Raw genomic sequence first — 56873 nt, 5'->3', positions numbered from 1 at the left:
CTATGTGGTGCAGAACGGCGAGATCGTCATCGTTGACGAGTTCACGGGCCGCCTGATGGCAGGCCGGCGCTGGAGCGACGGCCTGCACCAGGCGGTCGAGGCCAAGGAAGGCGTGACCATCCAGGCCGAGAACCAGACCATGGCCTCGATCACCTTCCAGAACTACTTCCGTCTCTACGGCAAGCTGGCTGGCATGACGGGCACGGCCGATACTGAGGCCTACGAATTCCAGGAAATCTATGGTCTCGAGACCATGGTGATTCCGCCCAACCGTCCCAGCAAGCGCGACGACCAGCTCGACCGTGTCTACAAGACCACGCGCGAGAAGTACGAGGCGGCGATCCGCGATATCCGTGAATGCTATGAGCGCGGCCAGCCCGTGCTGGTGGGCACGACTTCGATTGAGAACTCCGAAATCATCGACGAGCTGCTCAACAAGGAAAACCTGCCCCACCAGGTGCTCAACGCCAAGCAGCACGAGCGCGAGGCCGACATCGTGGCCCAGGCCGGTCGTCCCGGCATGATCACCATCGCCACCAACATGGCCGGCCGCGGCACCGACATCGTGCTGGGCGGCAACATCGAAAAGCAGGTGGCTGCTGTCGAGGCCGATGAATCCCTGTCCGAAGCCGAACGTCAGCAGCGCATCGAACAAATGCGCGCCGACTGGAAGATCGAGCACGACAAGGTCTCGGCCCTGGGTGGCCTGCGCATCATCGCCACGGAGCGCCATGAATCGCGCCGTATCGACAACCAGCTGCGTGGCCGTTCGGGCCGCCAGGGCGATCCCGGCTCCTCGCGCTTTTACCTGAGCCTGGACGATGCGCTGATGCGCATCTTCGCTGGCGACCGTGTGCGCGCCATCATGGACCGCCTGAAGATGCCCGATGGCGAAGCCATCGAAGCCGGCATCGTGACCCGCTCCATCGAAGGCGCTCAGCGCAAGGTCGAGGCCCGCAACTTCGACATCCGCAAGCAGCTGCTCGAATACGACGACGTGTCCAACGACCAGCGCAAGGTGATCTACCAGCAGCGCAACGAGATCCTCGACGCCTCGGACCTGTACGAGATGATCACGGTGATGCGCGACGACGTGGTGTCCGATCTGGTGCGCCAGTACGTTCCTGCCGAGTCCATGGAAGAGCAGTGGGACCTGGCCGGTCTGGAAAAGGCGCTGGAAAGCGAATGGCGCATCCAGCTGCCGCTGCAGTCGCAGGTGCAGTCCGCGCATGCCATCACCGACGAGGAAATCCTCGAAAAGGTACTGCAGGCCGCCCGCGAAGTGTTCGATGCCAAGGTCGAGCTGATCGGCCGCGAGAACTTCACGCAATTCCAGCGCGCCGTTCTGCTGCAAAGCTTCGACACCAACTGGCGTGACCACCTGTCTGCACTCGACTATCTGCGCCAGGGCATCCACCTGCGCGGCTATGCGCAAAAGCAGCCCAAGCAGGAATACAAGCGCGAGGCCTTCGAGCTGTTCCGCCAGCTCATCGACCAGGTCAAGACCGAAGTCACGCGCGTGCTGATGACCGTGCAGGTGCAGTCGCGCGAACAGGTGGAGCAGGCCACCGAGGCCCTGGAGCAGCGCAGCGCCCACAGCCTGGAGCACATGACCTATGGCGCTCCGTCGGATGGCGACATCGGTGGCTCCGTCGAAGACGAGCCGCTGGAGCTGCCCGAAGGCGCTCGCGTGGGCCGCAATGATCCCTGCCCCTGCGGCAGCGGCAAGAAGTACAAGCAGTGCCACGGCAAGCTGTCGTGATGCGGCGGGCGTCGTAAGACACCGCAAGACACGGAAAACGGCACGGATGCACTCCGTGCCGTTTTCTTTTTTAAAGTCGATGAAATACGTGCCGCTCCGGTTTGTTCCGATAATGGAGCGCGTTTTTCTTTCACTGTAGGAAGCCCCTCAATGCCTGTGAATCTCTCCGCTCCCGTGCACGCCGACCTGTTGGCGATCAACGGCGTTCGCATCGGCGTCACCGAAGCCGGTGTGCGCAAGGCCAACCGCAAGGACCTGTCCGTGTTCCTGCTCGACGAGGGCGCTTCGGTGGCTGGCGTATTCACGCAGAACCGTTTCTGCGCAGCGCCTGTGCAGGTCAGCCGCGAGCATCTGGTTCAGACAGCGGGCGCCATCCGTGCCATGGTCATCAACACAGGCAATGCCAATGCGGGCACTGGCGCCGACGGCCTGGCACGTGCGCGCCGTACCTGCGCAGATCTGGCAGCGCTGCTGCAGCTCAAGCCCGAGCAGATCCTGCCGTTCTCCACTGGCGTGATCATGGAAGAGCTGCCTGTGGACCGCATTGCAGCCGGCCTGCCGGCCGCCATTGCCGCAGCCAAGGCCGACAACTGGGGCACGGCTGCCGAGGGCATCATGACCACCGACACCCTGCCCAAGGCCTTCAGCCGGGCCGTGGACATTGGCGGCAAGCGCGTGAGCATCACCGGCATCAGCAAGGGCGCGGGCATGATCCGCCCCAACATGGCGACCATGCTGGGCTTTCTGGCCACCGATGCGGCCATCGCTCCCGAGCTGCTGCAGCCCCTGGTCAAGGAACTGGCCGACGGCTCGTTCAACCGCGTGACCATCGACGGCGACACATCGACCAACGATTCCTTTGTGCTGGTGGCCACGCACAAGGCCGGCAATGCGCAGATCACTTCGCTGACCAGCGCCGAAGGCCAGGCCCTGAAGGCTGCATTGCTGGACGTGTCGCGTCTGCTGGCCCAGGCCATCGTGCGCGATGGCGAAGGCGCCACCAAGTTCATCACCATCAAGGTGGAAGGTGGCAAGACCGAGGTCGAGTGCCGCCTGGTGGCCTATTCCATCGCGCATTCGCCCCTGGTCAAGACGGCGTTCTTTGCCAGCGACCCGAATCTGGGCCGCATCCTCGCGGCGGTGGGCTATGCTAGCATCGACGATCTGGACCAGACCAAGATCGACCTGTACCTGAACGATGTGCATGTCGCAGTCAATGGCGGCCGCAACCCTGCCTATCAGGAGGAAGACGGCCAGCGCGTGATGAAGCAGCAGGAGATCATCGTGCGCGTGCTACTGGGCCGAGGGGAGGCCGAGCAGACCGTGTGGACCTGCGATCTGAGCCACGACTACGTGAGCATCAACGCCGACTACCGCTCCTGACTCTCCACCCACCGTGCCGCCGGCAGCCGCAGGCCCTGTGCCTGGCTGCTGCCAGCTTTCAATGGCGGCCGGCGCGCAAAAGCTCTGGCGTTGGCATGAGATCCATCTCGATTCCCGGGCATATCCAGCGTCGGTGGCCGTGAGATCCGTATTCGAGAGACATCCATGACATTGCCCACAGAAGCCGTCGCCGCCCCCTTGCTGCAATTGGTGCAGCGCGCCGAGCAGCTGATGCAGCGCATCGAGGCCATCCTGCCCCAGCCGCTGCAATCCCCCGCAGACTGGAATACCGCGATCGCCTGGCGCTATCGCAAGCGCGCCAACGGCTGCGGCCTGCTGGAGCCCGTGCGCCACGTCGGCGCCATGCAACTGTCCGACCTGCAGAACATCGACGTGCAAAAGGACAAGATCGCGCGCAATACCGAGCAGTTCGTGACCGGCCGCACGGCCAACAACGTGCTGCTCACCGGCGCGCGCGGCACGGGCAAATCCTCGCTGATTCGTGCCTGCCTGCATGCCTTTGCGTCGCAGGGCCTGCGCCTGATCGAGGTGGACAAGGCCGATCTGACGGACCTGCCCGACATCGTCGATGTGGTGGCCGGCCGGCCCGAGAAGTTCATTATCTATTGCGACGATCTGAGCTTTGAGGAAGGCGAGCCTGGCTACAAGGCCCTGAAGTCCATTCTGGATGGATCGGTCAGCGCCGCCAGCCCGAACGTGCTGGTCTATGCGACCAGCAATCGCCGCCATCTGCTGCCGGAGTACCAGTCCGAGAATCTGACCTACCAGCGCGGCGAGGATGGCGAGCTGCATCCCGGCGAGGTGATTGAGGAAAAGATCTCGCTGTCCGAGCGCTTCGGCCTGTGGGTGAGCTTCTATCCCTTCAGCCAGGACGAGTACCTGCGCGTGGTGGCTCAATGGCTGGAGGCCCTGGGACTGGACCAGGCCACGATCGAGGCCGCGCGTCCTGAGGCTCTGGTCTGGGCGCTGGAGCGTGGCTCGCGCAGCGGCCGTGTGGCCCATCAGTTCGCCCGTGACTATGCGGGCCGCGCCGAGCGCCCGAACCAGCGCCAGACCGGCATCGCCGATGTCCAAGGGCTGGCCGAAGAGGCCGAGCTCTGACAAGCCTGCTGCCCGGCCTTGGGGCCGGGCGGTTTTTTGCGAAAGATCAAGTGACTGAAAAAGAAATCTCTCTGAACGCCGGCGCCGATGCTGCCCAGTCTCAACCGCCGTCTCAAGCGCCGGCCCAGCGCAAGCACACCGAAGTCGCCGTTGGCGTGCTCCTGCGCGAGTCCGATGGCGCGCTGCTGATCACCAGCCGGCCGCCTGGCAAGCCCTATGCCGGCTATTGGGAGTTCCCTGGCGGGAAGATCGAATCCGGCGAAACCGTGGAGCAGGCATTGCGTCGCGAGCTTCAGGAAGAGCTGGGCGTCGAGATCGCTGCAGCCCCCGTCTGGAAGGTGACCGAGCATGACTATCCGCATGCCCTGGTGCGCCTGCACTGGTGCAAGATCACGCGTTGGAGCGGGGAGTTCGAGATGCGAGAAGGCCAGCAGATGGCCTGGCAGCAACTTCCGCTACAGGTGCAGCCGGTGTTGCCTGGCGCCTATCCGGTGCTGCAATGGCTCAGCGAGGAACGTGGGCTGCCTTTTGATGCCGGCTTCTACGAGGCAGGCCAGCCGAAAGTCTGATCAGGCCTGATCAGGGTTCAGTGCGAGGGTCGCCGAATGGCGAATCCTCGGGAGGCATGGGCGCAGGCACGCGGAATTCCTCGTTGGCCCAGGCGCCCAGGTCGATCTGGTAGCAGCGCTCGCTGCAAAAGGGCCGAAAGCGGTTGGCCGGCGCGAACAGGCTGGGGCCGCTGCAGGTCGGGCAGCGCACCGTGGGCCCAGCGGATGCGGATGATGCATCGACAGAGTGCGTGGCTTTCGTGGACATGCCGGCAGTCTTTTCCATCAGCTGCAAAGCGTGACCTCGAACGAGGCATCTTCGCTGCAAGGCTGGGGTTTGGCGCCGCTCTCGGGGCGAAGCAGGCGCACAGAAACCAGCAGGCGGTTGCCGCTGATTTCCGGAACAAGATTCAACGCAGGGTCTATGCGAAGGCGCAGCAGCTGAAAGCTGCGACCGGGCGGCATGGCCTGCTGGAACACGCCTTTTTCTGCGGCCACCCATTGCGGCACGCCGGTTTCGCGCAGCATCTTGAGCAGCAGCTGCAGCGACTGACCCAGCGGGGTCAGTGTGCTGGCCCAGTCCTCCAGATCACGCAGGCGCACCTGGGGGTCATGGAACTGCCAGGCGTGATAGGCCGGCAAATCGAAACCGCAGGTGCCGCCAGGGATGCCGATGCGGCTGCGCACGGCCATCAGCCATTCGTTGTCGGTCAGGGACTGGCCGGCCTTTCCGTTCTGGGCGTTGAGCTGGGCAAAGCACTGCTCCACATGGCGGGACACCTGGTCGAGCATGTGCTCGGCGATATCGGGGTTGCCGCGCAGGCTGTCGAGCAGGCTCTTGTGGCGTTCGAGGTCTTTGAGCACGTCCGTCTTCAGGTCGGTGCGTGCTGCCACGTCCATGATCTCGAAGATGGTGACCAGCGCGAAATGGTGATCGATGGAATGAGCGCGCGACAGCAGCTCGCCCAGGCGGCGATACAGCTGCTCCAGCCTGAGGTAGGTCCTCAGGCGCTCATTGAAAGGATATTCGTACAGGATCACGCTTGCTGGGCTCCTCGGGGTGCTCAGGAATCAGCTGTCTACGTCGTGCACATGCTGAATTACACGCACAGGCCAAGCCATGGCGTGCATCATAGCCCGAACCATGCCGAGATTCGATCGGTGCATGCGTGCAAAGCCTCTATCGTCATGGCTTCGTCGTTGTAGAGCACCCAGTCGGCTGCCGCCAGCCGTGCCGCGCGGGTGGCCTGGGCGGCGATGATGGCTTGCACGGCATCGCGGGGCAATCCGTTGCGGGCCATGACGCGTGCGATCTGTGTTTCCGTCCGGCAGTCCACGACCAGCACGGCATCGAGCAGGGCAGGCCAGCGGCCGGACTCCACAAGCAGCGGGATGTCATGCACGATGAGCGCGCATCCGGCATCGGTGGCCTGCTGGACTTCAAGGGCCGTTTGCCGAGCCACCAGGGGGTGGATGATGGCTTCCAGCTGCTGGCGTGCGGCAGGCTGCTGGAAGACCAGTTCGCGCATGCGCGCACGGTCCAGAGCACCGTTCGCATCGATCAGTTCAGGCCCGAAGCTGCGCGCAATCTCGGGCAATGCGGCGCCTGCCGGGGCGGTGAGGCTGCGCGAGATCTGGTCGGCATCGATGATGCTTGCTCCGCGCAAGGCAAGCTGTGCGGCCACGGTGCTCTTGCCGCTGCCGATGCCGCCGGTCAGGCCCAGCCGGAAAGGGCGCGGGTGCGGACGTGGGGGCGGGGCGTTGCTGGATTCCATGCCGCAGTGTCGGATCAAAGACCGATGGCTGCCAACAGGGATTGCAGCATCTGCTGGGGTCCGAACACCATGGCGGCAAAGCCGGCGCCCGCAAGAAAGGGGCCAAAGGGAACATAGCCACCTTCGCGCAGGCGGCTGTTGATCTTCAGCGCAATGCCCACGACGGCGCCAATCACGGACGAGATCAGGATGATGGGCACGAGTGCCTGCCAGCCGAACCAGGCGCCCAGCGCGGCAAACAGCTTGAAGTCGCCGTAGCCCATGCCTTCCTTGCCGGTGGCCAGCTTGAAGGCCCAGTAAACCAGCCACAGCGAAAGATAGCCCACTGCGGCACCCCAGACCGCGTCGGCCAGAGTCACGGCGGTCCAGTGCAGCGCCGACGACAGCAGTCCGGCCCACAGCAAGGGCAGGGTGATGTCGTCTGGGAGCAGTGTGGTATCCCAGTCGATCAATGCCAGGCTCAGCAAGGCGGCGCTGAAAAGGCACCAGGCAGCGCCTGTGGGCGTGATGCCCCATTGCATCGTGCAGTAGGCGAATAGCGCAGCGCAGGCCAGTTCCACCAGCGGGTAGCGGATGCTGATCGATGCCTTGCATTCCGAGCACCGGCCCCGCAGCGCCAGATAGCTGAGCACGGGAATGTTCTCGTACCAGTGGATGGCATGGCCGCAATGCGGGCAGCGCGAGCGGGGGCGGCTCAGGCTCAGGGGAGGCTCGGCAGGGTCAGGCGCAGCAGAGGGGGGCGTGGCACCGGATTGCTCCTGCGCCCATTGGGCGCATTCCGCATTCCATTGCTGTTCCATCATGCGGGGCAGCCTATGCACCACCACGTTGAGAAAGCTGCCAACCAACAGGCCCAGCAGGCCGCCCAATGTAGCCTGCATCCAGAGTTCCAAAACCATCAGACCACCTGACCCAGCTTGAAGATGGGCAGGTACATCGAAACCACGATGCCGCCGATGAGGGTGCCCAGGAAAACAATGATGATAGGCTCCATCAGGCTGGACAGGCCTGCCACCATGTCATCGACCTCTTCCTCGTAGAAATCGGCTGCTTTGCCAAGCATGTGGTCGATGGAGCCGGATTCCTCGCCGATGGCGCACATCTGCAGCACCATGGAGGGAAAGACGTTGGCATTGGTCATGGCCACCGTGAGGCTGGTGCCGGTGGAGACTTCCTGCTGGATCTTCTCGGTGGCATTGGCGTAGATGGCATTCCCGGAGGCGCCGCCGACGGAATCCAGTGCTTCGACCAGCGGAACGCCTGCAGCAAACATGGTCGACAGCGTGCGCGTCCAGCGTGCAACGCAGGACTTTTCGATCAATGCGCCAAAGACCGGCATCTTCAACATTGCACGATCCATGAACTGCTGCATGCGCTCATTGCGCTTCCAGGCCTGCATGAAGAAGTAGAAGCCGCCTCCGATCACGCCGAAGATTACCCACCACCATTGGACAAAGATGTCGCTGACACCCATCACGAACAGAGTCGGGGCCGGCAGATCCGCACCGAACGAGCTGAACACGTCCTTGAAGGCCGGGATCACGAAAAGCATGATGATGGTCACGACGATGAAGGCCACAACGACCACCGAAATCGGATACATCAACGCCGACTTGATCTTGGACTTGATGGCTTCGGTCTTCTCCATGTAGGTGGCCAGGCGGTCCAGCAGGGCTTCCAGGATACCGGCAGCTTCGCCTGCCTCCACCAGATTGCAGTAGAGGCTGTCGAAGTAAAGGGGGTGCTTGCGATAGGCCGCATTCAGTGAGGTGCCGGTCTCCACGTCGGAGCGGATATCGGCCAGCAGGCGCGTCACACTGGGGTTGGTGTTGCCGCGCCCGACGATGTCGAAGGCCTGCAGCAGAGGGACGCCGGCCTTCATCATCGTGGCCATCTGGCGCGTGAACAGCGCGATGTCCTTGGGCTTGATCTTCTTGCCGCCGCGCGTACGGCGCTTCTTGATCTTGCTGGGAAGCACGCCCTGACGGCGCAGCATGGCCTGGACCTGATTGATGCCCCCGGCCCGGGTTTCGCCGCGGACGATCTTGCCGTTGCGATCCTTGCCCTCCCATTCAAAGACAAATTCCTTGATTCCTTTGGACGCGGCTGTGGCCATCGTGCTCCCTCTTTTGTTGTCTGCGCTGTCCGCGCTATTTACTCATTGGTGACTGCCAGCACTTCTTCGAGCGAGGTCAGTCCTAGTCTGGCCTTGTGCAGTCCGGATCCGCGCAGAGACCGTACGCCTTCACGCTTGGCCTGTGCCGCGATCTCCAGTGCGCTGCCGTCCTGCAGGATGATGCGCTGGATTTCCTCGCTGATCGGCATCACCTGGTAGATGCCGACGCGTCCCTTGTAGCCGTTGTTGCATGCTTGGCAGCCCACGGGCTTGTAGGTGACCCAGCTGCCATCGATGTCCGCCTCGTCATAGCCCGCCTCCAGCAGCGCCTCCCGCGGGATATCCGCAGGCTCCTTGCACTGGGGGCACAGGCGCCTGGCCAGCCGCTGGGCGGTGATCAAGATCACGCTCGATGCGATGTTGAAGGGGGCAATGCCCATGTTGCGCATGCGCGTCAACGTGGTCGGTGCGTCGTTGGTGTGCAGCGTGGACAGCACCAAGTGGCCGGTCTGTGCGGCCTTGATCGAGATGTCGGCGGTTTCTAGGTCACGGATTTCTCCGACCATGATGATGTCGGGATCCTGGCGCAGAAAGGCCTTGAGCGCCGTCGCAAAGGTAAGGCCCGCCTTTTCGTTCACATTGACCTGATTGACGCCGGGCAGGTTGATTTCCGAAGGGTCTTCTGCCGTTGCGATGTTCACCCCGGCCTTGTTCAGCATGTTCAGGCAGGTGTACAGCGACACCGTCTTGCCCGAGCCCGTGGGGCCTGTCACCAGAATCATTCCGTAGGGGCGCCCGATGGCTTCGATCAGACGTGCCTTTTCCTCGGGTTCGTAGCCCAGGGCATCAATGCCCATCTTGGCCGAGCTTGGGTCAAGGATACGGATCACGATCTTCTCGCCAAAGAGCGTGGGCAGGGTGCTCACGCGAAAATCGATGACGCGGTCCGGGCCGACCTTGAGCTTCATGCGGCCATCTTGAGGAACACGTTTTTCCGAGATGTCCAGGCGCGAGATCACCTTGATGCGCGAGGCCAACTTCTCCTTTATGGCAATGGGCGGTGATGCGATTTCGCGCAACTCGCCGTCAATGCGGAAGCGTACGCGATATTGATGTTCGTAGGGCTCGAAATGCAGGTCCGACGCGCGCATGTTGAAGGCGTCGAGCAGCATTTTGTGCAGGAACTTGACGATGGGCGCGTCCTCGACGTCCGCTGCCGCCGTGTTGTCTTTCTCCTCGGCAACCTCGTCGGGCTTGAGGTCGCCGAACTCGAAATCGCCGCCCCCGCTGTAGCTCTCCATGGCTTCGCTGGCGCTTTTGCTCTGCTGAGCTATCAGGCGCTCCAGCTTGTCGGCTTCGACGATGATCCAATCCACGCCTAGCTGGGTGGTGAACTTGATCTGCTCCGCAGCTTCCTGTTGTGTCGGGTCGGCTGTGGCCACCGTGATGCGGTTGCCGCGCTTGCTCAACGGGAGGACGCGATAGGAGCTGATGATCTTGGCGTCCAGCAACTCATGCGGCAGGCGCGCGGCGTTGATGGCATCAAGATCGAGCAGCGGCGCGCTGAACATGGTCGAGACCGTCTCGGCCACTTCCAGGGCTGAGAGGATGCCCGCGTTGCTCAACTCGGCAATGAACGAGGTGCGGTTGGCGCCGGCCTTGCTGGCGGCGGCTTCCGCTGCCTGCTGCGATACCTTGCCTGCTGATATCAGGGCTCGCCCGATGCCGGGAAGCGATGCAACAGCGGAAGCATTCTTGAGCGAGGAGTCAGCAACAGCCATGTAGCAAGACGTTTAAGAGGAAAGGACATTTATCCTATCATCCCTGAAGGCTTGAAAGGCCAGACGCACTGCTGCGCACCCAGGTCTTGAACCTGGCTCAATGGTGGCGTGGTGATGAAGTGACCAGAAATGGTCGGGGTGAGAGGATTCGAACCTCCGGCCTCTACGTCCCGAACGTAGCGCTCTACCAGGCTAAGCTACACCCCGTTGCTTTTTTAGACAAAGCAATGCAGCCTGAAATCAGGTGCGTCGCTCCAAAAGCTGAGAGGCTAATTGTAGCAAACTTGCCGTATGCAAATTGCTCGGGAGCACATTTATTGCGTCAATGGCGCGGCGTGCCTCGGCATGGGCGGCTTCGCGTGCCACATCCAGCGCGCCTGTGCTGCGCACGATATCCACAACGGCAGACAACTGCTCGGTTGAGCCCTGCTCGATGGCGTTGCGCACGATGGCAGCCTGCTCCGGAGTGCCGCGCTGCATGGCGGCAATCAGCGGCAGGGTGCACTTGCCTTCGCGCAGGTCGTCGCCCAGGTTCTTGCCCATTTCCTGGGTGTCGCCCGTGTAGTCGAGCACGTCGTCAATGATCTGGAAGGCGGTGCCCAGGGCCTGGCCATAGATGGCGCAGGCCTGTTCGATCTCGCGGGGGGCGTCGGCCAGCACGGCGCCCAACTGGGCGCTGGCCTCGAACAACTGGGCGGTCTTGGAGCGGATGACGTGCAGGTAGCCGGCTTCGTCCAGCGAGGCATCGTGCGTGTTGATGAGCTGCTGCACCTCGCCCTCGGCGATCACGTTGGTGGCGTCCGAGAGAATCTTGAGCACACGCATGCTGCCCACCTCCACCATCATCTGGAAGGAGCGCGAGTGCAGGAAGTCGCCGACCAGCACGCTGGCCGGATTGCCGAAGGTCTCGTTGGCCGTCGGGCGGCCACGGCGCAGGGTGGACTCGTCCACCACGTCGTCGTGCAGCAAGGTGGCGGTATGAATCAGCTCGACCACGGCCGCCAGGACATGCCTGTCCCTGCCTTCGTAGCCCAGCGCATTGCAGACCATGAGCAGCAGGGCCGGGCGAAGGCGTTTGCCGCCGGCAGCGATGATGTACTGGGAGATCTGGGCAATCAGCGGGACGGTGGTCGTCAGGCGCTGGGCGATCACATGATCCACCTCGCGCATGTCGTCAGTGATCAGGGCAAGCGGATTGGGGGTGGAGAGAGCTGTGGTCAAGGTACTGTGGCCGCCAAGTGGATCGGCAATTATAGGAAGAGCGATCCCGCCTGCGGCCGGCCCTGGCGGTAGATTGGGCGCGGGGTGGGAGCGCTTCATGCAAAGAATGTGGGTGCGTGCTAGAATCCTCGGCTTCCGTGGAAATTCGTTCGCGGAACTCTCAAATTCAAGAGGTTTAAATGTACGCAGTCATAAAAACCGGCGGCAAGCAGTATCGCGTTGCAGCCGGCGAAAAGATCAAGGTAGAACAGATTGCTGCGGACGTAGGCCAAGAAGTTGTGATCGATCAGGTTCTGGCAGTCGGCAACGGCGCTGAAATCAAGGTCGGCACACCTCTGGTGTCCGGTGCGTCTGTCAAGGCAACCGTGGTTGCTCACGGCAAGCACGACAAAGTGCACATCTTCAAGATGCGCCGTCGTAAGCATTATCAGAAGCGCCAAGGCCATCGCCAGCAGTTCACAGAGCTGCAGATCGTGGCGATCGCTGCTTAATACAGGAGCTGAGTCATGGCACAGAAAAAAGGCGGCGGCTCTACGCGAAACGGGCGCGATTCCAAGCCCAAAATGCTCGGCGTGAAGGCTTTCGGTGGTGAACTGATCACGGCCGGCTCGATCATCGTGCGCCAACGTGGCACCAAGTTCCATCCCGGCGACAACGTCGGCGTGGGTAAGGACCACACCCTGTACGCTCTGGTGGACGGCCACGTGTCGTTTGCTGTCAAGGGTGCACTGTCCAAGCACACGGTCAATGTGACGGCTGCTTAAGCTCTGTCACTTCGACGCTCGAAGCCCCGACCTGTCGGGGCTTTGTCGTTTCAGGAGGGTTGTGCATCGTGCCTTCGCCCTCTTTTCCGTCTCTGAGGTGTGGCCTGGGGCTGTCTGGTGCACACTGCTTTTTGTAAACTGGATGCCTCATGAAGTTCGTCGACGAAGCTTATATCGACATTTCCGCCGGTGACGGCGGCAATGGCTGCGTGTCATTCCGGCACGAAAAATACAAGGAATTTGGCGGTCCCGATGGTGGAGACGGTGGCCGTGGCGGCCATGTCTACGCGGTGGCCGATGTCAACCTCAACACTCTGGTGGACTACCGCTTCTCGCGCCGGCACGATGCCACGCGCGGTGAGCACGGCAAGGGCTCGGACATGTTTGGTGCGGCGGGCAACGACATCACGCTGCGCATGCCGGTTGGCACCATCATCAGTGATGCCGAAACCGGCGAGGTGCTCTACGAGCTGCTGACGGCCGGTGAGGTGGTCACCATTGCCAAGGGTGGCGACGGCGGCTACGGCAACCTGCGCTTCAAGAGCGCCATCAACCGCGCGCCTCGGCAAAAGACACCGGGCTGGCCTGGCGAGCGCAAGAATCTCAAGCTGGAGCTCAAGGTACTGGCCGACGTGGGTCTGCTGGGCATGCCCAATGCGGGCAAGTCCACCTTCATTGCCGCGGTCTCCAATGCGCGTCCCAAGATTGCCGACTACCCATTCACCACGCTGCATCCCAATTTGGGCGTGGTGCGCGTCGCTGCCGAGCAGAGCTTTGTGGTGGCCGACATCCCAGGCCTGATCGAAGGCGCCTCGGAAGGTGCGGGCCTGGGTCACCAGTTCCTGCGCCATCTGCAGCGCACCCGATTGCTGCTGCATGTTGTGGACCTGGCGCCGTTCGATGACAGCGTGGATCCTGTGGCCCAGGCCAAGGCCATCGTGGGCGAGCTGCAGAAGTACGATGCCGAGCTGTACAACAAGCCCCGCTGGCTGGTGCTCAACAAGCTGGACATGGTGCCGGCCGAGGAGCGCGCCGCACGCGTCAAGGACTTCGTCAAGCGCTTCAAGTGGAAGGGTCCGGTCTTCGAGATTTCCGCCCTGACGCGCGAAGGCTGTGAAGTGCTGATCCGCACCATTTACAAACATGTGCATGAGCAGCAGCAGATCGAGGCCGGTCCCAAGGAAATCGATCCGCGCTTCGTCGAAGTCGAGGGTGATGGCGTGGATCTCACCGATCCGCGTTTTGCCCCCCGCGATTCCGAGTAAGAGCCGCCTGCCGCTCCCATTGCCTTGAACACAACAGCGGCGCGGCCTGCCTGGGCCTGCGCTGCAAGAATCACTATCCATCCATGTCTTCCAACTTGTTGCGTGATGCCCATCGCATCGTGGTCAAGGTCGGCTCCAGCCTGGTGACCAATGAAGGTCGCGGTCTTGATGAAGCCGCCATCCAGGAGTGGAGCCGCCAGTTGGCGGCTCTGGTGCGCGGGGATGAGAGCCATGGCGGTCAGCGGCGCGAGGTGATCATGGTCTCCAGCGGCGCGGTGGCTGAAGGTATGAAGCGCCTTGGCTGGGCCGCGCGGCCCAAGGAGATCCATGAGCTGCAGGCCGCTGCAGCCGTGGGCCAGATGGGGCTGATACAGATGTACGAGTCCAAGCTGCGCGAGCAGGGCATGGGCAGTGCCCAGGTGCTGCTCACGCATGCCGACCTGGCGGACCGCGAGCGCTATCTGAATGCGCGCAACACCTTGCTGACGCTGCTGGAGCTGGGCATCGTGCCGGTGATCAACGAGAACGACACCGTGGTCAACGATGAGATCAAGTTCGGCGACAACGACACCCTGGGTGCTTTGGTGGCCAACCTGATCGAAGCCGATGCCCTGGTCATCCTGACCGATCAGCGAGGCCTTTACAGCGCCGATCCGCGCAGCAATCCCGATGCGCGTTTCATCGACGTGGCAAATGCCGGCGATCCTGCACTGGAGGAGATGGCGGGCGGCGCGGGCTCGTCCATCGGCAAGGGTGGGATGATCACCAAGATTCTCGCGGCCAAGCGTGCGGCGGGGTCGGGTGCTTCAACCGTCATCGCCTGGGGCCGTGAACAGGACGTGCTGGTGCGTCTGGCTGCTGGCGAGTCCATTGGCACGTTGCTCGTGGCGCAGACCCACAAGAACCAGGCACGCAAGCAGTGGATTGCCGACCATCTGCAACTGCGCGGTTCCGTGTCCGTGGATGCCGGTGCCGTGGCCAAGCTGCGCGACGAAGGCAAGAGCCTGCTGCCTATCGGCATGGTGAATGTGGATGGCGAATTCGCCCGCGGCGATGTGATTGCCGTGCGCGATGCGCTGGGCATTGAGGTGGCGCGTGGTCTGGCCAACTATGCAAGTGCTGAGGCGCGTCTGCTTTGTCGTAAGAGCTCGGTGGAGATCGAGCGCCTGCTGGGCTATTCCGCAGGCCCGGAGATGGTGCACCGCGACAACATGGTGATTGCCGGGCACTGATGCCTGCGCAATCGGGGCAAAGAAAAAGCGCACCCTCGGGTGCGCTTTTGCATGGAGCCTTTGGCTTCAGGCCTTGCCTGGATCGGGGTGTAAGACCTGCTGCTGCCCTGACTGTGGATCAGGATCGAAGCATGCTCCAGGCGGCAACTCCATACCGGGATTGACACGAAAGCTGCCTGAGCGCGCCGGATGCAAGCCTGGAGCGCCATAGGTCTCGGGGCCTGTTTCATGGGCTTCCCTGGGGCGCATGCCGCTGCGAAGATAGCGGTTGCGCTGTTGCTCGCCCCGTGGCAGAAAGCGTGCCAGCTCGGTCAGGGCCATCTCGTAGACGCCGCGTTTGAACTCCACCACCACATCCAGTGGTACCCAGTAGTCGTTCCAGCGCCAGGCGTCGAATTCGGGATGGTCGGTGGCACGCAGGTTCAAATCCCAGTCGTGACCCATGAGTTGCAGCAAATACCAGATCTGCTTCTGGCCTTTGTAGTGTCCGCGCGCATCGCGGCGGATGTACCGGTCTGGCACCTCGTAGCGCAACCAGTCCCGGGTGCGGGCGACCACGCGAACGTGGTTGGGCATCAACCCCACTTCCTCATGCAGTTCCCGGAACATGGCCTGTTCGGGTGTCTCCCCCCGGTCAATGCCGCCCTGTGGAAACTGCCAGCTGTGGGTGCGGATGCGCTTGCCCCAGAACACCTGGTTCTTTTGGTTGAGCAGGATGATGCCGACGTTCGGGCGAAATCCGTCCCGGTCAAGCATAATCGAACCCCAATTTTCTGAATTGTGTCCATTATGCACGGTGCCTTGCCAGCGGCAAGCACGCTGCCCCGATTCCCGCGAAGCCCCTGATCCATGAAAGCCTCCCAATTTTTCATCTCCACCCTCAAGGAAGCTCCGGCCGATGCCGAAGTGGTCAGCCACAAGCTCATGACGCGGGCCGGCCTGATCAAGAAGCTGGGCGCAGGCATCTATAACTACATGCCCATGGGGCTGCGCGTGATCCGCAAGGTCGAGGCCATCGTGCGCGAGGAAATGAACCGTGCCGGTGCCGTGGAAGTGACCATGCCCGTGGTCCAGCCTGCCGAGATGTGGGAGGAGACCGGCCGCTTCGAGAAGATGGGCCCCGAGCTGCTGCGCATCAAGGACCGCCATGGCCGTGACTTCGTGATCCAGCCCACCAGCGAAGAGGTGGTGACGGACATTGCGCGCCAGGAGCTCAAGAGCTACAAGCAGCTGCCCAAGAATTTCTACCAGATCCAGACCAAGTTCCGCGACGAGCGCCGCCCGCGCTTTGGCCTGATGCGCGGCCGCGAGTTCATCATGAAGGACGCCTATTCCTTCGACAAGGACCGCGATACCGCCCAGATCAGCTACCAGACCATGCGCGCGGCCTACAAGCGCATCTTCGACCGCTTCGGCCTGCAATACCGTGCCGTGCGCGCCGACAGCGGCGCCATCGGCGGTGATCTGAGCGAGGAATTCCAGGTGATCGCCTCCACGGGCGAAGACGCCATCGTCTACTGCCCCAGCAGCGACTACGCCGCCAATATCGAGAAGGCCGAGGCCCTGGCGCCTGCAGGCCCCCGTCCCGCTGCAGCCCAGGCCATGGCCCGTGTGGCAACGCCGGGCAACAGCACCTGCGAATCCGTGGCTGGCCAGCTGGGCCTGCCGCTGTCGCAGACGGTGAAGTCCCTGGTGCTGGCCACCGACAAGCTCGACGACAAGGGCGATGTGGCGGGAAGCCAGGTCTGGTTGCTGCTGCTGCGTGGCGACCATGAGATGAACGAGATCAAGGTGGCCAAGGTGCCTGGCCTGGACGTGGGCTTCCGCTTTGCCACTGTGGCCGAGATCGAGGAGCACTTCGGTTGCCAGCCCGGCTACCTGGGCCCCATCGGCCTGAAGAAGCCCGTGAAGCTGGTCGTGGACCGCGAGGTCGCCGTGATGGCCGACTGGGTCTGCGGCGCGAACGAGGCCGACTTCCACATCACCGGCGTGAACTTTGGCCGTGACCTGCCCGAGCCTGATGTCGTGGCCGACCTGCGCAATGTGGTGGCCGGCGACAAGTCCCCCGATGGCGCAGGCGAGCTGGCCATCGAGCGCGGCATCGAAGTGGGCCATGTGTTCTACCTGGGTACCAAGTACTCCCAGGCCATGAACGCCACCTTCCTGGCCGAGAACGGCAAGCCCTCGCTGTTTGAAATGGGTTGCTACGGCATTGGCGTGACACGCCTGCCCGCTGCCGCCATCGAGCAGAACCATGACGAGCGCGGCATCATCTGGCCCGACGCGATTGCACCCTTCACCGTGGTGGTCTGCCCCATCGGCATGGACCGCAGCGAGCCCGTGAAGGAAGCCGCCGAGAAGCTGCATGCCGAGTTGCTGGCACTGGGCGTGGACGTGATCCTGGATGACCGCGGCGAACGCCCGGGCGCCATGTTTGCCGACTGGGAACTGATTGGCGTGCCGCACCGCGTGGTGCTGTCCGACCGCGGCCTGAAGGAAGGCCAGGTCGAGTACCAGCATCGCCGCGACACGGAAGCGACCAAGATGGCCGCTGCCGATGTGCTGGGCCATCTCAAGCAGAGGCTGGGTCTGTGAGCCAGGCCCCCGTGATAGCGCGCCGCGATTGCCTGCGCCTGGCGGCTTCGCTGGGTGCTGCGCCGTTGCTGGGCGCGGTGGCCGCGCCAGCCTGGGCTGGCGGGCAGCTGGAAGAGCCGCTGGCCGATTCGGTGCGCACCGCGCTGAGTTCGGCCGTCACGGGATCGGCGCCGCCCGAGCTGCGCTTTGCCTCTACCGAGGCCCGCATGGACTATCTGCGCTGGCTCACTGCCAGCAGCGAGCGCCTGCGTTCGCGCAAGCCCGAACTGGCGACTCGGCTGGAGTTCCTGCAAACCGTCTGGTACGAGTCCAAGCGCGCCGGCCTGGAAGTCTCGCTGGTGATGGGGCTGGTGCAGGTGGAGAGCGCGTTCCGCAAGTTCGCCATCTCCAGCGTGGGCGCGCGCGGCTATATGCAGATCATGCCGTTCTGGATGCGGCTGATCGGCGATGGCGACATCGGCAAGCTGTTTCACATGCAGACCAATCTGCGCTTTGGCTGCGTGATCCTGCGCCACTATCTGGACCGCGAAAACGGCGATGCCTACATGGCGCTGGGCCGCTACAACGGCAGCCGCGGCCAGCCCCAGTATCCGAATGCGGTGTTTGCTGCGCAGCGCCGCTGGGAGATCGAGCCCTCGCGCTCGGCCTGAGGGGCCGCAGGCTGGCGCCTGGCGGCAGTCCTGCAGGCCTGCCTTGCTGCGTTTTCAGGACGACGTGTCCGGCGACATGCTGGACACCTTGGCCACGGCTGCAGCCGTGTCGCCTGCGTTGGGCGGAGCGGCCGGGCTGCTGCCCGACATGCGCGTGACCAGCACCTGGTCGATGCGGTAGCTGTCCACGTCCATGACCTCGAAGCGGTAGCCGCCCCATTGCACGGTGTCCGTGCGCCTGGGAATGCGGCGCAGCATGACCATGAGAAAGCCGCCCAGGGTTTCGTAGTCCTCGGAATGCGGCAACTCGTCGAGCTCCAGGGCCTGCATCACATCCTCGACCGGCGTGACGCCATCGATCAGCCAGGAGTTCTCGTCGCGCCGCAGGATCTGTTCCTCGTCGCCCGGGCTGACCAGGCCGCCCATCACCGTGCTCATCACGTCATTGAGCGTGACCACGCCGACCACCAGGCTGTATTCGTTGACGATGACGGCAAAGTCCTCATGCACCTGGCGGAACTGCTCCAGCACCTCGGCCAGCGTCAGGCGGTCCGGCACGACCAGCACCTTGTGGACCAGCGAATCGTCCATGAGCGACAGGGGCTGGTTGTTCAGCGCGCGCTGGAACAGGTCCTTGGCATCGACATAGCCGACGATGTGGTCGATGTCGCCGTCGCAGACGGGGTAGGTGGAAAAAGGCTCCTCGGCAATGCGGACCCGGATCAGTTCATCGGGGTCGTCGCGGTGGAAGTAGGCGATGCGGTCGCGCTGCGTCATGGCCGAGCCGATGGTGCGCGAGTCCAGCTCGAACAGGTTGGCGATCACCTGCTGCTCCTTCGCGGCCAGCACGCCGGCGCGTGCGCCGGCTTCGGTCATGGCCAGGATGTCTTCGTGGGTGATGCGGTCATCGCGCACCGTGGGCAGGCCGAACAGCTTGGCAACGGCGTCGGCCAGGTGGTTGAAGCACCAGACCAGGGGCTTGAGCACCGCCATGCACCAGAGCATGGGGCGCAGCACGCGGATGGCAAGGGCCTCGGGCTCGGCCATGCTCAGGCGCTTGGGCAGCAGGTCGGCGAACAGGATGAACAGGGAGGTGACGCTGGCGAACGAGAGCAGGAAGCCCACGGTCTGCGCACGGCTTTCAGGCAGCCAGAGCATCAGCAGCTCGGCCAGATAGGGGGTCAATGCCCCTTCGCCCACCACGCCGCCCAGGATGGCGACGGCATTGAGCCCAATCTGCGTGACCGTGAAATATTCGCCCGGCTGGGCCTGCATCTTCATGACCAGTTCGGCGCGGGGTTCGCCGTCCTCCATCATCTGCCGCAGTCGCAGGCGCCGCGAGGCGGCCAGCGAGATCTCGGCCACGGAGAAGAAGGCACTGGTCAATATCAGCGCGACGATCAACAGCAGACTTTGGGACAGACTCATAGGCAGGGCGGAGAAGCGGGCGCAGGCGCGCTTTTCCGGATGTGAAAGATGTGACCATTCGACCACACATCGCATACCCCTGGCCCTGAGGCATGCCCGGGGAGTCCGCCGGCAGCGCGGCGCAGGCGAAAAAAAGCCACCCGAAGGTGGCCCGATGCTGCGCCGAAGGCGCGCGGTGCGAGAAGGCTCAGGCCTTGGGTGCCAGCAGCTGCTGCAGCTCGCCCGACTCGTACATCTCCATCATGATGTCCGAGCCGCCGATGAACTCGCCCTGCACGTAGAGCTGGGGGATCGTGGGCCAGTTGCTGTAGTCCTTGATGCCCTGGCGGATTTCCTGGTCTTCCAGCACGTTGACGGTGGAGATGTCCTTGGTTTCCACGCCGCAGGCCTTGAGGATCTGGATGGCGCGGCCAGAGAAACCGCACATGGGAAAGCTGGCGCTGCCCTTCATGAACAGCAGGATGTTGTTGCTCTTGACCAGTTGGTCGATGCGTTGCTGGGTGTCGCTCATCTGTGTGGTGCTCCGGGGTCGTGGTGGGCGCCGCAGGCGCGGCGGCATGGATGGGATTATTTCACTCTCGGCGCGGACTTTGAAAGCATGCGGGATTGCTGCGCCCAGGCCAGAGCTCAGGTCAGAGCGCTGGCCTGCCCTTGCCATTGCCCGCCCGTGCAGCGGGCAATGCCGCCCAGGTCGTGGCGATGCTGCACGTCGCCAAAGCCGGCATGGCGCAGCAGGGCGGCCACGGCATCGGCCTGGTCCCAGCCATGCTCCATCAGCAGCCAGCCGCCGCGGACCAGCAGCGCGGGCGCCTGGGTGATGATGGCGCGGATATCAACCAGGCCATCGGCACCGCTGGCCAGCGCCGACAGCGGCTCATGCGCCAAGGCCTGCAGGTGCGGATCGTCGTCGCGGATATAGGGCGGGTTGCTGACGATGAGGTCGAACGGTGCCTGCCCTGCCAGCGGCTGGAGCCAGCTGCCATGCGCGAACTGCACGCCCAGTTGCAGGCGCGTGGCATTGGCGCTGGCCACGGCCAGTGCGTCGGCGCTGGCATCCACGGCCCAGACGGTGGCGCCGGGGCGCTGGCTTTGCAGGGCCAGGGCTATGGCGCCGCTGCCGGTGCCCAGGTCCACCACGCGGCAAGCGCGGGCTGCCTGGGACTGGGCAGGCATGAGCTCCAGCGCCCAGTCCACCAGGGTCTCGGTGTCGGGGCGTGGGTCGAGCACACGCGCGTCCACGGCCAGATCGAGCCCGTAGAACTCCTTGTGGCCGAGCAGGTAGGCAACGGGTTCCGTGCCAAGGCGGCGTGCGCACAGCGTGGCATAGGCCTCGGCCTGGGGGGCGGTCAGCATGTCCTCGTCATGGGTCAGCAGCCAGGCGCGGCCGCCAGACTGGCGCCCGAGCACGTGCAGCAGCAGCATTTGCGCGTCGATGCGCGCAAGCCCCAGGGCCTGGGCCTGCTGCAGCGCTTCTTTGACGATGGTGGGATTGGGCATGGCCCGGGCCTCAGTTGTTGACCTGCAGCTCGGCCAGCAGTTCGGCCTCGCGTGCGGCCTGCAGCGCGTCGAGCACGTCGCCCAGGTCGCCTTCCATCACGGCCAGCAGCTTGTAGATGGTGAGGTTGATGCGGTGGTCGGTGAGCCGGCCCTGCGGGAAGTTGTAGGTGCGGATGCGGTCGCTGCGGTCGCCGCTGCCGATCAGGCCCTTGCGCAGTGCGGCCTCCTTGGCTTCGCGCTCGCTGCGTTCCTTCTCCTGCAGGCGCGCCTGCAGCACCTGCAGGGCCTTGGCCTTGTTGCTGTGCTGGCTGCGGCCGTCCTGGCACTCGGCGACGATGCCCGTGGGCAGGTGGACCACACGCACGGCCGAGTCGGTCTTGTTGATGTGCTGGCCGCCGGCGCCGCTGGCGCGGAAGGTGTCGATGCGCAGGTCGGCCGGGTTGAGCGTGATGGCCTGGGTTTCGTCCGGCTCGGGCATGACGGCCACGGTGCAGGCGCTGGTGTGGATGCGGCCCTGGGTCTCGGTGGCCGGCACGCGCTGCACGCGGTGTCCGCCGGATTCGAAGCGCAGGCGACCGTACACATCCGTGCCTTCCACGCGCAACACCACTTCCTTGTAGCCGCCCAGCTCGCTCTCATTGGCGCTCATGATCTCGACCTTCCAGCCCACGGCGTCGCAGTGGCGCGTGTACATGCGGGCCAGGTCGCCTGCGAACAGGGCCGATTCGTCGCCGCCCGTGCCTGCGCGGATTTCGAGGTAGGCGTTGCGCGCGTCATCGGGGTCCTTGGGCAGCAGCAGGCGCTGCAGTTCGTCCTCCAGCTGGACCAGCTCGGCCTCGGCGCTGGCGATTTCCTCCTGCGCCATGTCGGCCATGTCGGGGTCGGAGAGCATGTCCTGCGCAGCCGCCAGATCGGCCTCGCGCTGGCGGTGGCGCGCATAGCGGCCTGCAATGGCGGTGACGTCCGCGTGCTCGCGCGAGATGGCGCGGTACTGCTTCATGTCGCCCATGATGTCTTCGCGCGAAAGCAGGAAGTTGAGTTCTTCAAGGCGCTGGGCGTAGCGCTCCAGTTGTTGGCGCAGAAAGTCTTGCATGGTGTGAGGCGGTGATGCGAAGGGCTGCTCGGGCAGCACTGCGGCGGGAAACGTGGGGGCCTGGAAGGGCGGATGGGCCTTAAAAACCGGGAGGGGCGGGGAGGGGCCGCAAGTGCGGCCGGGGCGCCACAGGCCCGCTGGCGCGCGGCCCTGCGCAGGGGCGGCGAGCGCCGCTAGAGCGCCTTGTCGGGGGCCGTGCCGCGCGGGCCGCTTTGGGCCGAGCGCAGGAACAGGCGCGAGACCGTGTCCATGGTCTGGCTGCGCTGGTCGGCATCGCCCTTGTGAAGCTCGGCCAGGGTGCCGTGCAGCATTTTCTGCGTGAGGCCGCGCGACAGGGCCTCCAGCACGGTGTCTATGTCTTCGCCCTTGGCCAGCAGCTTCTTGGCGCGCGCAATCTCCAGCGCACGCCATTCATCGGTCTGGGTGTTGAGCTGGCGGATCAGCGGCACGACGCCGGCCTGCGGGCGGCGCTGGTCCAGCCAGTGCATGAAGCTTTGCACGCCGTGGTCGATGATGACTTCGGCCTGCTCGACCGCTGCCTGGCGCTGGGCCTGGCCCGTGCGCACCACGGTGGCCAGGTCGTCCACGGTGTAGAGGTAGACGTCGCGCAAGTCCTTGACCTCGGATTCGATATCGCGCGGCACGGCCAGATCGACCATGAACATGGGGCGGTGCTTGCGCTTCTTGAGCGCGCTTTCCACGGCGCCCAGGCCGATGATGGGCAGGCTGGACGCCGTGCAGCTGATCACGGCATCGTATTCATGCAGATGGTCGGGCAGGTCGGCCAGCCGCATGGTGCCGGCGCCGAACTGGGCAGCCAGCTTCTCGCCGCGCTCCAGCGTGCGGTTGGCGATCATGATCTGCTTGGGGTGGCGGGCCGCGAAGTGGGTGGAGACCAGCTCGATCATCTCGCCCGCGCCCACGAACAGCACGCGGATCTGGGACAGGTCTTCGAACAGCTGGCCGGCCAGCCGCACGGCGGCAGCGGCCATGCTGATGCTGTGGGCGCCGATCTCGGTGGAGCTGCGCACTTCCTTGGCCACCGCGAAGCTGCGCTGGAACAGCTGGTTCAGCGTACTGCCCAGGGCGCCTGCGTTCTCTGCGGCGCGCACGGCGTTCTTCATCTGGCCCAGGATCTGGGCCTCGCCCAGCACCATGGAATCGAGCCCGCTGGCCACGCGGAAGGCATGGCGCGCCACATGGCCGTCTTCCAGCAGATAGGAGTGCGAGCGCAGCAGTTCGGACGAGATGCCGCCGCTGTTGGCCAGCCAGTGCAGGGTGTGGTCCATGGCCGGCATCTCGGCCGCGCAGTAGATCTCGGTACGGTTGCAGGTGGAGAGAATGGCGGTCTCGACGGCGCTGTGCTGGCGGCCGGGGCCGGTCAGCGATTCGCGCAGGCCCTGCAGCGTGGGCACGATCTGGTCAAGCGCGAACGCGAAACGTCCCCGCATATCAAGCGGAGCCGTGTGGTGGTTGATGCCGAGTGCCCAGACTGCCATAACCCGGGATTATAAAATTTCGCGCAGTTTCAGGCATCCCTGATCACAACACCCTGGAATCGGAGCCCGCACATGGGATGGATTGCGAGTACGAATCATTGGCTGAACTTCCTGGCGCCTGCACTTTTCCTGTCGCCGGCCCTGACGTTGTGCGCGCTTTTGATCTATGGAAAATCGCAGCAATCCCTTGCCTGGTGGTTGCAGGTTGCTATCAATTTAGTTGTTGGTGCGTTGGTGCTGCTGGCCGGTTTGTGGTGGTTCGGGCGCGATGCAAAGATGGCCACCTACATCGCGCTGGTCGTGGTGATGGCGCTTTGCCAGTGGGTGCTTTCGCGCGGCTGGCGCTGATAGCTGACAGCAAAGATTGATGCAGATCAACGGAAGAGGGCGTTTCTCCCGGCGATCAGGGGCCTGAGGCTGCGGCTGGAGGCACGGCACCCGGCGCGGCCTGCTCAAGCAGCCATGCGCGGAACTGCACAAAGGCTTCGGAAGGCGCCCGCGCGGCCGGCCGGCACAGAAAGTAGCCGCGTTCGATGTGGACGGGTGCAGGCAAGGCAAGGGCCACGCGGCCGGCGGCCAGGTCTTCCTCCACCAGGCAGCGCTGCACCAGGGCCACGCCCATGCCGGCGGCCACGGCCTGGACCAGCAGGGCCACCAGTTCGAAGTCCGCCGCAGGCGCGGGGCAGGGCCCGGGCAGGCCGAGGTGGCTCATCCAGCGCGCCCAGTTGCCCGGATAGTTGGTGTGAAACAGCAAGGGGCGCGCAAGCACATCCGCTGCGCTGCGAATGGCTTGCGGGCCCTGCAATTCGCGCGGATGGCAGATGGGCACCAGATCGCGGCCCACCACATAGTCGGCCACCACATGGGCGGGCCAGGGCTCGCTGCCCACGCGCAGCCAGCCGTCTATCTCGGCGGCGGACAGCGGGTCATCGCGCCGATAGGGGGCAAACGAAAGGACGATGCCCGGATGCAGGGCATTGAATCGCGGCAGGCGTGGAATCAGCCAGTGGCTGAACAGCGTGGGCACCACCGACAACCGCAGTTGCGGGCCGAAGTGGCGCCTGCGTGCGGCGGCCGAGGCCGATTCGATGGACTGGACGGCAGGCTCGACGGCCTGCAGATATTCACGGCCAGCCTCGGTCAGCACGCTGCGCCGGCCCTGGCGCTCGAAAAGGGCAAAGCCCAGGTGCTCTTCCAGCCGGGCGATGGCGCGGCTGATGCCGCCCTGGGTGACATACAGCTCCTGGGCTGCCAGCGAGTAGCTGCCCAGGCGCGCCGCCGCCGCAAAGGCGTGCAGCTCGGAAAGCGAGGGAGAGTGCATGCGCATGACGGGCGCAATTATGACGGTTTGTCATAGTTGCTTGCCGTCTTGTCTCTTTTCGCGCGTGCGGCGGCTGTCCAGAATCGGCGCCTGTTCCGCGAAGCCCTGCCCTGCAGCAGGCCGCTCTTTCATCCATCACGAGAGGAAACACACCATGGCAATGCGCCGCACCCTGTTGTCCAGCCTGGCCGCCTGCGCCGCCACTGCTCTTTTGGCTCCCGTCGCCTGGGCCCAGGGCCCGGCTGCCGACTATCCCAGCCGGCCGATCCGCCTGGTCGTGCCGTTTGGTGCGGGCGGCTCCACCGACATGGTGGCGCGTCTGCTGGCCGAGAAGATGAGCGTGATCCTGGGCAAGTCCGTGGTGGTGGACAACCGGGGCGGGGCGGGCGGCTCCATTGGCGCCTCCGAAATTGCGCGTGCTGCGGCCGATGGCTACACCATCGGCATGGCCACGGTGAGCACGCATGGCTCCAACCCGGCCATCTTCCGCAAGCTGCCCTACGACCCGATCAAGGACTTCGCGCCCATCACCAATGTGATGTCCGTGCCCAGCGTGTTCGTGATCAACGCCAGCGTGCCCGCCAAGACCATGAAGGAGTTCATCGCCCTGGCCAAGGCCAACCCGGGCAAGTACAGCTTTGCCTCGCCGGGCACAGGTTCCCTGGGCCACGCCAACATCGAGAATTTCATGAACCTGGCCGGTATCGACCTGCTGCACATCCCCTACAAGGGCGCGGGCCAGGCCATCACCGACGCGCTGGGCGGCCAGGTCAATGCCATGACGGACAACCTGCCCTCCACGCTGCCCCACATCAAGGACGGCAAGCTGCGCCCGCTGGCCGTGCTGGCCTTCAAGCGCGCCGACGTGCTGCCCGACGTGCCCACCTACACCGAGCTGGGCTTCCCGCAGATGGGCGACGGCGGCTGGTTCGGCCTGGTCGCACCTGCCGGCACGCCGCGCCCCATCATCGACAAGCTCAATGCGGCTGCGCACAAGGCCATGGCCATGCCTGACTACCTGGAAAAGCAAAAATCCATCTCGGGCGAGTCCATGGGCAACACGCCCGAGGAATTTGCCAAGCAGATCAAGGCTGCCATCGAGCGCTACACGGCCGTGGCCAAGCGCGCCAACATCAAGCTCGACTGATGGACCGCATGGCACAGACCGATTTTCTGCGCCCCCGGCCGGACACCCCGGTCGTGGTGCATCCCGCCACCGGCGAGGTGCTGCCCATCGTCTGCGACTCGCCGCACAGCGGCACGTCCTATCCCGCGGATTTCGGCCATGCCGTGCCCATGTCCCTGCTGCGCCGTGGCGAGGACACGCATGTGGCCGCGCTCTGGGATCAGTGGCCCGCGCACGGCGCAACGCTGATCGAGGCCACCTTTCCACGCACCTACATCGACCCCAACCGCAGCGAGGCCGACCTGGACCCCGCCCAGATCGACGGCCAGTGGCCCGTGCCCCTGGCGCCCAGCGTCAAGACCCGCCAGGGCCTGGGCCTGATCTGGCAGCGCATCAGCCGGGACGGCGTGGCCACGCCGCTGTATGAACGCCCGCGCACGGTGGCCGAGGTGGAGCACCGCATCGCGCGCTACTGGCGTCCCTACCATGCGGCGCTGGCGCAGGCCATCGATGACAGCGTGCAGCGCTTTGGCGGCGTCTGGCACCTGAACCTGCACTCCATGCCCAACGATGTCTACAAGCGCCTGGGCCGTACCGACGCGCCGCCGCTGGCCGACTTCGTGCTGGGCGACCGCGACGGCACGACCTGCGCGCCCGAGTTCATCCAGCTGGTGGGCGAGACGCTGGCGGGCTTCGGCTACAGCGTGGCCTATAACGAGCCCTACAAGGGCGTGGAGCTGATCGGCCGCATAGGCCAGCCGCACCTGGGCAGGCACAGCCTGCAGATCGAGATCCGCCGCCCGGTCTACATGGACGAGGACACGCGCGAGCCCAACGCGGGCTTCGAGCCGCTGCGCGGCCATCTGCGTGAGCTGATGGCCGTGGTCGCGGCGCATGTGCGATCTGAAATGGCAAGGCGCGGCTAGGCCGGGCTGGCGGGGTCGCCGGGCATGGGCGGCGTGCCTGGCAAGCCCGGCATGCCTGTCAACACCGGCGCCGCCACCGAGGTGGTGGCCGGTGGCGACAGGTACAGGCCCGCGCCCTTGAGCGATGCCAGGATGCTGAACAGCACATCGCTGCGCACCCCGCCCGCATTGCGCGGGTTGCCCACGTAGCCGATTGCCAGAAAGGTCAGCGTGCCGTTGGCAATGCCTTCGAGCTGCACCACAGGCTCGGGCGTGTCCAGGATGCCTTCATGCGTGCGGAAGGCTTCCAATATCAGGGTGCGCATGCGTTCGGCATCGGTGTCCAGCGGTGCGGGCAGGCGCAGCAGCACGCGCCCGGGCGCGCCGGCCAGCGTCATGTTGCGCACGGTCTTGGTGATGAATTCCGAGTTGGGCACGATGACGGTGGAGCGGTCGCCCAGCTGGATCTCGGTGGCGCGCACGTTGACGCGGCGCACGTCGCCCTCGGTATCGCCCAGCACCACCCAGTCGCCCACTTTCACGGGCCGCTCGGCCAGCAGGATCAGGCCCGAGATGAAGTTCTGCACGATGGCCTGCAGGCCAAAGCCAATGCCCACCGACAGCGCGCTGGCCACCCAGGCAATGCGCTCCACGCTGATGCCCAGCCCCGCCAGCGCCACGGCCACCACGAAGATGCCGCCCACATAGCCCAGCAGCGTGGTGATGGAGCTGCGCATGCCCGGCTCCAGCGAGGTGTTGGGGAAGTAGCGGTCCGTCAGCCAGCGCTTGATCACGCGGATCACGATCAGGCCCGTGACGATCACGGCGAATGCGGTGAACAGGGCCTGCGGCGCCATGGTGAAGTCGCCCACCTTGAGGCTGTGGTTCACCGTGCTGCCGCGGCGAAACACCTCGTCCGGCCCCGTGCCCAGCGGGGCCAGCAGGGCGATCACCATGTAGAACAACAGGGCCACGCGCAGCAGGCCGGAGACCAGGACCGAGGCCTGGTCCAGCAGCCGGCCCTCGATGCCCAGGCTCTGGTTCAGCCGGGTGCCGAAGCTGCCCTTGGACGACAGCAGGGCCTCGCACAGATCGTCGCCCAGCTGGAACAGCAGATAGGTGGTGGCAAAGACCACGCCGGTCCACACCATCTGGCGCGCCAGCGTTCCGGCCAGCGCCACGTAGCCGGTCACGGCCAGCGCAATGGTGGCAATGCTGGCCACCGCCGCGCAGGCCACGAGCAGGCCCACCCACAAGGGCCGGGGCGGTGCGGGCTCGGCCTGGGCGCCGTCTTCCTGCGCGACCGGCGCCGGCGCGCGCAGATGCCGCAGGGCCAGCATGACCACGGCCGAAATCAGCAGGGCCGACAGGGCGTGCACCGTGACCTCGGCGGCCAGGCTGGCGCCGATGATGGCGTTGACTTCGGTCACCAGGCCGTTGAGCGCGGCTCCGGCGGCAATCCACCAGGGATAGGGGCTGAGCCGCTCGGCCAGCTCGTCCGACACGCCGGGCAGGCGCCAGGAACTGCGCCTGCGCGACAGCAGGGTCTGGCCCAGCGACACCACAAAGGCGCCGAACAGCGTGACCTGCACACTGGCCTTGGCCAGCGCGTCCAGCGATTCGCTGAAGCCATCGCCGGCCTTGAGCACGCTCCAGGCCAGTTGCGCTGCCAGGCCGATCAGCAGCGTGTTGATCAGCACGGTGGCCGCCGCGCGCAACGAGCGGCGCAGGCGGCCGCTGGGCAGGCGCGCGGGCGCGGCGCGCACCAGCAAACGCTCGGCCAGCCAGGGGCCGAGCAGGGCGATCAGCAAGGCGGCGGCCAGGCTGGCGATGAAGCCGCCCCGGCGATCGGACGCCATGGTGGAGGCGACGGCCTGGCGCAGCTCGCGCCCCAGGCCCTGCAGGCGCGCCGCGTCCAAAGGCGCGGCAGCGCGCAGGTTGCGCCAGAAAGGTCGGCCCAGCGGCGAGTCGGTGCGGGCCGTCAGTGCGGCCTGGAATTGTTCGCGGCGCTGGCGTATCAGCTCGTTGCCGCGCTGGTCGGCATCGACCGACACCAGCCGCGCGAGCTTGAGTTCGGAATCCACGGCACTGCGCTGCCTGGCCAGGCTGGCGCGCTGCTCGGCCACATCGGGCGCATCGGCAGGGGCGCCTTTTTCGGGCGCGGGGCCCAGGCCGGCCAGGCGTGAATCGATGTCGGCCAGTTCCTCGGTGCGGCGGGCCGCCACCTGGTCGGCCGCCGCGCCAATGGCCGCAGCCTCGTCCAGCAGCTTGCGGCCGTCATCGTCCTCGGCCAGCTTGCGGGGAATGGCGTCCAGCTGCTTGCGCAGATCGTCCACGCTGGGCAGGGCGGGCCGGCCGTCGGGTGCCGCCGTGGCCGCCGCTGCCGCGCGGTCCTGCGCATGGGCCGGAGCGGGCGCAGTGAGGACCAGCATGGCCAGGACCATCAGACCGGTGGCCAGGCATTGGCGCAAGGCCTGCGCCCACGTAGGGCGCAGCGGGAGAGGGTACGGGCGGGGCGGTGTCATGGACGCACATTGTGCGGCGGGCCGCCGCGACGGTTGTTTCCAAAGGTCCGGCCCCGCCAGCCGGCAGCCGTCTCAGCGCGATGCGGGACTGAACATATCGACACGGTCGGTGATGACGCCGTCCGTGCCCAGGTCGATCAGGCGCTGCGCGGCCCATTCGTCGTTGACCGTATAGCTGCTGCAGCGCAGGCCCGCGCCATGCACCTTGGCGACCAGTGCGGCATCCCACAGCGCATGGTTGAGCACCATGGCCGCGCAGCCCAGGTCCAGCGCGGTGCGCAGGTCGGCGTCGCCCGTGGCATCGGCCAGCTTGTCCACCAGCAGGCCCCGCGGAATGTGCGGTGCCGTGTCGCGTGCGCCCTTGAGCGCATCGGTCTTGAACGAGGTGAACAGCGGCTGGATGCGGTCCCTGGGCCAGATGCGGTTCATCAGCTCGCCCGTGGCGCGGCCCGTGGCCTCTTCCTGGCCCGGCGTGGGCTTGATCTCCACGTTCAGGAAGAAGTGGTTGGCCAGGCACCAGCGCGCCAGGGCTTCCAGCGTGGGCAGGGCCTCTCCCGCAAAGGCGCGCGAGTGCCAGCTGCCGGCGTCCAGCTGGGCGATCTCGCCCATGGACAGGTCGCCACCCGTGCCGTGGCCGTTGGTGGTGCGCTCCAGCGTGGCGTCGTGCATCAGGAACAGCACGCCGTCGGCAGACAGCTTGGCATCGCACTCGAACATGCGATAGCCGTGCGCGGCGCCCAGGCGGAAGGCGGCCATGGTGTTCTCGGGCGCCAGCTTGCCGGCGCCGCGGTGGGCCACCCACAGGGGGTAGGGCCAGGATTTCAGGTTCTCGGTCATGGCGAGTCCGTCAAAGGAAGGGAGCTTGGATGGAAAAAGAGAGCCTCTGGGGCTCTCTTGGAAAAGGTCGGAGATCCGGCCTTCAGGGGATCAGATCCGCTTTCCGGATTCTGCGTCGAACCAGTGCAGGCGACGCTCTTCGGAAGGACGCACGCGCATGGTCTCGCCGGGCTTGGGGAAGGGCGCGCCTTCGTCGATGCGTACCGTCATCGTCTCGCCATTGAGCGAACCATAGACCAGGCGCTCGGCACCCAGCATTTCCACGGTGTCCACCTTGATTTCCCAGCCGCCTTCGCTGACGACGACCAGGTGCTCGGGGCGGATGCCCAGGATACGGCCGGCCGTGCCGCCGGGCGCGTTCTTGAGCAGGTTCATCGGGGGCGAGCCGATGAAGCTGGCCACGAAGGTGGAGGCGGGCGTGTGGTAGACCTCTTCGGGCGTGCCGAACTGCTCCATCACGCCGCCGTTCATGACGATCATGCGCTGGGCCAGGGTCATGGCCTCGACCTGGTCGTGGGTCACGAACAGGCTGGTGATGCCCAGCTCGGCGTGCAGCTTCTGGATCTCGATGCGGGTCTGGCCGCGCAGCTTGGCGTCCAGGTTGGACAGCGGCTCGTCGAACAGGAAGACCTTGGGCTGGCGCACGATGGCGCGGCCCATGGCCACGCGCTGGCGCTGGCCACCCGACAGCTGGCGCGGCTTGCGGTCCAGCAGGTGCGACAGCTCCAGGATCTTGGCGGCCTTGTCCACGCGGCGCTTGATCTCCTCGGGCGGCACCTTGGCGATCTTCAGGCCGTAGGCCATGTTCTCGTAGTTCGACATATGCGGGTACAGCGCATAGTTCTGGAACACCATGGCGATGTCGCGCTTGGCCGGTTCCACGTCGTTGACCACCTTGTCGCCGATCAGCAGCTGGCCGTCGGAGATCTCCTCCAGGCCCGCCACCATGCGCAGCAGGGTGGACTTGCCGCAGCCCGAAGGGCCGACGATGACGACGAACTCGCCGTCCTTGATTTCGGCGTTGACGCCGTGCAGTACCTGGTTGGCCGACGGGCCCTGGCCGTAGCGCTTGATCAGGTTGCGAAAGGAAATGGATGCCATACGAAGATTCTGGTTGAGTCGCAGAGCGAAGGGCGCTGGCGCTTGCTCTGCGGGGTTCTATACGGTGGGTTGGGGCGGCGGCGGGCGGTTTACTTTTCGGTGTCCACCAGGCCCTTGACGAACCAGCGCTGCATCAGGATCACCACGGCAGCGGGCGGTAGCATGGCCAGCAGGGCCGTCGCCATCACCACGTTCCAGTCATTGCCGGTATCGCCGCTGGCCACCATGCGCTTGATGCCGATGACCACGGGGTACATGTCTTCCGAGGTGGTCACGAGCAGCGGCCACAGGTACTGGTTCCAGCCGTAGATGAACTGGATCACGAACAGCGCCGCGATCGAGGTCTTGGACAGCGGCACCAGCACATCCTTGAAGAAGCGCATGGGGCCTGCGCCGTCGATGCGGGCGGCTTCCACCAGCTCGTCCGGCACCGTCAGGAAGAACTGGCGGAACAGGAAGGTGGCCGTGGCCGAGGCGATCAGCGGAATCGTCAGGCCGGCGTAGCTGTTGAGCATGCCCAGCGTGGAGACGACTTCGTAGGTGGGGCCGATGCGCACTTCCACGGGCAGCATCAGGGTCACGAAGATCAGCCAGAAGCAGATCTTCTTGAACGGGAAGCGGAAGTACACCAGCGCGAAGGCCGACAGCAGCGAGATCGCGATCTTGCCCACGGTGATCACCATGGCCGAGACGAAGCTGATCCACATCATGCGTGCCACGGGCGCGCTGGAGCCGGGGCCCGAGCCGCCGAACAGCGCGGCCTTGTAGGTTTCCCAGAAGTTGCTGCCGGGCACCAGGGGCATGGGCACCTGGATGATGTCCTGCGGCGTGTGCGTGGAGGCCACGAAGGCCAGGTACAGCGGAAAGCCGACGATGATCACGCCCAGCACCATGATCAGGTGCGAGAAAAAGGAGAGAAGGGGACTGCGTTCAACCATGATCAGTACTGCACTTTCTTCTCAACATAGCGGAACTGGATCACGGTCAGTGCAACCACGATCACCATCAGAACGACCGACTGCGCGGCCGAGCCGCTCATGTCCATGGCCTTGAAGCCGTCGTGATAGACCTTGTAGACCAGGATGGAGGTGTCCTGTCCCGGACCGCCCTGGGTCGTGGCGTCCACGATGCCGAAGGTGTCGAAGAAGGCATAGACCACGTTCATCACCAGCAGGAAGAACGTCGTGGGCGACAGCAGCGGGAACTGGATGTCCCAGAAGCGGCGCATGGGGCCCGCGCCGTCGATGGCGGCGGCCTCGATCAGCGACTTGGGGATGGACTGCAGGCCCGCAAGGAAGAACAGGAAGTTGTAGGAAATCTGCTTCCAGATCGCAGCGATGACGATCAGCGTCATGGCGTTGCCGGAGTTCAGCAGGTGGTTCCAGTCATAGCCGATCATGCGCAGCGCATAGGCCACGACGCCGATGGACGGCGAGAACATGAACACCCACAGCACACCCGCCACTGCGGGCGCAACGGCATAGGGCAGCAGCAAGGCGGTCTTGTAGGCAAGCGCGCCCTTGATCACGCGGTCCGCAAAGATGGCCAGCATCAGCGACAGCGCAATGCCGAACACCGCCACCAGCACGGAAAAGATGGCCGTGGTCTTGAACGAGGCCAGGTAGGCAGGGTCATCCAGCAGGTGCTGGAAGTTGGCAAACCCCACCCATTCGGTGGAGAAGCCAAACGTATCCTGCGCCTGGAACGACTGCACGATGGCCTGGCCTGCGGGCCAGAAAAAGAAGACCAGCACGATGACCATCTGTGGTGCTATCAGCAACCACGGCAGCCAGGCGGATCGAAAAAGAACGCGTTTTTCCATGACGGAACTCGGTAGAACAAAACAGCCCGCACACCGGATGGCCGTGGGGCCGCCGGTTGCGGGCCTGTGACGCACGGTGCGGGCTGCCTGCGCAGCTGCCACACCGCAGATCACATGGGAGGATTACTTGTTGGCCCGGGCGAAGCGGCCCAGTTGCTCGTTGCCACGGGTGACAGCGGTGTCCAGGGCTTGCTGGGGAGTCTTCTTGCCAGTCCAGATCTGTTCGGTTTCCTCATCGATGATGGTGCGGATCTGAACGAAGTTGCCCAGGCGGATGCCGCGCGACTTGTCGGTGGTCTTGCGGATCATCTGCGTCACGGCGGTGTCGGTGCCGGGATGCTTTTCGTAGAAGCCCGAAGCCTCGGTCAGCTTGTACGCAGCGGTGGTCACGGGCAGGTAGCCGGTGCGCTGGTGGCTGGCGGCCTGGATCTTGGTGTTGTTCAGGAAGTTGAAGAAGTCAGCCACGCCCTTGTAGCGTTCGGCGCTCTTGCCGGCCATCACCCACAGGGAGGCACCGCCGATGGCCGTGTTCTGGGGAGCGCCCTTCACGTCGGCGTAGTAGGGCAGTTGGGACTGGCCGAAGGCGAACTTGCCTTCCTTGACCACGCGGGCATACAGGCCGGAGGAGCCGGTGATCATCGCGCACTCGCCGGAAGCGAAGGCGGCGTCAGGCACGTTGCCGCGGCCCTTGTAGACGAAGCTGCCATCCTTGGCGGCCTTGGCCAGGTTCTCGAAATGCTTGACGTGCAGCGGCGAGTTGAACACCAGCTTGGCATCGGTGCCGTCAAAGCCGTTGTTCTTGGTCGCGTACAGGGTGTTGTGCCACAGCGAGAAGCTCTCCAGCTGGGTCCAGCTCATCCAGCTCGTGGTCAGTGCGCAGCGGTGGCCCGAGGCCTTGAGCTTTTCGGCGGCGGCGAACACTTCGGGCCAGGTCTTGGGCGGCTTGTTCTCGTCCAGGCCTGCCTTCTTGAAGGCGTCCTTGTTGTAGTAGAAGATGGTGGTCGAGCTGTTGAGCGGGTAGCTCATCATCTGGCCGTTGGGAGCGGTGTAGTAGCCGGCCACGGCGGAGATGTACTCGCCCTGGTCGAACTTGAAGCCGCCGTCGTTCATGACCTTGGTGACGGGCACCACGGCGCCCTTGGAGGCCATCATGGTGGCCGTGCCCACTTCGAAGACCTGCAGGATGTCAGGCGCGTTGCCGGCGCGGAACGCGGCGATGGCGGCCGTCATCGACTCGTCATACTGGCCCTTGTACGTCGGCACGATCTTGTACTGGGTCTGGCTGGCGTTGTACTCCTTGGCCAGGTCGTTCACCCAGTCGCCCAGGGCTGCGCTCATCGAGTGCCACCACTGGATTTCGGTTTGGGCTTGTGCCGAGATGGTGGTGGCCGCGATCGCGGCTGCCATGGCCAGTTGCTTCAGTTGCATGAGGACTCCTCTAGTTCGGTGACGGTTTCAGACCGCTGCCACGGTAAGGCAGGGGCATGACATGTCTGTGTCATTGTTTTCGGATGCTTCGTACCGCACTACAGGCCAAACCCGGTGAGCCGCTGGTCCCGTATGTCAGTCGTGTGACAAAAAATGACACGCGAAGCGGCGCCATTTTAGGTCAATACCATTTCGTTTCAAAAGCCCGGGTTGTTCGTATTGGCTCGTTTGTGCTCTTTCTGTATAAGGCACCTTCACCGGTCCCAGTGAGCTCCCGCCGCGTTGGCGAGGGCTGGCTTCGCGGGCCGAGACGGCGTGCCGTCCAGAGCCCCGTGGGAAGCGCATCCTCGGGGCGCTCGCTTAAAATTGCGCTCCCACTTGGCTTAGCGGCGCCCCGAGAGCGCCAGACACGGTCTACCCCATGAATGTACCGATTGCGTTGGCAGCCCTGCAGGCACAGGCTGCCGAACCTGCACGTCTGCGAGAGATTCCCTACAACTACACCTCGTTTTCCGATCGCGAGATCGTGATCCGCCTGCTGGGCACGTCCATGTGGGATGTGCTCAACCAGCTGCGCCAGGAGCGGCGCACGGGCCGCTCCGCCCGCATGCTCTACGAGGTGCTGGGGGACATCTGGGTCGTTCAGCGCAATCCCTACCTGCAGGACGACCTGCTGCACAGTCCCGACCGCCGCAAGTCGCTGGTGGAGGCCCTGGAGCACCGCCTGGGCGAGATCGACAAGCGCCGTGCTCCGCAGCAGGACCCCGTGCGCGATGCGCTGGTGGGTCAACTGGTGGATGCAGCGCGCCGCGCCGTGCATGAGTTCAACGCCACCTTCGTCGAGGCCGAGCAACTGCGCCGCCGGGTGCAAAAGAGCCTGGGCCGCCACACGGCCAAGGACAACATCAAGTTCGACGGCCTGTCGCGCGTGGCCCATGTGACGGATGCCACCGACTGGCGCGTCGAATACCCCTTCGTCGTGCTCACCCCCGATACCGAAGCCGAGATGGCCGCCCTGGTGCGTGCCTGTATCGAGCTGCGCCTGACCATCATTCCGCGCGGCGGCGGCACGGGCTACACGGGCGGCGCGATCCCGCTGACCTGGCGCAGCGTGGTGATCAACACCGAAAAGCTCGAAGCCATGACCGAGGTGGAGATGCGCCGCATTCCCGGCGTGGACCACGAGGTGCCCACCATCTTCACCGAAGCCGGCGTGGTCACGCAGCGCGTGGCCGATGCGGCCGAGCGCGCGGGCTTCGTCTTCGCCGTGGACCCCACATCGGCCGAGGCCTCGTGCATCGGCGGCAACGTCGCCATGAATGCGGGCGGCAAGAAGGCCGTGCTCTGGGGCACGGCGCTGGACAACCTGGTGTCCTGGCGCATGGTGACGCCCGATGCGCAGTGGCTGGAAGTCACGCGCGTGGGCCACAACCTCGGCAAGATCCATGACGCCGAGATGGCCAGCTTCGAGCTGCAGTACTTCGAGGCAGACGGCAAGACCCCCATCCGCAGCGAGCGGCTGGACATTCCCGGCCAGAAATTCCGCAAGGAAGGCCTGGGCAAGGACGTGACCGACAAGTTCCTGTCAGGCCTGCCCGGCATCCAGAAGGAAGGCTGCGACGGCCTGATCACCAGCGCGCGCTGGGTGGTGCACCGCATGCCCGAGCACACGCGCACGGTCTGCATGGAGTTCTTCGGCAACGCCAAGGACGCCGTGCCCAGCATTGTCGAGATCAAGGACTTCATGTTCGCCGAGCAAAAGCGCTCGGGCGTGCTGCTGGCCGGCCTGGAACACCTGGACGACCGCTACCTAAAGGCCGTGGGCTACGCCACCAAGAGCAAGAAGGGCAACGGCCATCTGCCCAAGATGGTGCTGCTGGGCGACATTGCCGGCGACAACGCCGACGATGTGGCCCGCGTGGCCGCCGAGGTGGTGCGCATTGCCAACTCGCGCAACGGCGAAGGCTTCACGGCCGTCAGCGCCGAGGCGCGCAAGAAATTCTGGCTTGACCGCAAGCGCACGGCCGCCATCTCGCGCCACACCAACGCCTTCAAGATCAATGAAGACGTGGTGATCCCGCTGCCCCGCATGTGGGAGTACACGGATGGCATCGAGCGCATCAACATCGAGCTGTCGCTGCGCAACAAGCTCAAGCTGTGCGATGCGCTGACGGACTTCTTCCAGCACGGCGACCTGCCGCTGGGCAAGCAGGACGATGCGGGCGACATCCCCTCGGCCGAGCTGCTGGAGGACCGCGTGCAGCAGGCCCTGGCCCTGGTTGTCGACGTGCGCACGCTGTGGCAGGGCTGGCTGGACGATGTCGAGAACCTCTTCCCGCAGCTGCAGGACCATACGCTGCGCGCCAGCTGGAAGACCCAGCTGAAGGCGCCCATGGCCCAGATCTTCGCGGGCGCGGCCTTCCAGCCTCTGCTGGCCGAAGTCAACGCCATCCACCAGCGCGTGCTCAAGGGCCGTGTCTGGGTGGCGCTGCACATGCACGCCGGCGACGGCAACGTGCACACCAACATTCCGGTCAACAGCGACGACTACGAGATGCTGCAGACCGCCCATGAGGCCGTGGCACGCATCATGGTGCTTGCGCGCCATCTGGACGGCGTGATCTCGGGCGAGCACGGCATCGGCATCACCAAGCTGGAATTCCTCAGCGACGACGAGCTGGCCCCCTTTGCCGCCTACAAGCAGCGCGTGGACCCCGAAGGCCGCTTCAACAAGGGCAAGCTGATCCGCAACGAGAAGCTGCAGGCCGTGGTGGGCCAGAGCCATGACGGCCGCTCGCCGCGCGAATCGCTGATGTTCGCCGACCTGACCAACGCCTACACGCCCAGCTTCGGCCTGATGGGGCACGAGTCGCTGATCATGCAGCAGAGCGATATCGGCGCCATCGCCGACTCGGTCAAGGACTGCCTGCGCTGCGGCAAGTGCAAGCCCGTGTGCGCCACCCACGTGCCGCGCGCCAACCTGCTGTACAGCCCGCGCAACAAGATCCTGGCGACCTCGCTGCTGGTCGAAGCCTTCCTCTACGAGGAGCAGACGCGCCGCGGCGTGTCGCTGCGCCACTGGCAGGAGTTCGAGGACGTGTCGGACCACTGCACGGTCTGCCACAAGTGCTTCAACCCCTGCCCGGTGAAGATCGACTTCGGCGACGTGACCATGAACATGCGCAACCTGCTGCGCAAGATGGACAAGAAGAGCTTCCGGCCCGGCAACAAGCTGGCGATGGCCATGCTCAACGCCACCAATCCGGACACCATCAAGTTCATGCGCTCGGCCATGGTCGGCGTGGGCTTCAAGGCCCAGCGCCTGGCCTCCGACGTGCTGCACAGCCTGGCCAGGAAGCAGACCCAGCGCCCGCCCGCCTCGGTGGGGCGCGCTCCCCTCAAGGAGCAGGTGATCCACTTCGTCAACAAGAAGCTGCCCGGCGGCCTGCCCAACAAGACGGCGCGAGCCCTGCTGGACATCGAGGACAAGGACTACGTGCCCATCATCCGCAGCCCGCAGACCACGAGCGCGGACACCGAGGCGGTGTTCTACTTCCCCGGTTGCGGCTCCGAGCGCCTGTTCAGCCAGGTGGGCCTGGCCACCCAAGCCATGCTCTGGCATGCCGGCGTGCAGACCGTGCTGCCACCCGGCTACCTGTGCTGCGGCTATCCCCAGCGCGGCAGCGGCCAGTTCGACAAGGCCGAGAAGATGATCACGGACAACCGTGTGCTCTTCCACCGCGTCGCCACCACGCTCAACTACCTGGACATCAAGACCGTGGTGGTCAGCTGCGGCACCTGCTACGACCAGTTGCAGGGCTACGAGTTCGGCAAGATCTTCCCGGGCAGCCGCATCATCGACATCCACGAGTACCTGCTGGAAAAGGGCGTGACGCTGCAGGGCAAGGAGGGCTACCTCTACCACGACCCCTGCCACTCGCCCATGAAGCTGCAGGACCCGATGAAGACCGTCAAGGCGCTGGTCGGTGACGGCGTGGTCAAGAGCGAGCGCTGCTGCGGCGAATCGGGCACGCTGGGCGTCACGCGCCCCGACATCTCCACGCAGATCCGCTTCCGCAAGGAAGAGGAACTCAAGAAGGGCGAGGCCGCGCTGCGCGCCAGCGGCGCCCTGGCCGAGAAGGACAACGTGAAGATCCTCACCAGCTGCCCCAGCTGCCTGCAGGGCCTGTCGCGCTACGGTGGCGATATGAACAACGGCCTGCTGGAAGCCGACTACATCGTGGTCGAGATGGCGCGCCAGATCCTGGGCGAGAACTGGATGGCCGAATATGTTCAGCGCGCCAACGCCGGCGGCATCGAACGGGTTCTGGTCTGATGGCTGCTCCCGCTTCCTGCCCCCTGTGCGCCACAGAAGGCGGCGTGCCCATCTGGCGCGGCCCGCGCCTGCGAGTGATCCGCGCGCAGGAGGAGGGCTTTCCGGCCTTCTATCGCGTGGTCTGGAATGCGCATGCAGCCGAGTTCTCCGACCTGGACGCCGCCGACCGCCAGCACTGCATGGATGCCGTGGTCGTTGTCGAGCGCGTCTTGCGTGAGCGCCTTGCTCCGGCCAAGATCAACCTGGCGGCGCTGGGCAACATGGTGCCGCACCTGCACTGGCATGTGATTGCGCGCTTTGACTGGGACAGCCATTTCCCGGGCGCGGTCTGGGCCCCGGCCCAGCGCCCGCGCAATGGCGAGCGCGAGGCCGAGGTGGCAGCGCGCTTGCCAGCCATAGACACGGCGCTGGTCCAGGCACTCGATGCCTGGCAGCAGCACCCCGCCACTGAATGAGGAGCACCGCATGGCCGGCCTGACCCCTGACACCCCAACCCCAGAAGCCCTGACCGTGCACGGCGCATCGCGCGTGCTGGAAGTGGCCTACTCCGACGGCGCAAGCTTTCGCATCCCCTTCGAGCTGCTGCGCGTGTACTCGCCCTCGGCCGAAGTCCAGGGCCATGGCCCGGGCCAGGAAGTGCTGCAGACGGGCAAGCGCGAGGTGTCCATCACGGCCATCGAGCCCGTGGGCAACTACGCCATCAAGCCCTTCTTCAGCGACGGGCATGAAAGCGGCCTGTACACCTGGGAATACCTCTACGAACTGGGCCGCCGCCAGGACGAGTTCTGGGCGCAGTACCTGGACCGGCTGCAGGAGTCCGGCATGGACCGCGACACGCCCATGCCCGGCAAGGCCACCGGCGGCGGACACGGCTGCGGCAGCCACTGACGCCGCGCACGGGTGCGCGCTGTATGGCGCCGTTCCCCTCGCACCACATTCCGGACCTCTGTATGGCACAGGGTTATTGGGGGTGGTGCTATATTTAAAATAGCTTGAAAGTCTTTGTTTGAAGGCGTTTCAAGCTGTTTGTTCTTGATAACCCTTGCCCGGCAAAGCCCGTGGCCACACGGGGTTGTCGCTGTACGCATTACTACTGCTTGCTTAGCATCGTTGTTATGAGCACCACACATTTCGGATTCCAGTCGGTGGACGAGCGCGAGAAGGCCAGCCGCGTGCGCGGCGTGTTCGACTCGGTCGCTTCGCGCTACGACGTCATGAACGACCTGATGTCGGGTGGTCTGCACCGTGCCTGGAAGGCCTATACGGTGATGGTGGCCAACCTCAAGGAAGGCGACAAGGCGCTGGACATCGCGGGTGGCACGGGCGATCTGGCCCTGGCCTTCGCCAAGAAGGTCGGCTCCACCGGCCAAGTGGTGCACACCGACATCAACGAAGCCATGCTGCGCGTGGGCCGCGACCGCCTGATCAACAAGGGCGTGATCCTGCCCACCATGGTCTGCGATGCCGAGGCCCTGCCGTTTCCCGACAACCATTTCGATCTGGTCAGCGTGGCCTTCGGCCTGCGCAACATGACCCACAAGGATGCGGCGCTCAAGGAAATGAACCGTGTCCTGCGCCCCGGCGGCAAGCTGCTGGTGCTGGAGTTCTCCAAGGTGGCCAAGCCCCTGGAGAAGGCCTACGACTGGTATTCCTTCAAGATTCTTCCGGCCATGGGCAAGCTCGTGGCGGGCGATGACGCCAGCTACCGCTATCTGGCCGAGTCCATCCGCATGCACCCCGGCCAGGAGGATCTCAAGCGCCTGATGCAGGAATGCGGCTTCGGCCATGTGGACTATCACAACATGACGGGCGGCATTGCGGCCCTGCATGTGGGAATCAAGTGCTGAGCGCGCGAGGCGCTCGGTGAGGTGACGGCAACACGATTATTCGAGGAGATGACATGAAAAAGCTATGGTCTATGGTCTTGGTCGCGATGCTGGTGGTGGTCCACGGCACGGCCGACGCCAAGCGCATGGGCGGTGGCGGATCGGTGGGCAAGCAGTCGAGCAATGTGACGCAGCGTGAAGCTACGCGCGCGCCGGCGCAGAACACGCCGCCGCAGAACGCCGCCACACAGAACGCTGCGGGCAAGCCCGCCACGCCGCCTGCGGCCGCTCCGGCCAAGAAGCCCTGGGGCGCCATGCTCGGCGGCCTGGCCGCCGGCCTGGGCCTGGCCTGGCTGGCCCACTCGCTGGGCCTGGGCGCCGCCTTCGGCCAGTTCCTGCTGATCGCCCTGCTGGCCCTGGTCATCATGGTCGTGGTGGGCATGGTCATGCGCTCGCGCCGTGCAGCGGCCGGTGCGCAGCAGGCATCGTCCAGCCCCTTCGCCTTCCAGAACGCGGCCCCTGCGGGCGCGGGCAACATGGGTGGCAACGTGGACAGCGCACCGCTGGCACGCCAGTACAACCCCGAGAAGGTCGGCAACGACGCCTCGGCCCGTCCCTGGGAGCAGAACCACCAGCCGGCCGCCCTGGCCTCGGGTTCCGGCGTGCAGATCGGCTCTGCCCTGGCAGGCTCGCAGAACTGGGGTGTGCCTGAAGGCTTCGACACCGAAGGCTTCCTGACGGCTGCCAAGCGCAACTTCGTCACCCTGCAATCGGCATGGGACCGCTCGGACATCGCTTCGCTGCGCGCCATGATGACCGACGAGATGCTGACCGAGATCCGTGGCCAGCTCAGCGAGCGCGAGGTGCAGCGCCCTGGCCAGCCCAACCAGACCGACGTGGTCATGATCGATGCCCAGTTGCTGGGCATCGAGGATCTGGGCAATGACTACATGGCCAGCGTGGAATTCTCGGGAATGATCCGCGAGGACGCCTCGGCAGGCCCCACGCCCTTCCGCGAGGTCTGGAACATGACCAAGCCCAAGAGCGGCAGCAGCGGCTGGCTGGTCGCCGGCGTCCAGGCACTGCAGTAAGTAATTTGCAGAGGACTGGCGCAAGCCAGGGATGCGACAGGGGGCACGCCATGGGCTGGCCACTTGTCTCGACCGGATTTGCGTCGGCCGCATCCTCTCACTTCGGGAATAATCGGGGACTATGGCAACACAGTCCCCTTTTTCTTTTCTGAACGGTCTCATGGAACGCGTGATGGCCGGTCCGCAACCGCCGCAATGGCTGGTCAGCGAGGTGCATCAGCGCCTCGTGCTGTTCCTCAACCATGTGCTGATGCAGGAGAAAGAGGCGATGGAGCGCCTCGTGCGGCAAAAGGGCCGCGTGGCGCGCGTGCAGTGGCGCGGCTACTCCATGGCCCTGCAGATCACGCCCGCCGGCCTGTTCAACGTGGCGCCCGAAGGCGCGCAGCCCGACCTGCTGCTTGAAGTCACCGAGACCTCCCCGCTGGCCCTGGCCCAGGTGGCCCTGCGCGGCGACAAGCCCTCCATCCGCATCGAGGGCGACGTGCAACTGGCCGCCGACATCAACTGGCTGGTGGACCACGTCGAATGGGACGTGGAGGAAGACCTGGCCCGCATCATCGGCGATGCGCCCGCGCACACCGTGGCCAAGGTCGCGCGCAGCGCCGCCCAGGCGCTGCGCCAGTTTGTGGGCGCCCGCATGGCCGGCAAGCCCGATGCCGATGCCCCCGCCCCCGAGGCCGCACGTGCGGCAGCGCCCGCCAGCGCGCCCATTGGTTCCCCCGTGGTATCCCTGCCCGGTTTCGAGAACGACAAGCCATGAGCCGGTTTCTTCGCGGGCTGACCATCCTCTGGGTGGTGTTCCGCTACGGACTCGACGAGCTGGTGCTGTCGAGCTTCGAGCATCCCTGGATGCGCCGCGCACGCGCGGTGCTCACGCTGGGCCGGCGGCTGGACAAGCCGCGCGGCCAGCGCCTGCGCGAGGCCCTGGAGGAGCTGGGGCCCATCTTCGTGAAGTTCGGCCAGGTGCTGTCCACGCGCAGCGACCTGATGCCGCCCGACGTGGCCGAGGAGCTGGCCCGGTTGCAGGACCGCGTGCCGCCCTTCGATTCGCAGATTGCGGTGGACACCATCGAGCGCGCCTTCCGCAAGAAGCTGGACCAGATCTTCGTGAGCTTCGAGCGCGAGCCGGTGGCCAGCGCCTCCATCGCCCAGGTGCACTTTGCCGTGATCAGCGACCGCAACGGCGTGCAGCGCGACGTGGCCGTCAAGGTGCTGCGTCCGGGCATGAAGACCGTGATCGACAAGGACCTGGCGCTGATGCACATGATGGCGCGCTGGGTCGAGCGCCTGTCGGCCGACGGCAAGCGCCTCAAGCCCCGCCAGGTCGTGGCCGAGTTCGACAACTACCTGCACGATGAGCTGGACCTGATCCGCGAAGCCTCCAACGCCGCGCAGCTGCGCCGCAACATGGAAGGGCTGGACCTGGTGCTGATCCCCGAGGTGTACTGGGATTTCTGCCGCAGCGACGTGATGGTCATGCAGCGCATGACCGGCGTGCCCATCAGCCAGGTCGAGCGCCTGCGCGAAGCCGGCGTGGACATCCCCAAGCTGGCACGCGACGGCGTGACCATCTTCTTCACCCAGGTCTTTCGCGATGGCTTCTTTCACGCCGACATGCACCCGGGCAACATCATGGTCAGCCTGGAGCCCGAGACCTTCGGGCGCTACATCTCGCTGGACTTCGGCATCGTCGGCACGCTGACCGAGTACGACAAGGAATACCTGGCGCAGAACTTCACGGCGTTCTTCCGCCGTGACTACAAGCGCGTGGCCGAGCTGCACATCGAAAGCGGCTGGGTGCCGCCGAGCACGCGCGTGGACGAGCTGGAGGCCGCCATCCGCGCCGTCTGCGAGCCGTACTTCGACCGTCCGCTGGCCGAGATTTCGCTGGGCATGGTGCTGATGCGCCTGTTCCAGACCTCGCGCCGCTTTCAAGTCGAGATCCAGCCGCAGCTGGTGCTGCTGCAAAAGACGCTGCTCAACATCGAAGGCCTGGGGCGCCAGCTGGACCCCAACCTGGACCTGTGGAGCACGGCCAAGCCCTTCCTCGAAAAATGGATGCTGGACCAGATGGGCCCGCAACGGCTGTGGCGCGAGCTGCTGGCCGAGGCGCCGCGCTATGCCAAGCTCATTCCCGAGCTGCCGCGCCTGATCCATCGCCGGCTCACGCGCAACTCCGGCGAGCACGACGAACTGCTCAAGGAGCTGCTGCAGCAGCAAAAGCTCACCAACCGCCTGTTGCAGGCCATCGTCAGCGCCGGCATCGGCTTTGTCATCGCGCTGATCCTGCTGCAACTGGTGGTGCGGCTGCGCTGGTACTGAGAACACTGACGGGTTTCCGGACCTCTCCCTTTTCCCACTTTGAAACAGGAGTGCCAGCGTGCTGCTCTCTATGGTGATCGCCTACCTGTTCGTGACCATCGCCATCGGCCTGTGGGCGGCCAGGCGGGTCAAGAACACGGCCGACTTCGCAATTGCCGGGCGCCATCTGCCCATGTACATGATCATCACCACCACGTTTGCCACGTGGTTCGGCTCGGAGATCGTGCTCGGCGTGCCCGCCAAGTTCATCGAGGGCGGCCTGCGCGGCGTGGTCGAAGACCCGTTCGGCGCGGGCATGTGCCTGATCCTGGTGGGCCTGTTCTTCGCGGGCAAGCTCTACCGCATGACGCTGCTGACCATCAGCGACTACTACCGCCACCGCTATGGCCGGTCCATCGAGATCGTCTGCTCGCTGATCATCATGCTCAGCTACCTGGGCTGGGTCTCGGCCCAGGTCACGGCCCTGGGGCTGGTGTTCAACCTGCTGTCGGGCGGCACGGTCAGCATTTCCATGGGCATGGCCATCGGCGTGGTGTCCATCCTGGCCTACACGCTGTTCGGCGGCATGTGGTCGGTGGCGGTGACGGACTTCCTGCAGATGATCATCCTGGTCGTCGGCCTGGTGGTGCTGGCCTGGTTTGCCAGCGACATGGCTGGCGGTGCCGGCAAGGTCATCGACCTGGCCGTGAGCCGTGATCTGTTCCAGTTCTGGCCCGAGCCCAGCTGGCATGAAATCCTCTTCTTCTTTGGCGCGGCCATCACCATGATGCTGGGCTCCATTCCCCAGCAGGACGTGTTCCAGCGCGTGATGTCGGCCCACAGCGAGAAGGCCGCCACGCGCGGCACCGTCATCGGTGGCTCGGCCTATATCTGCTTCGCCTTCGTACCCATGTTCCTCGTGGCCAGCGCGCTGATCATCATGCCCGGCGAGACGGCTGAGCTGCTCAAGCAGGACCCGCAGAAGGTGCTGCCCACCCTGGTCATGGACAAGATGCCCTTTGTCATGCAGGTGCTGTTCTTCGGCGCGCTGCTGTCGGCCATCAAGTCCTGTGCCTCGGCCACGTTGCTGGCGCCCAGCGTGACCTTCACCGAGAACATCTGGCGCCAGTTCCGCACCCAGGCCAGCGACCGGGAAATGCTGCTGGCCATGCGCATCAGCGTGCTCGTCTTCAGCATCTGCGTGCTGGCCTACTCGATCAAGATGGAAGGAACGCCCATCTATGAGCTGGTCTCCAGCGCCTACCAGGTGCCGCTGGTCGGCGCCTTCGTGCCGCTGGTCTTCGGGCTGTACTGGAAGCGCGCCACCACGCAGGGCGCCATTTGCGCCGTGGCACTGGGCATTGGCGTGTGGGTGGCCTTCATGGCCACTCCTGCTTTGCACGAGGCATTTCCGCAGCAATTGGCGGGACTGCTGGCTGCAGTGACGGGGATGGTGGCCGGATCACTGGCGCCGCAGTGGCTGGCCAATCGCAGCGCAGACATTCTTGAATTCAGGCCCGAAAGGTAAGCGCCGCTTCCTCATCATTTGCAAAAACAATTGATGACAATCATCAATAGTTATTAACTATATAGTCAGCAGCTGGGATTGTGGAGGTCCCGGAATGCTGACTTGGGTGATGTGAAGCACAGGGCCTGACAGTACGGCGGACCTCCGAATAGCAAACGCTTGGGAGGAAGCACCGTCATGAAAACACTCAAACTGATTGCGAGGGCTCGCCGGCTGAAGCTGCGGCCTGTCGCTGGCGTCCGGTTCCGATGGAGTTGGCTTGGAGGCGCCTTGCTTGTGCCAGCCCTGTGCGGCCAGGTGGCAATGGCTGCGCCGAGGATCCCGGTCGCGCCGGTCATTGTCTGGAGCGAGGACTTCGAAAACCCGCAGACACCCCCCATCACCACGGAGGGGCGGGATCTGCTGGCCTACCAGGGCGCGGACCCTGCGGGGCAGACGTACACCGCCGACCCCCTGTACCGGATGAGCGCCAACCAGTGCAATGGCATAGTGACGTCCTTCAGCCAGGCTCCAGGTTCGACGGTGATGATTGCGGCCTGCTCGGACCATGGCAATTGGAACAACCTGCAGCAGATGGCCGAGGTCGCCGGGCGCTATCAGGGCCAGAGTGCGGCGGCTGCACGCAACAATCACGTCATGGCAATGCTTACAGCGAATGGGACCTTTCCTGCTGGCGCAATTGCCTTTCGCACCGCCACCAATATTGCACAAAGTGCCAGCAGCAGATTCCTCACGGCCCGTACCGATGTGGTGGCGACCTTCTGCTCGTCGGGATTTGTCGCCCCGCTGCTGCGTTTTTCCCTGATCAATGACGCTGGTACGGAGCTGCCCATCTCCACGAACGCGATCAATCCATGCGTGGGTGGACAGTCATTCAATACAACACCTATCGGTATTGCCGGCACCCAGACCGCTGTGGCCCAGACGGTGACTTCTCCGGGAGCACTGCTCTTCAGCGGGACCTCTGTCGGGTTTGTTCTGCACAACGACCAGACCAGCTCCATGGGCAACGATTCTTCGATCGACAACGCGCAGATCATCGATGTCACGCCGCAGCTGGACAAGGCCTTCTCGCCTGCCAGCATTCAACTCGGCCAGGTCTCCCGGCTGACCATGACCATCACCAATACGACCGATCTGCTGCGCAAGCGAGGCTGGTCGTTTACCGACAACCTGCCTGCAGGACTGGTTGTCGAGGGCAATGCCAGCACCACCTGCCCCGGCGCGACCGTGCAGGCCGCAGCAGGCGGCAGCACCGTGACCGTGTCCAACGGAGACCTGGCCCAGGGTGCCGCCTTCTGCGAGGTGAGCCTCGACGTGCGCCCGACCGCGACAGGCAGCTTCACCAATGGCGCTTCCAACCTCAGCCTGATCGGCCTGAACCAGCCAGCCAGCCCGGCCGTGCTGGCGGTTGCGCCAGCGGCCGACATGCAGGCCACCTCCATCACGCTTCCCACGACCATGACGGTGGGCGCGCCGGTCTCCGGCAGTTTCAGCTGCACCAATGCCGGCCCCAGTGCGGCCACGGCGGCCTCGTGCGTGATCTCCGGCCTGCCCGCCGGGGCGACCACGTCCTGCACACCCAGCGTGCCCACGGCCTCGCCATTGGCATCGGGCGGCAGCATCGCCTGCACAGTGCAGTTCACGCCCACCACAACGGGCACCATCGCGGCCTTGGTGACGGCGAGCAGCAGCACGGTGGATCCGGTGGCGGCCAACAACACCAAGGCCCACCCCTTCAACCCGGTGGAGCGGGCCGACATGCAGGCCACCAGCGTCACGCTGCCGGCCACCGCCAACGTGGGTGTTCCCGTGAAGGGATCTTTCGTCTGCACGAATGCCGGCCCCAATGCGGCGGCCTTTGCCAATTGCTCCATCGCAGGGCTGCCGGCAGGTGCCAGCACCTCATGCACGCCTGCGGTACCGACTGGCACACCGCTGGCCTCGGGTGCCAGCATTTCCTGCACGGTGAGCTTCACGCCCACCACGCAGGGCAGCCTGACAGCCACCGTGACGGCGGTCAGTGGAACCACGGACCCGGAGCCGGCCAACAATTCGCGGGATCAGGAATTGGTGGTTACTGCCGCATTGACGCCGGAGCCGGTCCCCGCCACCGGGGTGCCCGCCCTGGTGCTGATGGGCCTTGCCATCATGCTGGCCGGTATGGGGATGCAGCGGCGCCGGGCACGGCGCTGAACATGGACGCGGCAGGCGCCCCGGCAGCGGGGCTTGCCGGCACCGCCCTGATGGAATGCCAGTCCCCGCGACTGGCATTTTGCATTTCGGGGCCATCAGGTACCGACTGATGCATGCGCCTTGCGGCTTTCCGGCCTGGGCCTTTGGGGGCAAGGCAGCCGCAGTATCGGGCGGATGCCTATAATCGAAAGTTTTGCATCTTCTCTCGTATAAGCATTAGCGCCATGCCTATTTATGCATACAAGTGTGGCTCCTGCGGTCATGCCAAGGACGTGCTGCGGAAAATCTCGGATGCTCCGCTGACGACCTGCCCGGCCTGTGGTGCCGAGGCCTTTTCCAAGCAGCTGACGGCTGCCGGCTTCCAGCTCAAGGGCTCGGGCTGGTACGCGACCGACTTCAAGAACAGCGGCAGCAAGAGCGCCGCCACGCCGGCTCCAGCGGCCGACACCCAGGCCTCGGATACATCTGCCGCACCTGCGACAACTGCGCCTGCGCCTGCTGCGGCCCCCGCATCTGCTCCCGCACCCTCCACGGGCCATTAATCAAGGCTTGCATTTCTCATGTCCGCTCTGCGCAAATGGCTGTTCGCCGGCCTGCTGGTGATTGTTCCTCTGGTGATCACGCTGGGCGTGCTCAACTGGATCATCGGCACGCTGGACCAGACGCTGGCCATCCTGCCCGAGGCCTGGCATCCGGACCGGCTGCTGGGTTTCCACATTCCCGGCTTCGGCGTGGTGCTCACGCTGCTGATCCTGCTGGTGGTTGGCGCTGCGGCCAGCAACTTCATCGGCCGCAAGCTTGTCTCCTGGGGCGATGCGGTGGTCAGCCGCATTCCCGTGGTGCGCTCCATCTATTCCAGCGTCAAGCAGGTGTCCGATACCGTCTTCTCGGACAGTGGCAATGCGTTTCGCACCGCCGTGCTGGTGCAGTGGCCGCGCGAAGGCGTCTGGACCGTGGCCTTCGTCACCGGCTCGCCCAGCGGAGAGGTCGCCGCCTATCTGCGTGACGAATACCTGAGCGTCTTCGTGCCGACAACGCCGAACCCGACGGGCGGCTATTTCGTCATCGTTCGCAAGAGCGATTGCATCGAGCTGGAAATGAGCGTGGATGCCGCGCTCAAGTACATTGTTTCGATGGGCGTGGTGACTCCTCCGGATCTCACACTGCCCGCGGAATCCAAATAACAAACTGTCGCGCCCATCCCGGGCGCAGGAAGCTTTTCATCATGGCCATGCGCTCCCATTACTGCGGTCTAGTGACCGAAGCCCTGATGGGCGAAACCGTTACCCTGTGCGGCTGGGTGAACCGTCGCCGCGACCATGGCGGCGTGATCTTCATCGACCTGCGCGACCGCGAAGGCTATGTGCAGGTGGTCTGCGACCCCGACCGTGCCGAGATGTTCAAGACTGCCGAAGGCCTGCGCAACGAGTTCTGCGTGCAGGTCAAGGGCCTGGTGCGCGCACGTCCCGAAGGCACGACCAACGACAAGCTCAAGAGCGGCCAGATCGAAGTGCTGTGCCACGAGCTGAACGTGCTCAACGCCTCGGTCACGCCCCCGTTCCAGCTGGACGACGAGAACCTGTCCGAGACCGTGCGCCTGACCAACCGCGTGCTGGACCTGCGCCGCCCCTACATGCAGCGCAACATGATGCTGCGCTACCGCACGGCCATCCAGGTGCGCAACTTCCTGGACAAGGAAGGCTTCATCGACATCGAAACGCCCATGCTGGGCAAGAGCACGCCCGAAGGCGCGCGCGACTACCTGGTGCCCAGCCGCGTGCACGACGGCGAGTTCTTCGCCCTGCCGCAGTCGCCCCAGCTGTACAAGCAGATGCTGATGGTGGCCGGCTACGACCGCTACTACCAGATCACCAAGTGCTTCCGCGACGAAGACCTGCGCGCCGACCGCCAGCCCGAGTTCACGCAGATCGACTGCGAGACCTCGTTCCTGGACGAAGAGGAAATCCGCGCCATCTTCCAGCGCATGATCACCGAGGTCTTCAAGACCCAGCTGGACGTGGATCTGGGCGAGTTCCCGATGATGACGTACCAGGATGCGGCCTTCCGCTTCGGCTCGGACAAGCCTGACCTGCGCGTCAAGCTCGAGTTCACCGAACTGACCGAAATCATGAAGGACGTGGACTTCAAGGTGTTCTCTACCCCCGCCACGACCAAGGGCGGCCGCGTGGTCGCGCTGCGCGTGCCCGGCGGCTCGCAGATCTCGCGCGGCGAGATCGACCAGTACACCGAATTCGTCAAGATCTACGGCGCCAAGGGCCTGGCCTGGATCAAGGTCAACGAAGTGGCCAAGGGCCGCGATGGCCTGCAGTCTCCCATCGTCAAGAACCTGCATGACGCGGCCATTGCCGAGATCCTCAAGCGCACGGGCGCACAGGACGGCGACCTCATCTTCTTCGGCGCCGACAAGGAAAAGATCGTCAACGACTCCATCGGCGCGCTGCGCCTGAAGGTGGGTCACAGCGAATTCGGCAAGGCCAACGGCCTGTTCGAGAACCGCTGGGCGCCGCTGTGGGTGGTGGACTTCCCCATGTTCGAGCACGACGAGGAAAACGACCGCTGGGCGGCCGTGCACCATCCCTTCACCTCGCCCAAGGACGGCCACGAGGAACTCATGGTCACCGACCCGGCCAACTGCCTGGCCAAGGCCTACGACATGGTCCTGAACGGCTGGGAGCTGGGTGGCGGCTCGGTGCGTATCCACCGCGCCGACGTGCAGAGCAAGGTGTTTGACGCGCTCAAGATCTCGCCCGAAGACGCTCGCGCCAAGTTCGGCTACCTGCTGGACGCGCTGCAGTACGGCGCGCCCCCGCACGGTGGCCTGGCCTTCGGCCTGGACCGCCTGATCACGCTGATGACGGGTGCCGACTCCATCCGTGACGTGATCGCCTTCCCCAAGACCCAGCGCGCCCAGGACCTGCTGACGCAGGCACCTTCGCCCGTGGACGAAAAGCAGCTGCGCGAGCTGCACATCCGCCTGCGCAACCCGCTGGCGGCCACCCAGGGCTGAGGACCGGGCCTGGCGGCTTGATACGGACGGCAGAAGCTGGCACAGCTTCTGCCGTTTTTCTTTTTGCGGAGAGCTTTCATGCGTTTTCAAGGCATTGCATCGGTGGCGCTGGCTGCGCTGGCAGGGCTGGGCCTGTCCGGCTGCGGGGAAAAGAAGACCGAGCTGGGGCAGGGCGGCTCGGAGATCACCGGCTCCGCCGGGCCCCTGGGCGCGAACAATGGCTCGCGCGAACTCGTGCGCTGCGACGCGCCCGTAGCCACGCTGGCCCTGGCCGAGAATCCCAACGGCTACGTCATGGGGTCGGGCTACCAGTTGCCCGCCTCGCCCGTGCCGCTGATCAAGCTGCTGGCCCAGCAAAGCGGGTGCTTTCGTGTGGTGGACCGGGGCGCGGGCCTGCGCGGCACGGTGCAGGAGCAGGACCTGAAGAACGCCGGCGTGCTGCGCGAGAACTCCACGGTGCGCAAGGGCCGTGGCTATGAGGCGCAATACACGCTGACGCCCAGCCTGACCTTCAGCGAGCAGGACGCGGGTCGGGGCCTGGCCGGCGTGGTTGCCATGATTCCGGTGCTGCGGGACATCGCGGGGCTGGTCGGCATGGTCGAGCAGGTCAAGTTCAAGGAGGCGCAGACCGCGCTGCTGCTGTCGGACAACGAAACCACCGAGCAGGTGGCCGCTGCCACGGGCGCCGCCCGCACCACCGATCTGGGCGTGGGCGGCATGGTGCTGGGCCGCCTGGGCGCGGCGGGCGCGGGCTGGAGCAATACCAACGAGGGCAAGGTCATCGCCGCCGCCTTTCTGGATGCGCACAACCAGCTCGTGCATCAGGTGCGCGCGCTGCAGGCCAAGGAGCTGCCACCGCCCGTGGCGACCAAAGCGGTCCAGGGCAAGGGCTGATGCCTGCCATGCCAGGCTACAAGATCCCTGAATCGGTGCTGGTCGTCATCTACCGCGATGACGGGCAGGTGCTGCTGATGCGCCGCACGGCACCGGCGCCTGAGGGCGGGGAGTTCTGGCAGTCGGTGACGGGCAGCAAGGACCATGAAGGCGAGTCCTGGCGCGAGACCGCAGTGCGCGAGGTGCGGGAAGAAACCGGCATCGATCCCGAGGCGCCCGGCTGCCTGCTGCAGGACTGGGCGCTGGAGAACATCTACACCATCTACCCGGCCTGGCAGCACCGCTATGCGCCCGGTGTATGGCACAACCGCGAGAGGGTTTTCGGCCTGCGGATTCCGTCCTACACCCCTGTGTTCTTGAATCCGAGGGAACATACCGCATCTGCTTGGCATCATTGGCATGACGCTGCCGAGCGCTGCTACTCCCCGTCCAATGCGGAAGCCATCCTGATGCTGCCGCGATTCGCTTCACTGGAGCTGGACTGATCCCGATCTCTGTGTTCCTGACCGCCTATGACTGACAACGTGAAATCCTCCCACGAGGTGGACCCCGGCCCGTCCATACTGCGCGTCGCGACCTACAACATCCACAAGGGCGTGCAAGGCATGGGTCCCGTGCGCCGCCTGGAAATCCACAACCTGGGACACGCTGTGGAGCAGCTCGATGCCGACATCGTCTGCCTGCAGGAAGTGCGCAAGATGAACCACAAGGAGGCCGCCTACTTCGAGCGCTGGCCCCAGGTCTCGCAGGCGGAGTACCTGGCTCCCCTGGGCTACGAGGCCGTCTACCGCACCAATGCCTACACGCGCCATGGCGAGCACGGCAACGCGCTGCTCACTCGCTGGCCCGTGGTGGGCCACCAGCACGAAGACATCTCCGACCACCGCTTCGAGCAGCGGGGCCTGCTGCATGTGGAGGTGGAAGTGCAGAACCGGCGCGTGCACACCATCGTGGTGCACCTGGGCCTGATCCCCGGCAGCCGCGTGCGCCAGGTCTCACAGCTCAAGCGCTTCATCGAGCGAGAGGTGCCGCCCGGCGCGCCCGTGGTGGTGGCTGGCGACTTCAACGACTGGGGTGGCCAGATCAAGCGCATGCTTGGCGGTTTCGGCCTGTACGAATACGACGAATTGCCCAGCGTGCCCACCTATCCCTCGCGCCTGCCGCTGGCCCAACTGGACCATGTCTACGTGCGCGGCCTCACCCCGCTGGGCCTGCATGTGCCCAAGGGCCGCATCTGGTGGCGCATGTCCGACCATCTGCCGCTGATTGCCGAATTCCGCCTCTAGCCCCGGGTTCTGTCACACAAGCCATTCTTTTGCTATTGAAATAATAGCTTTCAGCGCGGGCAGAACCTGCGTTTGGGTGGAAAATCCCTTGCGTGCCATGCCGCGGGTTTCGCTGTTACCATGCCAGCCATGTTCAGAGAACTCGTCGACATGAAACAAGACAGCCAGGCCGAGGGCACCCCCGTCTCGGTCAAGATCCGCGAACGGTTGAAGCAGGCGCAAAAGCGCTTTCATGCGAACGACAACATCTCCGAATTCATCGAGCCCGGTGAACTCGAGCTGCTGCTCGACGAAGTCCAGGACAAGATGCAGGGCGTGCTCGACAGCATGGTCATCGACACCACGCACGACCACAACACGCGCGCCACGGCGCGCCGCGTGGCCAAGATGTATGTCAACGAAGTGTTCCGCGGCCGCTATGTGGCGCAGCCCGCCATCACCGAGTTCCCCAACGCCGAGCACCTCAACGAGCTGATGATCGTCGGCCCGATCACGGTGCGCAGCGCCTGCAGCCACCATCTGTGCCCGGTGATCGGCAAGATCTGGATCGGCGTGCTGCCCAACAAGAACACCAATGTCATCGGCCTGTCCAAGTACGCGCGGCTGGTGGACTGGATCATGGGCCGCCCCCAGATCCAGGAAGAGGCCATCATCCAGCTGGCCGACCTGATCCTCGACAAGACCCGCCCCGACGGCCTGGCCGTGGTCATGGAGGCTTCGCACTTTTGCATGTCCTGGCGCGGTGTGCGCGAGATGGACAGCAAGATGCTGAACTCCGTCATGCGCGGCGCCTTCCTCACCAACCCGGAACTGCGCCGCGAGTTCCTCTCGCTGGTGTCCAGCCGCAGGTAACTCCCCGGGGTGGCGTCCCCGGACGCCTCAGACAAGACCCCAGGCTGCGCAGTGCGCGGCCTTTTTTCTTTCCCGCGCCAAGCCCGAGCCCCGCTTTCCCCGGACCTGCCCATGTCGCTGCAAGCCTTTGCCCTGATCATCATTGCCGGCCTCATCCATGCCGGCTGGAACATCGTGGCCAAGAAGGCGGGCGGCGACTCGCGCTTCGCCTTCTTCACCTCGGTCATCATGATGGTGATCTGGGCACCGCTGGGCTGGTGGGTGGGGCGCGATGTGGTGCCCACATGGGGCCGCAACGAATGGCTGGTGGTGCTGGCCAGCGGCCTGCTGCACGTGGCCTACTACGTCACCTTGCTGCGCGGCTACCGCAGCGCGGACCTCACCGTGGTCTATCCGCTGGCGCGCGGCTCTGGGCCGCTGCTGTCGTCCATGGTGGCGGTGGTCTTCCTGGGGGAGCAGATTTCCTCGCTGGGCGCGCTGGGCATTGCCGGCGTGGTGGTTGGCGTGTTCCTGATCGCGGGCGGCCCCGGCCTGCTGCGCGCACGCCATGACCCCGAAGCGCGCGAGCGGCTGCGGCTGGGCCTGTGGTACGGCCTGCTGACGGGCGCCTTCATCGCCAGCTATACCGTGGTGGACGGCTACGGCGTGAAGATGCTGCTGATGTCGCCCATCCTCATCGACTACATGGGCAACTTCGTGCGCGTGTTTCTGCTCGCTCCCGTGGTGCTGCGCGACCTGCCCACTGCGCGCAGCCTGTGGCGCACGCAGTGGCGCTTCGCGGCCCTGGTGGCGCTGATCAGTCCCATCGCCTATGTGCTGGTGCTCTACGCCATGCAGGATGCGCCCATGTCGCACGTGGCGCCTGCGCGCGAAGTCTCCATGCTGTTCGCGGCGCTGATCGGCGGCCACATGCTGCGCGAAGGCGACCGCCTGGCGCGCATTGCGGGCGCGGTGTGCATTGCCGTCGGCGTGACGGCGCTGGGCCTGGGCTGAGCGCCATGGCTGCAATGCGGGTGCTGGGCTGCGATTTCAGCAGCCGGCCTACGGCGCGCAAGCCCATCACCATGGCCCTGGGCCGTCTGCTGGCTGGCGACACGGTGGTCCTGCAGGAGCTGCTGGAATTCGCCTCGCTGGACGCATGGGCCGCCTGGCTGGCCCGGCCCGCCGATGCGGCGCAGTCGGCGCAGTCGGCCTGGGTGGGCGGATTCGACCTGCCTTTCGGCCTGCCGCGCGAACTGGTGGAGCAACTGGGCTGGCCCACGGACTGGGCGGCCTGCATGGATCACTACGCCGGCCTCACGCGCCAGAGCCTGCGCGAGCAGTTCAAGGCCTTTTGTGCGGCGCGGCCCGCAGGCGGCAAGTTCGCGCACCGCGCCACGGACGGGCCTGCGGGGGCCAGCCCTTCCATGAAATGGGTGAACCCGCCCGTGGCCTACATGCTGCATGCCGGGCTGCCCTTGCTGCGCGCGGCCGGCGTGCATCTGCCGGGCCTGCAACGGCCAGGCGAAGGCGATGCACGCCGCGTGGCGCTGGAAGCCTACCCGGGCATGCTGGCGCGCGCCGTGATCGGGCGCCGCAGCTACAAAAGCGACGAGCCCGCACGGCAAACGCCCGAACGCCATCAGGCGCGTGTGCAATTGCTGGCGGCGCTGGAGAGCGGCGACAACCCGCTGGCGCTGCGCCTGCGCATCGACGCCGAAGAAGCCCGCAACCAGTTGCTGGCAGACGGCAGCGGAGACCGGCTGGACGCCGTGATCTGCATGCTGCAGGCCGCCTGGGCCGCGGCCCGCCATGCGCAGGGCGATGCGCTCTACGGGCTGCCGCACGACCTGGACCCGCTGGAAGGCTGGATCGTCACGGCGCAAGCCTGACCCAAGCCGCGCTGGAACATGCGATGAATCGAAAAGAGAGAAGCGATGCCGACCTTTGAAACCCTGCTGGCCTTTTTCGGCGTGGCCGTGCTGCTGGGCCTGAGCCCGGGGCCTGACAACCTGTTCGTGCTCATGCAATCGGCCCAGCGCGGCTGGCGCGTGGGCCTGTGCGTGGTGCTGGGCCTGTGCCTGGGGCTGGTGGTGCATACGGCGGCGGTTGCGTTGGGCCTGGCGGCGCTGGTGGCTGCATCGCCCCTGCTGTTCACCGCCATCAAGCTGTGCGGCGCGGCCTATCTGGCCTGGCTGGCCTGGGGCGCGCTGCGCGCAGTGGCCCGGCCGGGCGAGATGCCGCTGGCCGGCGCAGCCGACCCGCTGACCCCCGCACGGGCGCTGCGCTGGGTGGGGCGTGGCGTGGTGATGAACCTCACCAATCCCAAGGTGCTGATCTTCTTCCTGGCCTTTCTGCCGCAGTTCGCGGACCCCGCACGCGGCAGCGTGGCCACCCAGGTGATGGTGCTGGGCTGCGTGTTCATGCTGGCGGCGCTGCTGGTGTTCGGCGCCATCGCCTGCTGTTCGGGCTGGTTCGGCGTGCTGCTTCAGCGCTCCGTGCGCGCCCAGAACTGGCTCAACCGCGTGGCCGGGCTGGTCTTTCTGGGCATGGCCGTGCGGCTGGCCCTGGTGCAGCGTTAGGAATACTCTGCTTTTCGCTGCGGGCCACGGCGCAAGGGCCGGGCCGTGGCACAGTCCACGCCATGCTTTCTCGATTGCGCAATCTTTCATGGCCTGCCGCCTTGCTGATGGCGGGATTGTCCGGACTGGCCCTGCTGATGGCGGCGGCCTGGCTGGTGGGCAGCCTGTTGAGCCAGCC

53 protein-coding genes and 1 tRNA gene (2 of these 54 cut by a window edge) are annotated in these 56873 nt (G+C 65.2%); 33 read left to right on the top strand and 21 right to left on the bottom strand.

Annotated elements, in window-relative coordinates:
• The 4 genes from secA to DACI_RS27800 all read left to right on the top strand — a co-directional run.
• A protein-coding gene (gene secA / locus DACI_RS27815; RefSeq protein WP_012207295.1) for a preprotein translocase subunit SecA crosses the window boundary here: on the top strand, positions 1-1762 show its 3' portion. 986 nt of this gene lie to the left of the window's left edge; only the last 1762 of its 2748 coding nucleotides appear in the window; its start codon lies beyond the left edge, outside the window; the stop codon is at positions 1760-1762.
• A 150-nt stretch (positions 1763-1912) separates the two neighbouring features.
• Positions 1913-3145, top strand: coding sequence for a bifunctional glutamate N-acetyltransferase/amino-acid acetyltransferase ArgJ (gene argJ, locus DACI_RS27810; protein WP_012207294.1), 1233 nt, complete (start codon positions 1913-1915; stop codon positions 3143-3145).
• Positions 3146-3310: 165 nt separating this feature from the next.
• On the top strand, positions 3311-4267 hold the full coding sequence (locus DACI_RS27805; RefSeq protein ID WP_012207293.1) for an ATP-binding protein: 957 nt from the start codon (positions 3311-3313) through the stop codon (positions 4265-4267).
• A gap of 50 nt (positions 4268-4317) precedes the next feature.
• On the top strand, positions 4318-4836 hold the full coding sequence (locus tag DACI_RS27800; protein WP_012207292.1) for a (deoxy)nucleoside triphosphate pyrophosphohydrolase: 519 nt from the start codon (positions 4318-4320) through the stop codon (positions 4834-4836).
• A 10-nt stretch (positions 4837-4846) separates the two neighbouring features.
• Here the strand turns inward: DACI_RS27800 and DACI_RS27795 are convergent, their stop codons facing one another.
• The 8 genes from DACI_RS27795 to DACI_RS27760 form a co-directional block, all read right to left on the bottom strand.
• On the bottom strand, positions 4847-5083 hold the full coding sequence (locus DACI_RS27795) for a DNA gyrase inhibitor YacG (RefSeq protein ID WP_085930583.1): 237 nt from the start codon (positions 5081-5083) through the stop codon (positions 4847-4849).
• Positions 5084-5100: 17 nt separating this feature from the next.
• Positions 5101-5856, bottom strand: coding sequence for a cell division protein ZapD (gene zapD / locus DACI_RS27790; protein ID WP_012207290.1), 756 nt, complete (start codon positions 5854-5856; stop codon positions 5101-5103).
• Positions 5857-5945: 89 nt separating this feature from the next.
• Positions 5946-6590, bottom strand: coding sequence for a dephospho-CoA kinase (gene coaE / locus DACI_RS27785; protein WP_012207289.1), 645 nt, complete (start codon positions 6588-6590; stop codon positions 5946-5948).
• A gap of 14 nt (positions 6591-6604) precedes the next feature.
• Positions 6605-7489, bottom strand: a complete 885-nt coding sequence (locus DACI_RS27780; protein ID WP_012207288.1) for a prepilin peptidase — start codon at positions 7487-7489, stop codon at positions 6605-6607.
• Positions 7489-8706 carry a type II secretion system F family protein gene (locus DACI_RS27775; protein WP_012207287.1) on the bottom strand — a complete coding sequence of 406 codons (1218 nt, stop codon included), beginning with the start codon at positions 8704-8706 and terminating at the stop codon, positions 7489-7491. The genes DACI_RS27780 and DACI_RS27775 overlap by 1 nt, the downstream gene beginning before the upstream one ends.
• A 38-nt stretch (positions 8707-8744) precedes the next feature.
• Positions 8745-10487: a type IV-A pilus assembly ATPase PilB gene (gene pilB, locus DACI_RS27770; protein WP_012207286.1), complete on the bottom strand. Its 1743-nt coding sequence runs from the start codon at positions 10485-10487 to the stop codon at positions 8745-8747.
• Positions 10488-10617: 130 nt separating this feature from the next.
• A tRNA-Pro gene (locus DACI_RS27765) sits at positions 10618-10694 on the bottom strand.
• Between the two features lie 33 nt (positions 10695-10727).
• Positions 10728-11657 (bottom strand): polyprenyl synthetase family protein, encoded by a 930-nt coding sequence (locus tag DACI_RS27760; RefSeq protein ID WP_034396917.1) that lies wholly within the window; start codon positions 11655-11657, stop codon positions 10728-10730.
• Between the two features lie 230 nt (positions 11658-11887).
• On the opposite strand from DACI_RS27760, the gene rplU reads away from it, so the two are divergent.
• From rplU to proB, 4 genes are all read left to right on the top strand, one after another.
• Entirely contained in the window at positions 11888-12199 is a 312-nt protein-coding gene (rplU, locus tag DACI_RS27755; protein WP_012207284.1) for a 50S ribosomal protein L21, read from the top strand.
• 15 nt (positions 12200-12214) lie between these two features.
• Complete coding sequence (rpmA, locus tag DACI_RS27750) at positions 12215-12472, top strand: 50S ribosomal protein L27 (RefSeq protein ID WP_012207283.1); 258 nt, start codon at positions 12215-12217, stop codon at positions 12470-12472.
• Positions 12473-12621: 149 nt separating this feature from the next.
• On the top strand, positions 12622-13737 hold the full coding sequence (cgtA, locus tag DACI_RS27745; protein ID WP_012207282.1) for an Obg family GTPase CgtA: 1116 nt from the start codon (positions 12622-12624) through the stop codon (positions 13735-13737).
• Between the two features lie 83 nt (positions 13738-13820).
• The gene (gene proB, locus DACI_RS27740; protein ID WP_012207281.1) at positions 13821-14969 is read left to right on the top strand and encodes a glutamate 5-kinase; all 1149 of its coding nucleotides are present in this window, start codon (positions 13821-13823) and stop codon (positions 14967-14969) included.
• Positions 14970-15035: 66 nt separating this feature from the next.
• Here proB and DACI_RS27735 read toward each other — a convergent pair whose 3' ends face one another.
• Positions 15036-15725: an RNA pyrophosphohydrolase gene (locus DACI_RS27735; RefSeq protein WP_012207280.1), complete on the bottom strand. Its 690-nt coding sequence runs from the start codon at positions 15723-15725 to the stop codon at positions 15036-15038.
• A 93-nt stretch (positions 15726-15818) separates the two neighbouring features.
• Here DACI_RS27735 and DACI_RS27730 point away from each other — a divergent pair, with 93 nt between their 5' ends.
• Positions 15819-17564, top strand: a complete 1746-nt coding sequence (locus DACI_RS27730) for a proline--tRNA ligase (protein ID WP_012207279.1) — start codon at positions 15819-15821, stop codon at positions 17562-17564.
• Positions 17561-18214 carry a lytic transglycosylase domain-containing protein gene (locus DACI_RS27725; RefSeq protein WP_043782812.1) on the top strand — a complete coding sequence of 218 codons (654 nt, stop codon included), beginning with the start codon at positions 17561-17563 and terminating at the stop codon, positions 18212-18214. Before DACI_RS27730 ends, DACI_RS27725 begins: the two co-directional genes overlap by 4 nt.
• A 54-nt stretch (positions 18215-18268) precedes the next feature.
• Here DACI_RS27725 and DACI_RS27720 read toward each other — a convergent pair whose 3' ends face one another.
• From DACI_RS27720 to hemA, 5 genes are all read right to left on the bottom strand, one after another.
• Positions 18269-19642, bottom strand: coding sequence for a hemolysin family protein (locus DACI_RS27720; protein WP_043782811.1), 1374 nt, complete (start codon positions 19640-19642; stop codon positions 18269-18271).
• Between the two features lie 187 nt (positions 19643-19829).
• Positions 19830-20153, bottom strand: coding sequence for a Grx4 family monothiol glutaredoxin (grxD, locus tag DACI_RS27715; protein ID WP_012207276.1), 324 nt, complete (start codon positions 20151-20153; stop codon positions 19830-19832).
• Positions 20154-20269: 116 nt separating this feature from the next.
• Positions 20270-21139, bottom strand: coding sequence for a peptide chain release factor N(5)-glutamine methyltransferase (gene prmC / locus DACI_RS27710; RefSeq protein ID WP_012207275.1), 870 nt, complete (start codon positions 21137-21139; stop codon positions 20270-20272).
• 10 nt (positions 21140-21149) lie between these two features.
• On the bottom strand, positions 21150-22232 hold the full coding sequence (gene prfA, locus DACI_RS27705; protein WP_012207274.1) for a peptide chain release factor 1: 1083 nt from the start codon (positions 22230-22232) through the stop codon (positions 21150-21152).
• Between the two features lie 173 nt (positions 22233-22405).
• Positions 22406-23731, bottom strand: coding sequence for a glutamyl-tRNA reductase (gene hemA / locus DACI_RS27700; protein ID WP_012207273.1), 1326 nt, complete (start codon positions 23729-23731; stop codon positions 22406-22408).
• Positions 23732-23803: 72 nt separating this feature from the next.
• On the opposite strand from hemA, the gene DACI_RS27695 reads away from it, so the two are divergent.
• On the top strand, positions 23804-24079 hold the full coding sequence (locus DACI_RS27695) for a hypothetical protein (RefSeq protein WP_012207272.1): 276 nt from the start codon (positions 23804-23806) through the stop codon (positions 24077-24079).
• 55 nt (positions 24080-24134) lie between these two features.
• On the opposite strand, the gene DACI_RS27690 is transcribed toward DACI_RS27695, so the two are convergent.
• Complete coding sequence (locus DACI_RS27690) at positions 24135-25058, bottom strand: LysR substrate-binding domain-containing protein (RefSeq protein WP_012207271.1); 924 nt, start codon at positions 25056-25058, stop codon at positions 24135-24137.
• 148 nt (positions 25059-25206) lie between these two features.
• Here DACI_RS27690 and DACI_RS27685 point away from each other — a divergent pair, with 148 nt between their 5' ends.
• Positions 25207-26199, top strand: coding sequence for a tripartite tricarboxylate transporter substrate binding protein BugE (locus tag DACI_RS27685; protein WP_012207270.1), 993 nt, complete (start codon positions 25207-25209; stop codon positions 26197-26199).
• Positions 26199-27104: an N-formylglutamate amidohydrolase gene (locus DACI_RS27680; protein ID WP_012207269.1), complete on the top strand. Its 906-nt coding sequence runs from the start codon at positions 26199-26201 to the stop codon at positions 27102-27104. Before DACI_RS27685 ends, DACI_RS27680 begins: the two co-directional genes overlap by 1 nt.
• On the opposite strand, the gene DACI_RS27675 is transcribed toward DACI_RS27680, so the two are convergent.
• From DACI_RS27675 to ugpB, 6 genes are all read right to left on the bottom strand, one after another.
• Complete coding sequence (locus DACI_RS27675) at positions 27101-29527, bottom strand: DUF3772 domain-containing protein (protein WP_043783696.1); 2427 nt, start codon at positions 29525-29527, stop codon at positions 27101-27103. The genes DACI_RS27680 and DACI_RS27675 overlap by 4 nt on opposite strands.
• A 153-nt stretch (positions 29528-29680) precedes the next feature.
• Positions 29681-30445: a glycerophosphodiester phosphodiesterase gene (ugpQ, locus tag DACI_RS27670; RefSeq protein WP_012207267.1), complete on the bottom strand. Its 765-nt coding sequence runs from the start codon at positions 30443-30445 to the stop codon at positions 29681-29683.
• 90 nt (positions 30446-30535) lie between these two features.
• Positions 30536-31546 (bottom strand): sn-glycerol-3-phosphate ABC transporter ATP-binding protein UgpC, encoded by a 1011-nt coding sequence (gene ugpC, locus DACI_RS27665; protein ID WP_012207266.1) that lies wholly within the window; start codon positions 31544-31546, stop codon positions 30536-30538.
• Between the two features lie 89 nt (positions 31547-31635).
• Positions 31636-32484, bottom strand: coding sequence for a sn-glycerol-3-phosphate ABC transporter permease UgpE (gene ugpE / locus DACI_RS27660; RefSeq protein ID WP_012207265.1), 849 nt, complete (start codon positions 32482-32484; stop codon positions 31636-31638).
• A gap of 2 nt (positions 32485-32486) precedes the next feature.
• On the bottom strand, positions 32487-33368 hold the full coding sequence (gene ugpA, locus DACI_RS27655) for a sn-glycerol-3-phosphate ABC transporter permease UgpA (RefSeq protein ID WP_012207264.1): 882 nt from the start codon (positions 33366-33368) through the stop codon (positions 32487-32489).
• A 123-nt stretch (positions 33369-33491) separates the two neighbouring features.
• Positions 33492-34796: a sn-glycerol-3-phosphate ABC transporter substrate-binding protein UgpB gene (gene ugpB, locus DACI_RS27650; RefSeq protein WP_012207263.1), complete on the bottom strand. Its 1305-nt coding sequence runs from the start codon at positions 34794-34796 to the stop codon at positions 33492-33494.
• Between the two features lie 421 nt (positions 34797-35217).
• Between ugpB and DACI_RS27645 the strand changes: the two genes are divergently transcribed.
• The 20 genes from DACI_RS27645 to DACI_RS27550 all read left to right on the top strand — a co-directional run.
• Positions 35218-39132, top strand: coding sequence for a DUF3683 domain-containing protein (locus tag DACI_RS27645; protein WP_012207262.1), 3915 nt, complete (start codon positions 35218-35220; stop codon positions 39130-39132).
• Positions 39132-39587 carry an HIT family protein gene (locus DACI_RS27640; RefSeq protein WP_012207261.1) on the top strand — a complete coding sequence of 152 codons (456 nt, stop codon included), beginning with the start codon at positions 39132-39134 and terminating at the stop codon, positions 39585-39587. The genes DACI_RS27645 and DACI_RS27640 overlap by 1 nt, the downstream gene beginning before the upstream one ends.
• 10 nt (positions 39588-39597) lie before the next feature.
• On the top strand, positions 39598-40020 hold the full coding sequence (locus tag DACI_RS27635) for a gamma-butyrobetaine hydroxylase-like domain-containing protein (RefSeq protein ID WP_012207260.1): 423 nt from the start codon (positions 39598-39600) through the stop codon (positions 40018-40020).
• A gap of 227 nt (positions 40021-40247) precedes the next feature.
• Positions 40248-40979, top strand: a complete 732-nt coding sequence (gene ubiE, locus DACI_RS27630; RefSeq protein ID WP_012207259.1) for a bifunctional demethylmenaquinone methyltransferase/2-methoxy-6-polyprenyl-1,4-benzoquinol methylase UbiE — start codon at positions 40248-40250, stop codon at positions 40977-40979.
• Positions 40980-41032: 53 nt separating this feature from the next.
• Complete coding sequence (locus DACI_RS27625; RefSeq protein ID WP_012207258.1) at positions 41033-42049, top strand: Tim44 domain-containing protein; 1017 nt, start codon at positions 41033-41035, stop codon at positions 42047-42049.
• Between the two features lie 121 nt (positions 42050-42170).
• Entirely contained in the window at positions 42171-42809 is a 639-nt protein-coding gene (locus DACI_RS27620) for a ubiquinone biosynthesis accessory factor UbiJ (protein ID WP_012207257.1), read from the top strand.
• Positions 42806-44371, top strand: coding sequence for a ubiquinone biosynthesis regulatory protein kinase UbiB (gene ubiB, locus DACI_RS27615; protein ID WP_012207256.1), 1566 nt, complete (start codon positions 42806-42808; stop codon positions 44369-44371). The genes DACI_RS27620 and ubiB overlap by 4 nt, the downstream gene beginning before the upstream one ends.
• Before the next feature lie 58 nt (positions 44372-44429).
• On the top strand, positions 44430-45878 hold the full coding sequence (locus tag DACI_RS27610; RefSeq protein ID WP_012207255.1) for a sodium:solute symporter family protein: 1449 nt from the start codon (positions 44430-44432) through the stop codon (positions 45876-45878).
• A 177-nt stretch (positions 45879-46055) separates the two neighbouring features.
• Positions 46056-48074 (top strand): DUF7933 domain-containing protein, encoded by a 2019-nt coding sequence (locus tag DACI_RS27605; protein ID WP_012207254.1) that lies wholly within the window; start codon positions 46056-46058, stop codon positions 48072-48074.
• 224 nt (positions 48075-48298) lie between these two features.
• Positions 48299-48616, top strand: coding sequence for an FmdB family zinc ribbon protein (locus DACI_RS31695; protein WP_012207253.1), 318 nt, complete (start codon positions 48299-48301; stop codon positions 48614-48616).
• Positions 48617-48634: 18 nt separating this feature from the next.
• Positions 48635-49258 (top strand): DUF502 domain-containing protein, encoded by a 624-nt coding sequence (locus DACI_RS27595; protein ID WP_012207252.1) that lies wholly within the window; start codon positions 48635-48637, stop codon positions 49256-49258.
• A 41-nt stretch (positions 49259-49299) separates the two neighbouring features.
• Positions 49300-51102 carry an aspartate--tRNA ligase gene (aspS, locus tag DACI_RS27590; RefSeq protein ID WP_012207251.1) on the top strand — a complete coding sequence of 601 codons (1803 nt, stop codon included), beginning with the start codon at positions 49300-49302 and terminating at the stop codon, positions 51100-51102.
• 78 nt (positions 51103-51180) lie between these two features.
• Positions 51181-51996, top strand: a complete 816-nt coding sequence (locus DACI_RS27585; protein WP_012207250.1) for a CsgG/HfaB family protein — start codon at positions 51181-51183, stop codon at positions 51994-51996.
• A gap of 8 nt (positions 51997-52004) precedes the next feature.
• Positions 52005-52481 carry a dihydroneopterin triphosphate diphosphatase gene (nudB, locus tag DACI_RS27580; protein WP_034398928.1) on the top strand — a complete coding sequence of 159 codons (477 nt, stop codon included), beginning with the start codon at positions 52005-52007 and terminating at the stop codon, positions 52479-52481.
• 27 nt (positions 52482-52508) lie between these two features.
• Positions 52509-53282, top strand: a complete 774-nt coding sequence (locus DACI_RS27575; RefSeq protein ID WP_012207248.1) for an endonuclease/exonuclease/phosphatase family protein — start codon at positions 52509-52511, stop codon at positions 53280-53282.
• 129 nt (positions 53283-53411) lie between these two features.
• Positions 53412-54134, top strand: a complete 723-nt coding sequence (folE, locus tag DACI_RS27570) for a GTP cyclohydrolase I (RefSeq protein WP_013800846.1) — start codon at positions 53412-53414, stop codon at positions 54132-54134.
• Positions 54135-54245: 111 nt separating this feature from the next.
• Positions 54246-55127, top strand: coding sequence for an EamA family transporter (locus DACI_RS27565; RefSeq protein WP_043782810.1), 882 nt, complete (start codon positions 54246-54248; stop codon positions 55125-55127).
• A gap of 14 nt (positions 55128-55141) precedes the next feature.
• Positions 55142-56005 carry a DUF429 domain-containing protein gene (locus DACI_RS27560; protein WP_043782809.1) on the top strand — a complete coding sequence of 288 codons (864 nt, stop codon included), beginning with the start codon at positions 55142-55144 and terminating at the stop codon, positions 56003-56005.
• Between the two features lie 45 nt (positions 56006-56050).
• A complete protein-coding gene (locus DACI_RS27555) occupies positions 56051-56695 on the top strand; it encodes a LysE family translocator (protein WP_012207244.1) in 645 nt (214 codons plus the stop codon).
• Between the two features lie 107 nt (positions 56696-56802).
• On the top strand, positions 56803-56873 hold the 5' portion of the coding sequence (locus DACI_RS27550; protein ID WP_043783694.1) for an alpha/beta hydrolase. 772 nt of this gene lie beyond the right edge of the window; only the first 71 of its 843 coding nucleotides appear in the window; its start codon is at positions 56803-56805; the stop codon falls past the right edge of the window.

Origin of the sequence: Delftia acidovorans SPH-1, from assembly GCF_000018665.1 — a bacterium.
Lineage (GTDB): Bacteria > Pseudomonadota > Gammaproteobacteria > Burkholderiales > Burkholderiaceae_C > Comamonas > Comamonas acidovorans.
Note: the sequence above shows the minus strand (reverse complement) of the source record. Positions and strands in the feature narration are given on the sequence as shown.

Bases quoted from the DNA above. Each gene is read 5' to 3' on its own strand.
- argJ (WP_012207294.1), top strand. From the start codon at position 1,913: ATGCCTGTGAATCTCTCCGCTCCCGTGCACGCCGACCTGTTGGCGATC.
- DACI_RS27805 (WP_012207293.1), top strand. From the start codon at position 3,311: ATGACATTGCCCACAGAAGCCGTCGCCGCCCCCTTGCTGCAATTGGTG.
- DACI_RS27795 (WP_085930583.1), bottom strand. From the start codon at position 5,083: ATGTCCACGAAAGCCACGCACTCTGTCGATGCATCATCCGCATCCGCT.
- coaE (WP_012207289.1), bottom strand. From the start codon at position 6,590: ATGGAATCCAGCAACGCCCCGCCCCCACGTCCGCACCCGCGCCCTTTC.
- DACI_RS27780 (WP_012207288.1), bottom strand. From the start codon at position 7,489: ATGGTTTTGGAACTCTGGATGCAGGCTACATTGGGCGGCCTGCTGGGC.
- DACI_RS27775 (WP_012207287.1), bottom strand. From the start codon at position 8,706: ATGGCCACAGCCGCGTCCAAAGGAATCAAGGAATTTGTCTTTGAATGG.
- pilB (WP_012207286.1), bottom strand. From the start codon at position 10,487: ATGGCTGTTGCTGACTCCTCGCTCAAGAATGCTTCCGCTGTTGCATCG.
- DACI_RS27760 (WP_034396917.1), bottom strand. From the start codon at position 11,657: ATGCGCGAGGTGGATCATGTGATCGCCCAGCGCCTGACGACCACCGTC.
- rplU (WP_012207284.1), top strand. From the start codon at position 11,888: ATGTACGCAGTCATAAAAACCGGCGGCAAGCAGTATCGCGTTGCAGCC.
- rpmA (WP_012207283.1), top strand. From the start codon at position 12,215: ATGGCACAGAAAAAAGGCGGCGGCTCTACGCGAAACGGGCGCGATTCC.
- cgtA (WP_012207282.1), top strand. From the start codon at position 12,622: ATGAAGTTCGTCGACGAAGCTTATATCGACATTTCCGCCGGTGACGGC.
- proB (WP_012207281.1), top strand. From the start codon at position 13,821: ATGTCTTCCAACTTGTTGCGTGATGCCCATCGCATCGTGGTCAAGGTC.
- DACI_RS27735 (WP_012207280.1), bottom strand. From the start codon at position 15,725: ATGCTTGACCGGGACGGATTTCGCCCGAACGTCGGCATCATCCTGCTC.
- DACI_RS27730 (WP_012207279.1), top strand. From the start codon at position 15,819: ATGAAAGCCTCCCAATTTTTCATCTCCACCCTCAAGGAAGCTCCGGCC.
- DACI_RS27720 (WP_043782811.1), bottom strand. From the start codon at position 19,642: ATGAGTCTGTCCCAAAGTCTGCTGTTGATCGTCGCGCTGATATTGACC.
- grxD (WP_012207276.1), bottom strand. From the start codon at position 20,153: ATGAGCGACACCCAGCAACGCATCGACCAACTGGTCAAGAGCAACAAC.
- prmC (WP_012207275.1), bottom strand. From the start codon at position 21,139: ATGCCCAATCCCACCATCGTCAAAGAAGCGCTGCAGCAGGCCCAGGCC.
- prfA (WP_012207274.1), bottom strand. From the start codon at position 22,232: ATGCAAGACTTTCTGCGCCAACAACTGGAGCGCTACGCCCAGCGCCTT.
- hemA (WP_012207273.1), bottom strand. From the start codon at position 23,731: ATGGCAGTCTGGGCACTCGGCATCAACCACCACACGGCTCCGCTTGAT.
- DACI_RS27695 (WP_012207272.1), top strand. From the start codon at position 23,804: ATGGGATGGATTGCGAGTACGAATCATTGGCTGAACTTCCTGGCGCCT.
- DACI_RS27690 (WP_012207271.1), bottom strand. From the start codon at position 25,058: ATGCGCATGCACTCTCCCTCGCTTTCCGAGCTGCACGCCTTTGCGGCG.
- DACI_RS27685 (WP_012207270.1), top strand. From the start codon at position 25,207: ATGGCAATGCGCCGCACCCTGTTGTCCAGCCTGGCCGCCTGCGCCGCC.
- DACI_RS27680 (WP_012207269.1), top strand. From the start codon at position 26,199: ATGGACCGCATGGCACAGACCGATTTTCTGCGCCCCCGGCCGGACACC.
- DACI_RS27675 (WP_043783696.1), bottom strand. From the start codon at position 29,527: ATGGTCCTGGCCATGCTGGTCCTCACTGCGCCCGCTCCGGCCCATGCG.
- ugpQ (WP_012207267.1), bottom strand. From the start codon at position 30,445: ATGACCGAGAACCTGAAATCCTGGCCCTACCCCCTGTGGGTGGCCCAC.
- ugpC (WP_012207266.1), bottom strand. From the start codon at position 31,546: ATGGCATCCATTTCCTTTCGCAACCTGATCAAGCGCTACGGCCAGGGC.
- ugpE (WP_012207265.1), bottom strand. From the start codon at position 32,484: ATGGTTGAACGCAGTCCCCTTCTCTCCTTTTTCTCGCACCTGATCATG.
- ugpA (WP_012207264.1), bottom strand. From the start codon at position 33,368: ATGGAAAAACGCGTTCTTTTTCGATCCGCCTGGCTGCCGTGGTTGCTG.
- ugpB (WP_012207263.1), bottom strand. From the start codon at position 34,796: ATGCAACTGAAGCAACTGGCCATGGCAGCCGCGATCGCGGCCACCACC.
- DACI_RS27645 (WP_012207262.1), top strand. From the start codon at position 35,218: ATGAATGTACCGATTGCGTTGGCAGCCCTGCAGGCACAGGCTGCCGAA.
- DACI_RS27640 (WP_012207261.1), top strand. From the start codon at position 39,132: ATGGCTGCTCCCGCTTCCTGCCCCCTGTGCGCCACAGAAGGCGGCGTG.
- DACI_RS27635 (WP_012207260.1), top strand. From the start codon at position 39,598: ATGGCCGGCCTGACCCCTGACACCCCAACCCCAGAAGCCCTGACCGTG.
- ubiE (WP_012207259.1), top strand. From the start codon at position 40,248: ATGAGCACCACACATTTCGGATTCCAGTCGGTGGACGAGCGCGAGAAG.
- DACI_RS27625 (WP_012207258.1), top strand. From the start codon at position 41,033: ATGAAAAAGCTATGGTCTATGGTCTTGGTCGCGATGCTGGTGGTGGTC.
- DACI_RS27620 (WP_012207257.1), top strand. From the start codon at position 42,171: ATGGCAACACAGTCCCCTTTTTCTTTTCTGAACGGTCTCATGGAACGC.
- ubiB (WP_012207256.1), top strand. From the start codon at position 42,806: ATGAGCCGGTTTCTTCGCGGGCTGACCATCCTCTGGGTGGTGTTCCGC.
- DACI_RS27605 (WP_012207254.1), top strand. From the start codon at position 46,056: ATGAAAACACTCAAACTGATTGCGAGGGCTCGCCGGCTGAAGCTGCGG.
- DACI_RS31695 (WP_012207253.1), top strand. From the start codon at position 48,299: ATGCCTATTTATGCATACAAGTGTGGCTCCTGCGGTCATGCCAAGGAC.
- DACI_RS27595 (WP_012207252.1), top strand. From the start codon at position 48,635: ATGTCCGCTCTGCGCAAATGGCTGTTCGCCGGCCTGCTGGTGATTGTT.
- aspS (WP_012207251.1), top strand. From the start codon at position 49,300: ATGGCCATGCGCTCCCATTACTGCGGTCTAGTGACCGAAGCCCTGATG.
- DACI_RS27585 (WP_012207250.1), top strand. From the start codon at position 51,181: ATGCGTTTTCAAGGCATTGCATCGGTGGCGCTGGCTGCGCTGGCAGGG.
- nudB (WP_034398928.1), top strand. From the start codon at position 52,005: ATGCCAGGCTACAAGATCCCTGAATCGGTGCTGGTCGTCATCTACCGC.
- DACI_RS27575 (WP_012207248.1), top strand. From the start codon at position 52,509: ATGACTGACAACGTGAAATCCTCCCACGAGGTGGACCCCGGCCCGTCC.
- folE (WP_013800846.1), top strand. From the start codon at position 53,412: ATGTTCAGAGAACTCGTCGACATGAAACAAGACAGCCAGGCCGAGGGC.
- DACI_RS27565 (WP_043782810.1), top strand. From the start codon at position 54,246: ATGTCGCTGCAAGCCTTTGCCCTGATCATCATTGCCGGCCTCATCCAT.
- DACI_RS27560 (WP_043782809.1), top strand. From the start codon at position 55,142: ATGCGGGTGCTGGGCTGCGATTTCAGCAGCCGGCCTACGGCGCGCAAG.
- DACI_RS27555 (WP_012207244.1), top strand. From the start codon at position 56,051: ATGCCGACCTTTGAAACCCTGCTGGCCTTTTTCGGCGTGGCCGTGCTG.